The sequence below is a fragment of the Botryobacter ruber genome (assembly GCF_003347595.2).
In the GTDB taxonomy this organism is placed as follows: domain Bacteria; phylum Bacteroidota; class Bacteroidia; order Cytophagales; family Hymenobacteraceae; genus Pontibacter; species Pontibacter ruber_A.
Map to the genome: position 1 here is coordinate 1 of NZ_QCZK02000008.1, position 54269 is coordinate 54269.

The 54269-nt window shown below is 51.8% G+C and carries 36 protein-coding genes and 1 pseudogene; 8 read left to right on the top strand and 29 right to left on the bottom strand.

All coding sequences use genetic code 11. The features are described 5' to 3' along the window. Positions 1-476: 476 nt before the first annotated feature. The 22 genes from DCW36_RS01235 to DCW36_RS01340 form a co-directional block, all read right to left on the bottom strand. Positions 477-782: a helix-turn-helix domain-containing protein gene (locus tag DCW36_RS01235; protein WP_114783479.1), complete on the bottom strand. Its 306-nt coding sequence runs from the start codon at positions 780-782 to the stop codon at positions 477-479. Then, positions 754-1128 carry a type II toxin-antitoxin system RelE/ParE family toxin gene (locus DCW36_RS01240; protein ID WP_114783481.1) on the bottom strand — a complete coding sequence of 125 codons (375 nt, stop codon included), beginning with the start codon at positions 1126-1128 and terminating at the stop codon, positions 754-756. Before DCW36_RS01240 ends, DCW36_RS01235 begins: the two co-directional genes overlap by 29 nt. Positions 1129-1238: 110 nt before the next feature. Next, the gene (locus DCW36_RS01245) at positions 1239-1466 is read right to left on the bottom strand and encodes an AbrB/MazE/SpoVT family DNA-binding domain-containing protein (protein WP_114783483.1); all 228 of its coding nucleotides are present in this window, start codon (positions 1464-1466) and stop codon (positions 1239-1241) included. A 303-nt stretch (positions 1467-1769) separates the two neighbouring features. After that, the gene (locus DCW36_RS01250; protein WP_114783485.1) at positions 1770-2555 is read right to left on the bottom strand and encodes a hypothetical protein; all 786 of its coding nucleotides are present in this window, start codon (positions 2553-2555) and stop codon (positions 1770-1772) included. 157 nt (positions 2556-2712) lie between these two features. After that, positions 2713-3189: a Panacea domain-containing protein gene (locus DCW36_RS01255; RefSeq protein ID WP_205702852.1), complete on the bottom strand. Its 477-nt coding sequence runs from the start codon at positions 3187-3189 to the stop codon at positions 2713-2715. Positions 3190-3197: 8 nt separating this feature from the next. Then, positions 3198-4028 (bottom strand): hypothetical protein, encoded by an 831-nt coding sequence (locus DCW36_RS01260; RefSeq protein WP_125185485.1) that lies wholly within the window; start codon positions 4026-4028, stop codon positions 3198-3200. Positions 4029-4078: 50 nt separating this feature from the next. Beyond that, a complete protein-coding gene (locus DCW36_RS01265; RefSeq protein WP_114783491.1) occupies positions 4079-9061 on the bottom strand; it encodes a DNA repair ATPase in 4983 nt (1660 codons plus the stop codon). An 817-nt stretch (positions 9062-9878) separates the two neighbouring features. Further along, positions 9879-12011 carry a flotillin family protein gene (locus tag DCW36_RS01270; protein WP_114783494.1) on the bottom strand — a complete coding sequence of 711 codons (2133 nt, stop codon included), beginning with the start codon at positions 12009-12011 and terminating at the stop codon, positions 9879-9881. Positions 12012-12013: 2 nt separating this feature from the next. Next, the gene (locus DCW36_RS01275) at positions 12014-12652 is read right to left on the bottom strand and encodes an OB-fold-containig protein (protein WP_114783496.1); all 639 of its coding nucleotides are present in this window, start codon (positions 12650-12652) and stop codon (positions 12014-12016) included. 24 nt (positions 12653-12676) lie between these two features. Next, positions 12677-12919 carry a PLD nuclease N-terminal domain-containing protein gene (locus DCW36_RS01280; protein WP_114783498.1) on the bottom strand — a complete coding sequence of 81 codons (243 nt, stop codon included), beginning with the start codon at positions 12917-12919 and terminating at the stop codon, positions 12677-12679. 523 nt (positions 12920-13442) lie between these two features. After that, positions 13443-14312, bottom strand: a complete 870-nt coding sequence (locus tag DCW36_RS01285) for a sugar phosphate isomerase/epimerase family protein (RefSeq protein WP_114783500.1) — start codon at positions 14310-14312, stop codon at positions 13443-13445. Between the two features lie 332 nt (positions 14313-14644). After that, on the bottom strand, positions 14645-15532 hold the full coding sequence (locus DCW36_RS01290; RefSeq protein ID WP_114783502.1) for a hydroxypyruvate isomerase family protein: 888 nt from the start codon (positions 15530-15532) through the stop codon (positions 14645-14647). A gap of 18 nt (positions 15533-15550) precedes the next feature. After that, entirely contained in the window at positions 15551-16837 is a 1287-nt protein-coding gene (locus DCW36_RS01295; RefSeq protein WP_114783504.1) for a nucleoside permease, read from the bottom strand. A gap of 13 nt (positions 16838-16850) precedes the next feature. After that, positions 16851-17624, bottom strand: coding sequence for a 3-keto-disaccharide hydrolase (locus DCW36_RS01300; RefSeq protein ID WP_114783506.1), 774 nt, complete (start codon positions 17622-17624; stop codon positions 16851-16853). A 5-nt stretch (positions 17625-17629) separates the two neighbouring features. Continuing rightward, the gene (locus DCW36_RS01305) at positions 17630-18064 is read right to left on the bottom strand and encodes a c-type cytochrome (RefSeq protein WP_114783508.1); all 435 of its coding nucleotides are present in this window, start codon (positions 18062-18064) and stop codon (positions 17630-17632) included. Between the two features lie 25 nt (positions 18065-18089). Further along, complete coding sequence (locus DCW36_RS01310; RefSeq protein ID WP_114783510.1) at positions 18090-19145, bottom strand: sugar phosphate isomerase/epimerase family protein; 1056 nt, start codon at positions 19143-19145, stop codon at positions 18090-18092. Positions 19146-19151: 6 nt separating this feature from the next. Then, the gene (locus DCW36_RS01315) at positions 19152-20309 is read right to left on the bottom strand and encodes a Gfo/Idh/MocA family protein (RefSeq protein ID WP_114783512.1); all 1158 of its coding nucleotides are present in this window, start codon (positions 20307-20309) and stop codon (positions 19152-19154) included. A 233-nt stretch (positions 20310-20542) separates the two neighbouring features. Continuing rightward, a complete protein-coding gene (locus DCW36_RS01320; protein WP_114783514.1) occupies positions 20543-21106 on the bottom strand; it encodes a gluconate 2-dehydrogenase subunit 3 family protein in 564 nt (187 codons plus the stop codon). Between the two features lie 62 nt (positions 21107-21168). Beyond that, entirely contained in the window at positions 21169-22638 is a 1470-nt protein-coding gene (locus tag DCW36_RS01325) for a Gfo/Idh/MocA family protein (RefSeq protein ID WP_114783516.1), read from the bottom strand. Between the two features lie 43 nt (positions 22639-22681). After that, positions 22682-24361: a GMC oxidoreductase gene (locus tag DCW36_RS01330; RefSeq protein ID WP_114783518.1), complete on the bottom strand. Its 1680-nt coding sequence runs from the start codon at positions 24359-24361 to the stop codon at positions 22682-22684. Between the two features lie 406 nt (positions 24362-24767). Then, positions 24768-25778 (bottom strand): Kelch repeat-containing protein, encoded by a 1011-nt coding sequence (locus DCW36_RS01335; protein ID WP_114783520.1) that lies wholly within the window; start codon positions 25776-25778, stop codon positions 24768-24770. Between the two features lie 258 nt (positions 25779-26036). Then, on the bottom strand, positions 26037-32384 hold the full coding sequence (locus DCW36_RS01340) for an alpha-2-macroglobulin family protein (RefSeq protein ID WP_164890996.1): 6348 nt from the start codon (positions 32382-32384) through the stop codon (positions 26037-26039). Between the two features lie 423 nt (positions 32385-32807). Between DCW36_RS01340 and DCW36_RS22980 the strand changes: the two genes are divergently transcribed. The 3 genes from DCW36_RS22980 to DCW36_RS01355 are packed head-to-tail and all read left to right on the top strand — an operon-like array spanning position 32808 to position 35025. Further along, positions 32808-33695 carry an SRPBCC family protein gene (locus DCW36_RS22980; protein WP_114783525.1) on the top strand — a complete coding sequence of 296 codons (888 nt, stop codon included), beginning with the start codon at positions 32808-32810 and terminating at the stop codon, positions 33693-33695. 50 nt (positions 33696-33745) lie between these two features. Then, positions 33746-34186, top strand: coding sequence for a VOC family protein (locus tag DCW36_RS01350; protein WP_114783527.1), 441 nt, complete (start codon positions 33746-33748; stop codon positions 34184-34186). Then, positions 34183-35025, top strand: a complete 843-nt coding sequence (locus DCW36_RS01355; RefSeq protein WP_205702853.1) for a VOC family protein — start codon at positions 34183-34185, stop codon at positions 35023-35025. The genes DCW36_RS01350 and DCW36_RS01355 overlap by 4 nt, the downstream gene beginning before the upstream one ends. Before the next feature lie 60 nt (positions 35026-35085). Here DCW36_RS01355 and DCW36_RS01360 read toward each other — a convergent pair whose 3' ends face one another. From DCW36_RS01360 to DCW36_RS01375, 4 genes are all read right to left on the bottom strand, one after another. Further along, positions 35086-37578 (bottom strand): beta-galactosidase, encoded by a 2493-nt coding sequence (locus DCW36_RS01360; protein ID WP_114783529.1) that lies wholly within the window; start codon positions 37576-37578, stop codon positions 35086-35088. 231 nt (positions 37579-37809) lie between these two features. After that, positions 37810-41151, bottom strand: a complete 3342-nt coding sequence (locus DCW36_RS01365) for a DUF5107 domain-containing protein (protein WP_114783531.1) — start codon at positions 41149-41151, stop codon at positions 37810-37812. A 338-nt stretch (positions 41152-41489) separates the two neighbouring features. Further along, positions 41490-42836 carry a sugar porter family MFS transporter gene (locus DCW36_RS01370; protein WP_114783533.1) on the bottom strand — a complete coding sequence of 449 codons (1347 nt, stop codon included), beginning with the start codon at positions 42834-42836 and terminating at the stop codon, positions 41490-41492. Between the two features lie 234 nt (positions 42837-43070). Next, positions 43071-46007: an exo-beta-1,4-galactosidase gene (locus DCW36_RS01375; RefSeq protein WP_205702854.1), complete on the bottom strand. Its 2937-nt coding sequence runs from the start codon at positions 46005-46007 to the stop codon at positions 43071-43073. A 257-nt stretch (positions 46008-46264) separates the two neighbouring features. On the opposite strand from DCW36_RS01375, the gene DCW36_RS01380 reads away from it, so the two are divergent. The 5 genes from DCW36_RS01380 to DCW36_RS01400 all read left to right on the top strand — a co-directional run bounded on the left by DCW36_RS01380 (position 46265) and on the right by DCW36_RS01400 (position 51565). After that, positions 46265-47191 (top strand): AraC family transcriptional regulator, encoded by a 927-nt coding sequence (locus DCW36_RS01380; protein WP_114783535.1) that lies wholly within the window; start codon positions 46265-46267, stop codon positions 47189-47191. 153 nt (positions 47192-47344) lie between these two features. Further along, complete coding sequence (locus DCW36_RS01385) at positions 47345-47863, top strand: hypothetical protein (RefSeq protein ID WP_128396929.1); 519 nt, start codon at positions 47345-47347, stop codon at positions 47861-47863. A 124-nt stretch (positions 47864-47987) separates the two neighbouring features. After that, the gene (locus tag DCW36_RS01390) at positions 47988-48503 is read left to right on the top strand and encodes a hypothetical protein (RefSeq protein WP_114783536.1); all 516 of its coding nucleotides are present in this window, start codon (positions 47988-47990) and stop codon (positions 48501-48503) included. A 208-nt stretch (positions 48504-48711) separates the two neighbouring features. Next, positions 48712-49749 carry a transposase gene (locus DCW36_RS01395; protein WP_164890997.1) on the top strand — a complete coding sequence of 346 codons (1038 nt, stop codon included), beginning with the start codon at positions 48712-48714 and terminating at the stop codon, positions 49747-49749. A 352-nt stretch (positions 49750-50101) separates the two neighbouring features. Beyond that, a complete protein-coding gene (locus DCW36_RS01400) occupies positions 50102-51565 on the top strand; it encodes a potassium/proton antiporter (RefSeq protein WP_114783548.1) in 1464 nt (487 codons plus the stop codon). Positions 51566-52001: 436 nt separating this feature from the next. On the opposite strand, the gene DCW36_RS01405 is transcribed toward DCW36_RS01400, so the two are convergent. From DCW36_RS01405 to DCW36_RS01415, 3 genes and pseudogenes are all read right to left on the bottom strand, one after another. Then, on the bottom strand, positions 52002-52868 hold the full coding sequence (locus DCW36_RS01405; protein WP_114783540.1) for a fumarylacetoacetate hydrolase family protein: 867 nt from the start codon (positions 52866-52868) through the stop codon (positions 52002-52004). A 138-nt stretch (positions 52869-53006) separates the two neighbouring features. Continuing rightward, positions 53007-53771 (bottom strand): SDR family NAD(P)-dependent oxidoreductase, encoded by a 765-nt coding sequence (locus tag DCW36_RS01410; protein ID WP_114783542.1) that lies wholly within the window; start codon positions 53769-53771, stop codon positions 53007-53009. Between the two features lie 195 nt (positions 53772-53966). Further along, positions 53967-54269, bottom strand: a pseudogene (locus DCW36_RS01415) (hypothetical protein); the annotation flags it as partial.

The following is a 54269-nucleotide window of genomic DNA, read 5'->3' on the forward strand; positions in this document are numbered from 1 at the left end:
CTCTATCTCTGCTTTTGAAAAAACACCTCTTAATCAACTACTTAACAACACACAAATACAAATGCCGGAAAATAACATTTGTAACCAATTGAAAACCTTTTAATTATACTTGGACACTAATGAGCGGGGGTAGTAAGTTTGTTGATGTAAACGTTGAAATTGCTGACTTGACGGGTGTATTTTATTTGCTGCACCAGCCTCCATTGCCGCTGCTCTTCGAATGGTGATGGTTTTCGCAAGCTGGTGCGAGCTTGTAGCTCGTACCTCCATTTTTAAGAACCTTTGCTATTTTCTTACTTCTTCAGCAGCTTTACAAATTTCTGCAGTATGTAAGTACGAGCTACAAGCTCGCACCAGCATAGGGCTTCAGGAAATCGCTGAAAGACTTCCTTTCTTCTTCCGTCCATTGTTGATTGATGAAAACCAGGTCTTTTTCGTCTATCTTTTTATTATTTGCCATGGCTGCTTCAATAACGCTATCCAAAAACCAGGCTGACACGTCTGCCCAAGCCATCTTCAAAAATCCGGAAGAGCGTAGAAAGCTGAATATCGCACTTGCCATTTTCTATTCTGGAGATGTAGCTTTTTTTGGTGCCTATTTTCTGCGCCAGCTGTTCCTGCGTTAAATTAGCTTCTTTGCGGGCTTCTTTCAGCATTTCGCTTATTACAAAGTACTGCGCTTTTTCTTCAAAAGCGTCACGTTCTTTTTCTCCTATTTTGCCGTATTTGATGTCCAGAAGTTCATCGAAGGACTTAGCGTTTCTTATTTCTTCCTTTTTCATCTGTATTCTCTTTCTGGTTGAAATATTCTTTCATTAACTTTTGTGCTAAGGCAAGCTCTTGCCTTGGCGTTTTCTGGCTTTTCTTTTGAAAGGCATTGAAAAGTATGATAATGTTTCCTTTATCGAAGCAGCAAAAAATACGGTAAATATTGCTATCCATTTCTATCCTTATCTCAAACAAGCCATCTGTGCCTTCTATATGTTTGAGAAACTTTTTTGGAACCTGCTCGACCGTTCTAAGCAGTTTAAAGACATATTCAATCTTTTCCTGTACCCTTGCCGTCTGTTCCAGATAGAAGTCTGCAAAATACTGCCCGTGAAATAAAATCTTCCTTTCTGTTCTCACGCCACAAAGATAACTTTAAAGTTAACAATTCTAAAACGAGAGGAGGTCGAAAAAGTTTGTTGAGAACTAGAACAGGAGCTAAACAAGTATATTGCGATACTATTAAACCCTCACTCCCGCTTTTGCTCCTCTGGTTGATGCCGCTCTTCCATATAATCGGGCGTAAACTTATCCAGGCTTTCAAAGAGGTTTTGCCAGGGGGTGTGAAATGGGATTAGGTAAAGGGCGTTACCAAGCCTTTTCACATAGACTTTATCAGCCTCTATTTTGTGGCTCTCTGGAATATGAATCGCCTGCCCGCCCGTCTCGTTTTGTATACCAATCGTTTCGAAGTCCATGTTGTTGCATGTAAGGAATGCTTTACAAAATAACGATTCCGTTGCAGCTTTCGTTTAGCTATAAGCTTTGAGATGGCTGCTTCGATGCGTGTGTTTTCTTTGCTGCACCAGCCTCAATTGCCGCTGCTCTTCGAATGGTAATGGTTTTCGCAAGCTGGTGCGAGCTTGTAGCTCGTACCTCCATTTTTAAGAACCTTTGCTATTTTCTTACTTCTACAGCAGCTTTACAAATTTCTGCAGTATGTAAGTACGAGCTACAAGCTCGCACCAGCAAGGGAATGCTTGTGCTGGGCATACCGGATGTTATTGATTATAATGTTCCCAGGCATCTGAGTCTCCCTCAAATGCTTCATAAAATGCCATTTCATCCCAACTCTCATAACCGTACAAACTTGGACCATTATCATATCTATCATCATCTCCATCATAGCCTTGGAACTCAGAAGCCTCAATTTTAGCCTGATTCAACTCCTTTATTTTCTCAGGAAAACTGAAGTACTTTATCTCCATATCAGGACAATATTCATAGATGCCACCGGAGAGAACCATGTTTTTTCTAAATACTCTGATACCTTTGAAAATAGAAATTTCTAGCTTCTCTAATAAGTCTATATTATTAGCAGATAGAAAGAAGTTATCAATGTTCTTAATACACCAAAACAGATAACCAGGGTCAGCACCAACCAAATATCTAGTGTGATAACTTTTACTAAACTCAGCCAGCGAAACAAAACCACCTATCTCATATCCTATTCTACTGTTACAAATGGAAATATATTGCTCTAACGGTGGCTTTATATTATTACCTAATTCGCCAAATTCACCATATGGAACTCCTTCATCATTTGTCCTAGTTTCATAAAAAGTTAAAGCTTGAATTTCGTAATCATTAACTTCAAATTTATCAGCTAGTTGGAAACACTGACTATCAAAATTGTTTTCAAATCTAAATCTTACATCATCAGTATTTAGTAGAAAGTTAAGGTAGTCCCTCAATAGCTGTCGGTCTATATTTAATGTACCTTTATATACATCAATCAGGCTCAAACCTTTGTACTTGCCGAAGGCAAACTTCTCTTCAATTTCCATAAGTTAAACCATTAAATTTTGAGATACCTACCTCAACAGACTTTATATCTACCAAAAGTTAAATAATTCCCAGGACTTTTAAAAGCTACCTATACTGTTGCTTACTGTCTCTTTTAAGCTCTTGTAGAGCCTCCGACAGCAATTCGGAGGCTACATATTATTGGCTTCCTTTTATTGCTTTTAAATTTCTGAATTCTATGGAAAGTTGTTTTAAATCTAGAACAGAATATTTTAGATTTGATTTTACCGGAAAGCTTGAATAAACCACAGAAATAAAATTTGACCAACTTAAATCTGAAGTTTTTTCGATAATAAGGTTAGAAATTTCCTTTAATTCAGTATCAAGATTTACTACTATATTTTGAGGGTCTCGTAACCTAAATTTATCTGTAATACCACCATAAGGATTTTGTTTACTGGTGATGTCAAAAATGGCAGGATTATCTTTCATCAAGTTAATTACATCATCAACATAAGGACCATAGTGATTATATATCCATTTTATGTTTGTTGCTTGTTCTCCATTATCGATAGCATATTTCCAATCTATTAAATATATTAATTTAACAAGCCGTGGCTTTGACAACTCCTCAAGCTTTGGGTATGTAAGTAGAACATACTTTACAAGTTCCATGAGTGTGTTCATAAATCAAGATCTTTGTTTTCTAATGCTTTAACACCATTATTTTTCTCTATAAACATAATTAAAGGTTGTTTCACACCTGCTAAACTTTCTATAATATTCTCTTTAGCAAATGCTTTTTCTTTTTCGCTTTCAAATACTAACACTGCCTTAGGATTGTTATCAAAGCCATTAACTCGATAAACGAAATATGTTCTGGACTTCATATTCAAATTATCAACAACCTCTCTTTCAATAGGACTTATTTCGTTAACTTTTTTAAAATAAGTATCTCCACTCCGATTTAATGGATCTGGTAAGTCATCAACAAAATATTCCCCTTCTGCCCAACCTTTCCCAATAAACCCCTGTTTTAGCGGGTATTTTGGTCGTCCTTTCTCCATCAAATTGGGATTAATTGAAGACCGCCCAATCAAAACAAAACTATTTTGATAAACTTTGTAAACACTAATCCTTTCAGAGTGAGTAAAATCCAAGTTCTTTACTAAGAGTTTGATATATGAATTAAACAGCTCATTTGTTTCTTGGACAATTTCTGATAAAGTTGATTCCAAGTCTCTTATTTTTTCTCCTTTTTCCTTTTTATCATTTTCTAAATCAGAAACGTTCTTGGCATGTGCAACAGAAACTATTCCAAATATGAACGCTATAAGAACTATTAGATAATAGAATAACTTACCAATCTTGAATTGTGAAATGCCGAAGACTGATACTGTCCATTCATTAACATTAGAAATATCTATTACCGATAGCAGCAAAACGGCAATTCCTGAAACGTACAGAGACTTATCAAATAACAAGTCAATAAAAGTATGAAGTGACTTTCGCATTACATTCTACGTGCTATCATTAAATTAATTTGTATTGCACAATAAATAAATTATTTATCAATATTTTTAATTCTTACCCCCTCTTCCTCATTACTTCCCTTTCCAAACCCCCTCAAAACCTCCTGAATCCCCTCAAGCCCTCCAGCAATATTCTCCATCTGCGCCAGCACCTGCCCGGTCTGATTTCCGTCGCCGAAGCTTTTTAGTTTCAGGTTGCGGACGAAGGTAGTTTTGATGTCTTGCCAGCGCTGTTGTTCGGCTTCGGTTTGCAGGCCCAGCAGCTCTTTGAACTTGAGCATGTTGGCTTCGGCACCGGTTGTGAGCGTCTGCGACTCCGACTCGTAGTGCGAGAGGAGGAGCGTTTGCAGCTCCTGGTCGTTCATGATAGGCATTACCTTTTCGGCCAGCTTGTTCATGTTGCGGTACGAGCCCTGCAGCTTGAATGGCGGCTCGGTGCGGTACTCGTCGGCCTGGGCTGCGGAGCGGATGTACTCCAGGTTCACCTTCAGGATGACGTCCTGGATGCGCAGCAGCTTTCGGAGCACCTGCACGTACTCGTTCAGTTCGGCGGCGGAGTGGTTGGCTTCGTAGCTCAGGCCTTCGCTGCTGCCGGTTTGCGCCAGCTGGAGGAGCGTGTACACGTCCTGCTGACTGCGCCCTGCCAGCTTCGCCAGCACGGCGTTGGAGGTGAGGGCGTTTTCGAGGTAGCTGAGCTTAAATACCGCTTCGGTGTCGCCGATGATGTCGCCAAGGTTGTAGATGTCGGCGCGGTTGGCGAGCATGTCCGGGATGCGGAATTTCTCGCCAGTTTCGGTGTAGGGGTTACCCGCCATCACCACGCATACTTTCTTGCCCCGGAAGTCGTAGGTTTTGCTTTTGCCTTTGTACACGCCTTCTATTTTGCGCTGGGCGTCGCAGAGCGAGATAAACTTCTGCAGGAACTCCGGGTTGCAGTGCTGGATGTCGTCGAGGTAAATCATCACGTTGTCGCCCATCTCGAAAGCCAGGTTGAGCTTGTTCAGCTCTTCGCGGGCAGCAGCGTTGGGGGCTTCTGCCGGGTCGATGGCCGTTACCTGGTGCCCGATGGCGGGTCCGTTTATCTTCATGAAGATGATGCCGAGGCGGTTGGCGATGTACTCCATGAGCGTGGTTTTGCCGTAGCCCGGAGGCGAGAGCAGGAGCAGCATGCCCATCAGGTCGGTGCGCTTGGTTTCGCCGGCTGTCCCCATTTGTTTAGCCAGGTTGGCGCCGATGAGCGGGAGGTACACCTGGTCGATGAGCTTGTTGCGCACAAACGACGACAGCACCCGCGGCTTGAACTCCTGCAGGCGCATGGCTTCTTCGTAAGTAGCGGTGAGCTGTTTCTTCAGCTCCGTAAACGCCTGGTATTGCGTGGCCGTGGTAGCGGCATAGGTGCGCAGCTTGCCCAGGAACCGGTGGTACTGCAAGGGGTAGGTCTGCTCCTTTACTACCGGGTGCACGCCGTGCAGCTGCGTGATGGTTTCCTGCATGAGGATGTGCACCACCTGTTCGCTGTTGTAGCCGTTGCGCAGGAGCAGCACCGCCGCCTCCGGCACATAGGCCAGCAGCTCCGGCTGGTTCTCCTGCAGTACATAGGCCTTCAGCCAGTGCTGTACCAGCTCGAACTGCGGCACAGGTTTGCCTGCCAGTGCTTTTACAGAGGCCTCATAGGTAGGCAGCGCCTTCTGCTCCTGCAGGTACTCCCGGAAGTTATCGTACAGCGTGGCGGCCAGCTTGTCTACTACAAAGCTGTCGCCGCGGGTGAGCTCCCGGAACAGGTACTCGCCTGCTTCTTTGGCGCTGGCTGCCAGGAATAGTTTCGTGTTTTGCTGGAAAGCCTGCAGCTCCTGCTGCAGTTCGTGCAGCACGTTGTCGAACTGGTGCGTGTCGGGGAAGACCTCCAGAATGGCGCCAATGCCTTTGAGCTGGTGGTGGAGCGTCTGCTTTTGCTTTTCGGGTGCGAACACGTTCCAGTACAGCTGCGCACCGGCACGCGCTTCGGAAGAGTAGCGCAGCAAATCGGCGGTTTTGGTCAGGCGCACGAGGGCGCCCAGCAGCAGGGCCGCATCGTGGTCGTGCACGCCTTTGGTGTAGCCTTCGTTGAAGCGGGTGGCCATAAAGCGGGCTACGTAGTCCTGCAGCTCCGCCGCCGTGAGCTTGTACAGCTCGTCTACGGTCAGGTAAGTGATGCCTTCGCGGGCGGAACCGGTTAGCGTTTTGTCCTGCGCTGCCTCCAGCACCTGGTAGGCCAGGTACTCAGCCCGGTATACGGCGTTGTTTTCCGATACGAGCGTCTGCTCCCATACCGGTTTGTAGCTGATAAAAGCTTCGTCGGTTATCTTCTCGAAGAAGTCGGTGCCGGTGAGGTGGAAGAACATGGCGCCGTCGCGGTGCACCACGCTCAGCTCGAAAGGCTGGGTATTCACGGTGAAGTGGTGGTTGCCGAACTTCAGCACGTTGGCGCCTGCCACGAACAGCTCCTGCTTGTCCTTGAGCTGCCGGATGGCATCTTCTCGCACCGTTTTTAGGCGGCTCTGGATGGTGTCGGCTTTCACGGTGTCGCCCATCTGCAGGAGTTCCTCCACGGTATTGCGCACCTTCTCCAGCATGAGGTCGGAAGCAAAATAGCCGTTTATTTCGGTTACGCTGCCCAGCTTGCTGATGCGGCTCTGCACGGCTTTCAGGATGCGGTCTGCGGCCTGCTGCAGCGTGTTCGCCCGCTTGTTGCGCGCCTCCTGCAGGGCCACCTTTTTGGTTTCGAAGGCGCTGTAAATTTCCTCGCGCTTTACCGTGAGCTGCTCTACATACTCATCAAAATCGGCAAATTTGCCTTCCAGTTCCTCGAGCTGCACCATCAGCTTGGCCAGGTACTCCTCGCATTTCTGCGGCGTGTCACACACATCCAGGTAACTGATAACACTCTGCCCTATCAGCTTCACCTGCGAGTTGAATTCGGCTTTTCCTTCGCGGCTCAGCAGCTCCCGGCGGCGGCGCTTGAGCGTAGCTTTGGCCTGGTTAAAGGTGCTGTAGATGCCCGAGATGGTGTCGATAATGCTGGTGGTCTGGGTGGCGTCTTCAATCTTGAGGTTGCTCACAATGTCTATCAGCATCTCCAGCTCCGCCGCAATGCCGGCAATTTCCTTATCGACTGCATCCGCCTCCACTACCTTGGCCACTCCTTCGATGGCCGTATTTATTTCCAGCACCCGCTGCTCGTAGGGCTGCAGGGCATCGGGCTTGAGCAGGAAGGTAACGGTGGCGTTGGCCGTGTTCTGGGCAAAGTCCAGCAGCTGCGCCTCGTAGGCCTCTATCTTCATGAGGTCGGCGTACCGCAAATCGCGCAACGACACCACCTCGCCCCGCACCGTGCGCAGCTCCGCCAGGTGCTTCACATAATCGTTGATGTGCCCCGCCTTCTGTAGCTTCAGCTTGCTAATGAGTTCATCGGCATGCCCCAGCACCTTGTCCAGCTGCGCCTGCGTGCTCTTCCGGATGCTGACTACCTTCTCGTACTCGTCCACCGCTGCCGTCGCCGTCTGCCGGATGGCCCCCAGCGGCTCCGCCAGGTTGTAGGTTTCTTCGCGCGTGAGCCAGTGGTAGGAGTCGAGGATGTCGGTGGTGAGCTTTATCAGGTCGAGGTACAGGTTGGCGTAGGTGTCGCCTTTCTGCAGCAGCGTGAGCAGCTCGGTACACTCGGCCATGGCCCGCACGATGTCCTTGTTGCCGATTTTATACAGGTACGAGTCGTGCGTTACCGGAATGCTGAAGTTCGGCCCGATGTAGGGCGTCTGCCAGATTTGAATGGCGTGGTGCCGCTGCGGCTCCTCGTCGGCACGGAAGTAGCTCAGCTCCCCGTTCTCAAACACCGCATAGCCGTGGCAGATTATCGGCGTCTCGATTTTCAGGTTGATGAGGTTGTACGACAGTAGCAGGTAGGTGCCGTGCTCCCGGTTGTAGAACACGTACAGGAAATCCTCACCGTTCGGCGACACGATGCGCTTCTCGAAAAGCATGTCCGTTAGGTTGTTGTCGAACTCCTTGTACTCGCCCGTCTGCAGGTAATAGCCATAAGGGTAAATGATGCCCTGGTTGTCGGGCAGCAGCACACAACTCTGCTCCAGCGCATCGATGCGCCGCGCCTCTTTCAGCTTGTGGTTGAAAACAAAGTAGCGGTACTTGTTCTCGCGGTAAGGCTTTATCTTCAGCAGGATGATATTCCCGATAACCGCGTAGTAAAACTCCGCATCATCAAGGCTCTGGTCCTTGTCCTCCACCTCTTCGGCGTAAATACCATGCCCGGAGTCAGTGTTGTCTTCTACTTTGATGGTGAGGTCGCCGCCCACGGTTTCCACAAACACCTTGTCCTCGATGGAAATGTGCGGGTGCCTGCCCTTGCGCTGCGCATCCCGGACGGTGCGTTTCCAGGTAAAGTCGTGCTGGTTCGGGAACACGTATTCGTGGTCGGAACGGTTGTCGACGTACACCAGCTTATCGCCCTGCACCGCCCACTTAAAGGTCTTGATATCGGAGGCGCTTTTGCCAATCCGGAACAACATGAACAGGTGCGTGCCCAGCAGCGCGAACTTGACAAACTGCGTGTTCTTGTAGTACTTGTAGAGCTTGTGGAAATCGTCTTCGAAGGTCTTGTTGTTAATCAGCTCCAGCGGCTGCTCATGGAAGCTGTGCCCGGCATAAGTATACACGCCAAACACATCCCCCAGCCCCACCTCCGACTTCAGCCCGATGTGCACGTTGTACCCGAACAGCAGGTACGGCCCAACCGCCACCATGTCCCAGGGCACGCAGTTGTTTTCCGTCGTAATCCGCTCCGTTGCCAGCAGCTTCGTCTCGATAGCGCCAAACACTTTCTTCCGCTCCCGGTTCAGCTGGTCGAGCTGCGCGCGCAGTTCCCCACCACTCTTCTGCAGGCGGTTGCGGAGTATTTCGTACGTGCCGCCTTCGAGTTGTACAGTGGCTGTGGTGGCTGGTGCTGTGGTATTGTTATCTTCCATGGGGATGGTTTCAGTTAATTTTGTCTGAATTTGGATTCATCAGATTAGGGGATTAATCAGATTCTTGTCTGAAGCAGGATTTTCAGGATAATAGGATTTTCAGAATTTCCTACACCCATTCTCCAATTCTGTTAATTCTAAAATTTTGTAAATCCTGCTTCAGACAAATTAATCCTGTTAATCAGTTAAATCACTGTAAATCCTGGTTCAGACGGTTTTCATAGCTTAAGTTGTACTAATGGTCGGGGGCAAAAGGCAGCTGCCTCATCCCTTTCTTTGCAAAAAATCCATCCCCCTCTTGTCATTCTGGAAGAATCTTGTGGGCAAACTGCAGAAAGGATGGCTACAATGAAACTACACCTGACTTCTGCCTTCATACTACAGCATGATGTTATTTCTTTTAGCCAGCTTTTGTGGGTCTCGCCCACAAGATTCTTTCAGAATGACAAAAGAGAAAAAGTATTGGCTTTCCCCTTGCTCATCCTCGCTTATTCGGATTTATCGATCCGAATGTTAACTGTAGCGGATTTCTTAATCCGCGTAGCTCAATGGCTGGTTTACACGGGTCTGGAGACCCGCAACAGTTGTACTTCGGATTGGTAAATCCGAAGTAGCTGATGTAGCTTATAGCTTATGCATCTCGACCCGAATCCTGAAAATTCTAAAATTCTGAAAATCCTGATTCAGACAAAATAGCTTCGCCGAAAGACCTCGCAGTGTGCGCAGCTCCTGCGAGTGTCTGGGCCAGCAGCTTTTCTGCCACGAGACGCTCGCAGGTCTTGAAGACGCTGCGAGGTCTTTGGAGCAGGCGGCGTTGCTAATTCAAAGAAATATAAGGCTTATCTGCAATCCCCATGGCCGTCGCAGTAGTCGTCAGCTGCTTCAGCGTGCTCAGCGTGTGCTCATCCGCGTGCTGCATCATCTTCAACAATAGCGCGGATACGCTCAGGTTGCGGACGTCTTCGGTGTCCATGCCGAACTGGTTTACGAAGCGCTGCAGGTTGGCTTTGAAATCTACGTGGCCGTGGCTGTCGGCTTTGAAGAAAGTGTCTTTTACCGACTCCAGCACGTTGCTGTTGCTTACCAATCTGTCTACCTGCTTGCCTTTAGTGATGGAGCCTACAATCTGGTCGAAGAACATGGTTTCGCCACCTACGATGTCAATTTTCGCGGCTTTCAGGGCTTCGGCGATCACCTCGGCCTGCGAGGCGGCGATGTCTTTCTGAATGTTGATTTGGGCCAGTTCGATGGACTTGTCTTTCTCCAGGCGCAGCTTGAATTCTTCGTGCTCTTTGCCCACCCCGTCGAGTTTGCGCATGGCTTCGGCTTTTTCTTCGATGCCTTTGGCGTCTACGGTGAATTTCTCGCCGGCTACGCGTGCTTCGGCCAGACCGCGTTTTTCTTCGGCGGCGGCCAGGTTTTCTACTACGCTCGCATCGGCAATACCTCTTTCTTTCGCTACTTTGGCAGCTACCAGGCCTACTTTTTCGTCGGCTTCGGCCTGCGCTTTGGCTTTTGCAGCTATCACCATAGCCTCTGCTTCGCCTTCCAGCTGACGGGCGTGTGCTTTGGCTTCCATTACCTGTGCTTCAGATAAACCAAGCGCTGCGGCTTGTTTTGCTTCGGCTTCGGCCATGAGTTTGATGGCCTGGGCACGGTTCGTAGCGGAGGCTTGTTCTGCTTCGGCATCGATGAGCAGTTGCTTGGCCCGGAACTCGGCGGCCTGGCGGGCGGCTTCGGCGCTCTTTATCTCTTTCACCAAAGCCTCTTCTGCTTCTTTCTCGGCATTTTTGATGGCAACTGATTTCACACGATCTGCCTCCGCAAAAGCTACGGTATCTTTGATTTTCTCCTGCTCTTCTACCACCGCTTTCTCCACGGTTACACGCTCCCGGATGATGCTCTGGATGTTCTTGCGCTCTTCTTCGATGGCTTTTTCTTTCTCGATCTGCGCCAGCGCCACAATGCGCTCCCGCTCATTTGCCTCCAGCGCACGGGCCTGCTGTACGCGCTCGGTTTCCACGGCATCGGTGCGCTCTTTGCTGCGCTCAGCTACCAGTACCTGGCGGTCGCGGTTCTGCTCGGCTATCTTTACTTCTTCGTCGGTCTGGATGCGGGCTTTTTCGGCTTTCAGGCGCTCTTCCTGGCGCACTTTCTCCATCTCGGCATTTTCGCGGGCTTTGATGTTGGCAATTTCACGACGCTGCTTTTCTTCGTTTTCAGCCAGCTGCTTTTCCAGCTCCAGGATGGTTTCCTGGGCCTCTACGTTCTGCTTTTTGATGGTCTTTTCCTTCTCGCGCTCAATCAGGTTGGCCTGCACTTTTTGCTTGGCCGTCAGGTCGATGATCTTCTTGATACCTTCGGCGTCGAGGATGTTGTTTTCGTTCAGGTTGGTCAGCGGTGTCTGCTCCAGGTAGTCGATGGCGCAGTCGTCGAGGATGTAGCCGTTCAGGTCGGTGCCGATGGTCTGCAGGATCTGGCGCTTAAACTCTTCCCGTGCCTGGTACAGCTCCACGAAATCGAAATGCTTACCCACCGTCTTCAGCGCTTCAGAGAACTTGGCATCGAACAGGCCTTCCAGCGCAGCATGGTCCGATGCGCGTTTACAGCCTATCGACTGCGCTACCTGCACCACGTCTTCCGGCGTTTTGTTTACACGCAGGAAAAAGTTCACCTTGATGTCGGCACGCAGGTTGTCTTTACAGATCAGGCCCTCAGAGCCGGTACGGGCAATCACGATGGTTTTGAGGGTGATGTCCATTACTTCCAGCTTGTGGATAACCGGCACCACGAACATCCCGGAGAACGATACTTTGGTATCGCCCAAACCCGTCCGCACCAGTGCCTCGCCCTGTATGGCTTTCTGGTACATTTTAATTACAAAGGCAATGATGCCAAATACGGCTACTGCTCCTATCAGAACAGTAGCTAAACTAAGCGCTCCTAACATGGTTAAATTGTTTCGTAAGGTTCTATCAGATAAATTTTATTTTCAGCATTATAATCAATAACAAGGGCCGACTGGCCTTTGAGCAGGCTTTGACCGGTCGTGGCCCTGACGTTGAGCAGCAGGGGTGCACCGGCTGTTTTTACGGCCGCCTGCCCCAACTCAGCATCGGAAGCCGGCAGCACCACCGTGCACACCTGCCCGATTATCGTTTCCTTGGACGCATGCTCTTTTTCCAGCGCGGCAAACAGTTTTACAAAGGGAGTAGTGAACACTTTAGAGATAAACAGCGCCGCTACAAAAGCCGGAACAAGCATCGCCCATCCCGCCACCACCGACTCAAGCTGCAGGTAGTGGATGGCCAGCAAGGTAATAATCCAGAAAGGCAGCGCCAGGAAGGTCAGGAACACCATCAGCGGGACTTTGCCCAGGTTAAAGAATCCCAGCGCATTGTTCAGCCAGGCCACAGACGATGCGCCGTCGGCCTCCGTTTCCAGGTTTAGATCGGCTTCTATTTCAATGTCGAGGAAGTCCAGGTCCAGCAATCCGGAGATGACGGCCACCCAGTAGAGCGTCACAAAAAACAGCAGGGCCGTAGGAAGGATGCCTACAGCCGAAAAAGCAGCCTGTATAAGTTCTGTCATAGCAGTAGTTTTTACAAGGTCAGCTTATAACGGATGCCTTACTTTCTGGGAACGCCCAATGAGCAGGTACAGTAAAGGCCCCAGTACAGGCACAAAAATGATGACCACTGCCCAGACCAGTTTTTCGGTGCTGTTTTTGAAAGTGCTCCGCAGCACATCAATCAGCGCCCAGAGTAACAGCAGGAAGGGAACGACCCCGAAAAAGACCAACAGGATCAGTTCCGGTATGCCAAGTCCTCCGACAAAAAGTAAATTGTTTGTTTCCATTGCATTTTAGTTGTTAAGTTCCGGTTGTTGGTATGGTTTAAGTTAAAAAACCAGGTATTCTCCCTATCAGCCTACTGCAAGCCGGCCCGGAAATGCCCTGCAGCAGTTCCGGAACCTACAGCACACGGGTTGCCAGGCAACAGCCGCGACAGATCACTGCTGTTGCTCCTAATTGTAAAATATTCAGAATTAGCTGCGGACACCTTACTTTGTTTGGTGCTATAATAATACTAAAAAAATCAAACACATTCAGCGCAATTGCACTATTTTTTTATTATGCCGTGCTGCACGAAGAACAGCAGCTGCTACCGGGTTCGCAGATCCGGCTCCTTCTGAAGAAGATACCTTGTGTTAACGGTGTAGTAGGGGGGATTTTAAGCAGCAGCGGGAGTGGTGGCTGGTGCTGCAGAACAAATGTAACGTAACCGATACGCCGGAACCCGAAGCTGCTGCAGTGGCTATGGTGACTGCAGCAGCAAACAGTTTTTGAACGACAGAAGCCGGGTTGCTTCTCCCGAAAATACTACAACAGGTTTTTCTTTACATAGGCATAGCTCTGCCCGATGCTCCGGAAAGGGTCGATGGCAAAATTTTCCTGCTCCACTAAAATATGTTTTACACCGGATAATTTAGTGTTTTCGAATATCTTCCGGAAATTGATGGAGCCGCTACCTACTTCGGTGTTCAGTTTCGGATTGGTTTTGTCCATGTCCTTCACGTGCCACAGCTCAAAACGCCCGGGGTTTGCTTTGAACAGCTCCACCGGCTCAAGTCCTGCCCGCACTACCCAATACAGATCCAGCTCAAACTTCACCAGCTCCGGGTCCGTTTCTTTCAGCAGGATATCAAAGCCCGTGGTATTGCCGAACTTGTCGAACTCGAAGGCGTGGTTGTGGTAGGCCAGCTGCAGCCCGGCTTTTTTACAGGCTTCTCCCGCCTTCGATATTTTGTCTGCTACGCGCTTGTAATCGGAAGCACTCCGGCGCAGCGACTCGCCCAGGTGCGGCACTATGATGTAGTGCATACCCACTACGTTTGCTGCTTCGATGTACGATTTCAGGTCGTCTTCTTTACCGGCTGCTATGTACTGGTCAAAGCCAAAGTGGCCGCTGGGGGCGGTAAGTTTATGGCTTTGCAGCAGTTGTTTAAACGCTTTGGGTTCCAAGCCCCAGAACTTGCTTTCGCGGGAATAGCCATAGGTCTCCACTTCGGAGTAACCTGCTTTGGCTACTTTGGCAATTACGCTTTTCACATCTTTGCTTATCTGGTCGCGCAAGGTGTAAAGCTGTATCCCTATTTTCTGGTTCGGTTTAGCCAGCAAGGCCGCTGGAGCAACCAAGGCTCCGGCAGTCAGGAGCCCGGCTTGTTGTAAAAAAGCTCTTCGGGAAGACATGTTAGAAGTTAGAAAGTTTAAAAGTTAGAAAGTTTGGGAGTTAGAGAGTTTAGGAGGTAGAGAGGTAGAAATTTTGGAATTTTTGTAGGGGTTGAAAATCTTCAACCCTGTAACAGACGTGCGTTTAGCTGTAGAGACGTGGTGACCGCGTCTCCTGCACGAGCCACGATCCTGCACGAACCACAAACAAACCCAATCCTGCTATTCCTTAAATCTTCTTAATCTTGTTCAGACAACCCTAATCCTGAAAATCCAAAAATCCCGTAAATCCTGATTCAGACAAAAAGACAAACATAAAATCACAAACACCATTCCATCACTACCATCAACGGTCACACATCGCAAATCTGGACGGCTTTTCGCAGCGAGGCCAGTTTGTCAGGTTGCGCCGGCATAAACTCCTGCGCTACATAACCTGTAAAACCGGTGTCTTTGATGGCACGCATGATGGCTGGGTAGTTCAGTTCCTGGCTATCGTCTATCTCATGGCGGCCCGGTACGCCGGCGGTGTGGTAGTGGCCGATGTAAGCGTGGTTGTCTTTGATGGTCCGGATTACGTCGCCTTCGTCTATCTGCATGTGGTAGATGTCGTAGAGCAGCTTGAAGTTCTCCGACCCCAGCCGTTTGGCCAGTTCCACGCCCCAGGCGGTTTTGTCGCACTGGTAGTCTTTGTGGTCTACTTTGCTGTTGAGCAGCTCCATCACAATCGTCACCTTGTGCTTTTCGGCCAGCGACAGGATCTGCTGCAGCCCTTCGGTGCAGTTTTTCAGGCCGGTTTCATCGTCCATGCCCCTGCGGTTGCCGCTGAAGCAGATCAGGTTTTTGTAACCGGCTTTGGCTACCAGCGGAATCATGTCGGTGTAATTTTTGATGAGCGTGGCGTGGTTTTTTTTGGTGTTCCAGCCATCGACCAGGCTTATTTCGGCACCGTTGCACATCGTGGATTCCAGTCCGTGCTTCTTCAGCACCGGCCATTCTTTTGGCCCCACCAGGTCGATGCCGGTGATGCCCATGCTTTTCGCGGCCACACTTAGTTCATCCAGCGACAAATCTTTAAAGCACCAGCGGCAGACGGAGTGGTTGATGTTTCCTTTGAGCTTATAAATTGCTTCCGGTTCCCTGGCAGCGGCGGCAAATGGCAGCATTCCTGTAGCAGTTAGTGCGGCAGCCCCTGCAAGAATCCCCTTGACAGACTGCCGGCGTTTAGAATTAAATGACATAAATGATAAATAGCTTAATTAAGGTAAACTTGTCAGTTCCTGTCTTTCAGTGTCTGCACTATATGGTTTTTTGGAAGCAGCATCAGCCAGTTCTTTCTCATCACGGAAGAAAATGATGAACAGCAGGGCAACCACAGCCGCAATTCCCGCAGGCACCAACCACACGCTTTGCCAGAAGTTCTCCGTTTCTGCTCCCCTGTAGTACTCACTAATAAAGCCTGCCACCCAGAAACCGATCAGCATACCCACACCATACGTTGCCAAAGTAACAAGCCCCTGTGCCGAGCTTTTGTACTTTTCACCGGCTCTTGCATCGGTATAAATCTGGCCGGACACAAAGAAAAAATCATAACAAATGCCATGCAGCGCTATACCAATGAGCAGCATAAAGGCAAGCTCATCGGCATTGCCATACGCAAAGAGCACGTATCGCAAGGCCCAGGCAGCCATACCTACCAGTATGGTTATCTTAAAGCCAAACCGCGAAAAGAACACAGGCAGCAGCAACAGGAACAATACTTCCGAAATCTGCCCGATCGTCATCTTACCAGTCGGGTTACCCAGGCCGATGCTCGTCAGGAACGGGTTGGCATTCTGGTAGTAGAAAGCCAGCGGAATACAGATAAGGATAGAGGACAGGAAAAAGACCAGGAAGTTCTTATTCTTTAAAAGCTTAATCGCATCCAAGCCTAGAATTTCCGAAATGGAGCTGCTTTTTTCCTGCTGTAAAACAGGAGGTGTTTTCGGGAGCAGGAAACTGAAAATACCCAGGACAAGTGAAGCGACACCCGCCATCATGAACGTATTCCGTAGCAAACCTTCCCCTATGCCTGCAGCAGAATCCCAGTGAAAAATGTAGCTGATCGATAAGCCCGCCGCAATCCAGCCGATGGTGCCCCACACCCGGATCACCGAGAACTCTTTTTCCGGGTTCTTCATTTGCCGGAACGAAACAGAGTTTACCAACGCCAGGGTTGGCATGTAGGCAATCATATAGGCTAACACATACGGATAGAAATCCCCGATAGCAGCAGCGTTGTACATCTGGTACATCAGGATGGCTCCTGCCAGGTGCAACAGGCCCAGTATTCTTTCGGCGTTGAAGTATTTATCTGCAATCAGCCCAATGATAAAGGGCGCAATGATGGCCCCAAACGATTGCGTGGAGAAGACGCTTGCTGTTTCGAGTTCGGTTGCTTTCAGGTTATTGCCCAGGAAAGTACCTAACGTTACAAACCAGGCGCCCCAGATAAAAAACTCCAGGAACATCATGGCCGATAATTTGATGCGGGTTGCAGATGTCATGCTGTGGTTGAGGTTAAGTGCGGGGCTCGTTCAATCTTTTTATCCTGATGTTCCGGTACCAGACATTATCGCCGTGGTCCTGCAACGCGATTTTTCCGGATTTAAAGGTACCCCAGCCAGTCATGCCGGCAAACTTGCTGCCCGCCACCAGTTTTTTCCAGTTATCGTCCCAGAGGGTCGTCGACACTACTTTTTCCCCGTTCTGGTAAAACTCCAGATTGCCGTTGTCGCTGATAATTTCCACCTGGTTCCACTCGCCTGCGGGCTTCACGGTTTCCGGGCTGCTGGCAATCAGGTCGTAGAGGTCGCCGGCGCGGTGCTTTTGAATTTTGGCATCGGGGTGCCCGTTGTTGTCCAGCACCTGCATCTCCAGGCCGGTATTCCAGGTACGTTGATACTTTCCGGGGTCGTCCTGCACATAAAACACAATGCCGCTGTTGCCGTTGCTGGCTATCTTCCACTCCAGTTTCAGGTGAAAATCCTCAAACGTCTGATCGGTCAGGATATCGCCGCCTTCGCTGGTCTGCCAGTCTTTTTTGCTGGAAGCGTCGAGGTGCAGGGTTCCATCCTCTGCTTTCCAGGCTTTTCCGGTTGCTGTTTTGCCGTAGCTGTGCCAGCCGTTGGTGGTTTTGCCATCGAAGAGCGATAGCCACTCCCCTTCCTGCGCCTCTACCGCAGCCGCGGTAGCCTCGCTTCCGGTGGTTCCGGTGTTGGTATTTTCAGACTGTGGTGTTCCGCACTCCACGAGTGCTGCAAGTGCCATTACGGCTATAAAATTCTGCTGCATGGGCGCTACTTCCTGAGAGATAAAATATAACGGGCCATTTCTTTGGCATCTGCTTCTTTTATATCCGGGTGCGGTGACATGGGAACCTGCCCCCAGACGCCGCTGCCACCTTTGATAATTTTTTCGGCCAGGTAGTCCACGTTCTTATCGTTTAAATCATACTTCTGTGCCACATCCACATAAGCCGGCCCAACAACTTTCTGTTTTTCCTGGTGGCAGGCGAGGCAGTCGGAGGACGAGATGAGTTTAATTCCTTTTTCGTAGTTACCGGCAACGGCTTCGCTGGTCGCTGGTTCTGCCTGTGCGGGCGGTGTAGTTGCCGTAGCAGTTTCGGTAGTGTCTTTGTCGCCGCTGTAGTATTTATCGTATTCCGAGCCACCGTTCCCGCCGCAGGCTGCTAACAGGGCAAGGCAGCTTAACAATAATAAATTTTTTTTCATTTTATTTACTTTGATGTCTTTATGATTATGATAATCCCAGTATACGTTTGTTCTTTGCCTCATCCATACCCGCTGAAGCGAAGTCGTCGAAGGCTTTTTCTGTTACCCGGATGATATGGTCTTTAATAAAAGGCGCTCCTTCGGCTGCGCCCTGCTCCGGGTGCTTGAGCGCACACTCCCACTCCAGCACCGCCCAGCCTTTAAAATCGTACTGCGTGAGCTTGCTGAACACGGCTTTAAAGTCCACCTGTCCGTCGCCTAGCGAGCGGAAGCGGCCTGCCCGGTTTACCCAGCTCTGGTAGCCGCCGTACACGCCCTGCTTGCCGGTGGGGTTAAGCTCGGCATCTTTAACATGGAACATGCGGATGCGCTCGTGGTAGTGGTCGATGTAGGCCAGGTAGTCCAGTGCCTGCAGCACGAAATGCGAGGGGTCGTAAAGCAGGCAGGCCCGCGGGTGCTGGTTCACCTGCTCCAGGAACATTTCGTAGCTGATGCCGTCGTGCAAATCCTCGCCCGGGTGTATTTCGTAGCACAGGTCCACACCCCGCTCCTCAAACTCATTTAGGATGGGCAGCCAGCGGTCGGCCAGCTCCTGGAAGCCTGTCTCTACCAGTCCGGCAGGGCGCTGCGGCCAGGGGTACACCATGGGCCAGAGCAGTGCTCCGCTGAAGGTGGCACAGGCATTCAGCCCCAGGTTCTGCGAAGCCTGCGCCGCATACTTCAGCTGCTGCACAGCCCACTCGGTTCTGGCTTTGGGGTTATTCCGGTACTGTTCAGGCGCAAAGCCATCGAACAAGGTATCGTAGGCCGGGTGCACTGCTACCAGCTGCCCCTGCAAATGGGTAGAGAGCTCGGTTATCTGCAGGCCTGCCTCATTTACTATTCCCTTTACCTCGTCGGCGTAGGTTTTACTTTCGGCGGCTTTCTGCAGGTCGATGAAGCGGGGGTCGTTGGTGGGCAGTTGCACGCCTTCATAGCCATGGCCTTTGGCCCAGCGGCAGATGGCTTCCAGGCTATTGAACGGTGCCTGGTCGCCGATGAACTGTGCCAGGAAAATCGCGGGTCCTTGTATTGTTGTCATAGGTTGTTATACTGTAAAGTCAATCCATTTTTGTTCAGATCTGCCAGAGGCAATCACCTGCTCGATAAAAGCCATTCCACGCACGCCTTCTTCTATGCCCGGATAATCCTGCCACTCCGGCTGGGGCTCTTTCCCTTCCAGATCCGCCTTTATACACAACGCGAAATTGCGGTACAGATTAGCAAACGCCTCCAGGTAGCCTTCGGGGTGGCCGGCCGGGGTGCGGGAGTTGTGCTGCGCATAGGAGCTCACGTAGCCGGTGCCGGTACGGTGAATTTCGGCCGGACGATCCAGCCACTTTACCAGCAGTGAATTTGCATCCTGCTGTTGCCATTCCACACCGCCGTGCTCGCCGTAGACTCTTATTTTGATGTTGTTTTCTTCGCCGGCTGCTACCTGGGTAGCCATCAGCACGCCGCTGGCGCCGTTGTTAAATTTAAGCAGCACCGCCCCGTCGTCATCCAGCCGGCGGCCTTCCACCACGATGTTGATGTCGGCACAAAGTTTTGTTACCTGCAGCCCGCTCACGTATTCGGCCAGGTTAAAAGCATGCGTTCCGATGTCGCCCATGGCGCCTGCAATGCCACTCTGGTCCGGATCGGTGCGCCACCCTGCTTGTTTATTGTCGCCGCCCTCTTCGAAGCGGCTCAGCCAGCCCTGCGGGTATTCCACGTACACTTTCCTGATCTTGCCCAGCTTGCCCGAGGCCACCAGCTGGCGGGCTTCTTTCACCATGGGGTAGCCGGTGTAGGTGTGGGTCAGGCAGAAGCGTTTGCCGGAAGCAGCAGCTATTTTGCGCAGTTCCAGCGCCTCCTCCAGCGAAAAGGTCATGGGCTTGTCGAGCACCACATGAAAGCCATTTCGCAGCGCCAGCCGTGCCGGCTCGAAATGCACATGGTTGGGCGTAACGATGCTGATCACCTGTACCCGCTCCTCTTCCGGCAGCAGCTGTTCTTTTCCGAATAATTCCTGGTAGGAGCTGTATACCCGCTCCGGCGAAAGCCCCAGCAGCATGCCGCTTGCTTTCGACTTTTCCGGATTACTGCTGAAGGCGCCGCAAACCAACTCATACGCTCCGTCGAGCTGTGCCGCTATGCGGTGAACAGCGCCAATAAAAGCGCCCTGTCCGCCGCCTATCATACCTAAGCGTAGTTTTTTTGTCATTTGTTTTTGTTGTCGTTTTGTTTCCTCCTGAAACGAATGCTGTAAAAAAGGCACTGTACCACCTACCACAGGTGCAGCACTTCCTAAGTAAGCAAAAGCAGCTGAAAAAAGCTAATCAGAAAAAGCTCACCTGGCGCAGGCTGGTCCGTTTTATACAAGCAAAATGAGTAAAACAGGGCGAGGATTCTCCGGTCCTGTTAAAGCTAATCATCCTTTGAAAACTGAACGCAGGCTTAGGTTGCCCAGGCCCTATCGCCTTTTTGATACGGAATGCAGCCTTCGTACCTGCCCGGCACCGGCACGTAACGCAAAGCCTGCGTGGCGCCCACTTCAGAAGTAAAGAAGCCAAATAAAGTCAGCTCTTTCATCATCCTGAAATAATGGTTCGGGGCATCAGGTGCTTTATCGCGCATGTATGTTTTCTGCTCCTCGTCCAGGGTAGTTAATAAAGCGGTGCGTTGCGGCGCCTCCAGGTCCAGGAACTTCGCACCAAATTTCTTTTTGGCCGCTTCATCCAGCTGGGTAATTCCCTTTTGAAAAATAGCCTGGTTTTCGGGGGTATAGCAGTCCTGCACCATCACAGCCATTAGCTCCCCAACCTTTGCTTCTTTTGCGCCCGGTGTGCTGGTGGCAGGAAGAATGGTTTCGGCTACTTCGTTCAGGAAAGCGACCTGGTCCTGGTCGAACAGCTCGTTTACCTTTGCCGGCTTGGAAGTGCAGGCCACCAATAAGTCCCCCCCGATCATGGCGCCTCCCAGTATCCAGCCAACAGCTGTTAATGCTTCTCTTCTGTTCATATTATTTCTTAACAGGAATAATTATTTATCTCCGGCTTTTCAGCCAAATCTTTAACTCTTTCTTACACGCTCAAAGACCAGCCTTTGCGGTATTCGCGCTTCACAAACTGATTTACCTCATCCACATTGGTAATGCGCATGTTCTCGTTATCCCAGAGCAACTTGATGTTGCGGGCAGGAAAATCAAACCCGTTACCGGAAGCCTTGGGTACCCGCACATCGTAACCACGTATGGCCAGGTTGGCCATAAGCAAAGCCTCCGTGAGCGGACCGGCAATTTCGAAAGGAGAGCTTACTTCTTTATTGCCATGCCCGGCAATACAAGCTTCTACCCACTGGTTGTAGTGCCCGCCCACACTGCCCGGTACGCGTGGCAATTTATATTTGTCTTTTACTTTAAACTCGTTGGTACGGGTAGTAGGAAGCAGCTGCGGGTCGCGGTTATAGGTACCTGCCATCATTTTGCCTTTAGTACCTACAAAGAGTACGCCGTTGCCGCCATCGCCAAACACTTCGTTGGCTCCTAACTCTTCCGGGCGCTCAGGCTGTATACCACCGTCCATCCAATGCAGCTTTACTGCACCTTTGGTTTTATTTGTTTTAGGAAAGGTAAGGGTAACGTGGCTCGAGGGAGGGCAGCTCTCCGGGAAGTAGCCGCGCTTGAATTCATCTATATACACGCTGCCGACACTGGCCTCCACCTCGCTGGCATAACTCAGGTTCAGGATACTGAAAGGTCCATCCATCAGGTGGCACCCCATATCGCCCAGAGCACCGGTACCGTATTCCCACCAGCCGCGCCAGTTAAACGGCACCAGTTTCTCAACATAGTCGGTATCTGGTGCTGTACCCAGCCAAAGGTTCCAGTCCAGCTCTTTGGGAACCGGCGCTGCAGTGGCAGGCCAGGCAATACCCTGTGGCCACACAGGCCTGTTGGTCCAGCAGTAGATGGTGTGCACATGTCCGATAGCACCAGAGTCGTGCCACTCCTGCAACTGACGGACACCGTCGCCTGAAGCCCCCTGGTTGCCCATCTGGGTAACCACTTTGTAGCGTTTGGCAGCGTCGGTCAGTACCCGGGCTTCGTAAATATCGTGTGTGAGCGGCTTCTGCACGTACACGTGCTTGCCCAACTGCATGGCAGCCAGCGTAATGATGGCGTGGTTATGATCCGGCGTGGAAACGGTAACGGCATCAAAGTTTTTAGCTTCCTTGTTGAAAAGCTCCCGCCAGTCTTTGTAGTACTTTGCCTGCGGCAACATTTCCCTGGAGGCAGCCGCTCGTCTGTCGTCTACATCGCAGAGGTAACCGATGGTGGCTTTTTCACTTTTAAAAACGCCTTTCACATCGGCTGCGCCCATCCCTCCTACACCTACACAGGCCACTACCAGTTTATCGCTTGGGGCTGTATACCCTTTGCCCAGCACATGGCGCGGCACAATAAAGAAACCTGCCGCAGCCAGCGCACCTACTTTCAGAAAGTCCCTCCTGGTTTTATTCGGAGTAAGAGGTTGTTTATCCCTTTCAGACATAATTCTTTAAGGCTGAATATATAAATTTGAGAAAAAACGGCTTTTATAAATTGAGTTTCTTCATTTCGCCCACGGCATGGTCTACAGCGCGTGCCGTAAGTGCCATATAGGTAAGCGAAGGATTCTGGCAGGCCGACGAGGTCATGCAGGCGCCATCGGTCACGTACACGTTTTTAGCATCCCACACCTGGTTATACTGGTTAAGCACCGACGTTTTCGGATCGCGGCCCATACGGGCTGTTCCCATTTCGTGTATGCCCATGCCCATGGCGTAGCCGTTGTCGTAGGATTTTACGTCTTTGATGCCGGCCATTTCCAGCATCTCTTTGGCATCTTCCATCATGTCGCGCCGCATCTTCTGCTCGTTTTCTTTTATTTCGCAGTCGATGGCCAGCACAGGCAGCCCCCACTTGTCTTTTTTCTCCTTATCGAGGGTTACTTTGTTTTCGTGGTAGGGGAGCGTTTCGCCGAAACCGAGCAGGCCCATGGTCCAGTCGCCGGGTTCGCAGAGGGCATCTTTAAAGTCGCCGCCGATGCTCAATTCGGCTATGTCGCGGTTCCAGCCCTGCCGGCCGGCGCCACCCTGGTAGCCAAAGCCACGGAGGTAGTCGCGCTTTTCGCCGTGGAGGTTCCGGAAGCGGGGGACGTAGATGCCGGTGGGGCGGCGGCCATAGAAGTATTTATCATCGTACCCTTCCGCTCTGCCCGAAGCACCTGCCCGGAAGTGGTGGTCCATGAGGTTGTGCCCCAGCACGCCGCTGCTGCTCCCCAGCCCGCCTTCCCACACATCGGTGGCCGAATTCAGGAGCACCCAGGTAGAGTTGAGGGCGGAGGCATTAAGAAAGACCACCTGCGCGTAATATTCGTAGGTCTGGTTGGTTTCGGCATCGAGCACCTCTACGCCTTTGGCCCGTTGCGTGTCTTTGTCGTAAAGAATGCGGGTAACGATGGAATAGGGGCGTAGCGTTAACTTTCCTGTAGCCATCGCTGCCGGAAGGGTGGCCGATTGGGTGCTGAAATAGCCGCCAAACGGGCAGCCCAGCCAGCACTTGTTGCGGTACTGGCAGTTGGTGCGGTTGTGGTGTGGCTGCGTAAGGTTAGCGGCACGCCCGATAATCATATGGCGGCTGCCTTTGTAATGCCCTTTGATACGTGCCGCCACATCTTTTTCCACACAGTTCATTTCCATAGCAGGCATAAACTCCCCGTCCGGCAGATGCGCGATACCCTCTTTGGAACCGCTGATGCCGGCAAACTTCTCTACATAACTATACCAGGGAGCAAGGTCTTTATAACGGATAGGCCAGTCTACGGCGATACCCTCCCGGGCATTGGCTTCAAAATCGAGGTCGCTGAGGCGGTAGCTCTGGCGCCCCCAGGTAAGCGAACGCCCCCCCACATGGTAGCCCCGGTACCAGTCGAAGCGTTTTACTTCGGTGTAAGGGCTTTCCTTTTCGTTCACCCAGAAATCCAGGTTGGTTTCGTTGAGGGGGTAGTCGCGCCTGAGCACAGGATAGTCTCCGATCATCTGCTGGGTGCGGCGGCCCCGGTGCTCAAATTCCCAGGGGTGCTTGTTCGCATTTACGTAGTCCTTCACATGCTCGATGTTACGGCCACGTTCCAGCATCAGGGTTTTCAGCCCTTTTTCGGTAAGCTCTTTTGCAGCCCATCCACCAGAGATACCCGAGCCAACAACTATCGCATCGTAAAAATTTTCAGCCATAAGGGTGATTTTGAATTTATTTTTAGCGGTTAATAATAGGCATTTGCAACAGGAAAACAAACAATAGTTAGTATTTTAACAGAAATATACACCTGTGTTACAGGAATTCTATTCCCTGTGCTGTACTTCCTGCCGTTGTTTTAAAGGGAAACCGGTAAAAGCTACCTCACCTGCAACGGCGGCACTGTTCAAAAAAAGCAGGCGCTGCTACTGCGGAGGGTCCAGGAAAGGGATGGCAGGTCCAGGTACTGGCGGAAAGGAGCAGTGGGTGTGGTGGCTGCTGCAGTGCAAGAATTCATGAACTGCAGCAGCCCTTGCGAATAGGGGCATTACATCAAATAGTAAAAAGTACTTTTCTAAAAAATGGCAGCGACTTGCTTCTATAAAAGAACGATCTCTTGCGAGGCTACTTCCTGTCTGTCATTTTTTCAACAGAATCTAATTCCGGTTTTCCACCACGGTTACCACATCCGGCTGCCAGGAAAACGGCGTTCTTATAGTAAATAGCTTGTGTACCATGCCTGCCTGTATTCAGGGGTGGCAGTTTCCGCCAGGTTTTTTCTTTGATATTATAGGCCTCAACCTCGTTGTGTGCTGTAGTTTGGGCGGCACTTTCGCCTCCGATCAGAAGAAGGTCGTTTTTCAGAAAAATGCTGGATGCACCTGCTCGTTGGGTAGGAATGTTGTTTGCAGCAGGCAAGGTCGACCATCGCTTTTTCCTCGTATCATACACATCAACTTCGGGAATGGTCAGGGTAAACGTTTCGCCGGTTTTAGTGGAAGAGTTCCGGCCGCCGGCACAGTAAATAATGCCGTTTTTTATTGCTGCATGGAAATGATCGCGGGGCCTGGGAGCATCGGGCAGTTTGGACCATTCGCCCGTTTTAAAGTCGTAGGAATCCACCCAGGGTACATGCCCTTCCCAGTGCCCGTCTATTATGCCGCTCACCACAATAGCTTTATCACCAGCCACCACCACGCCGGCCGAACCCCTGCGCCGGTCTGCCGGTATGGTTGCCCCCCATTCCCAGGCATCTGCTCCAGGATTGTAAATCAAGATCCGTTCTAACGGTTTTTCACGCGGGTAAGCGCCTGTCATCGCACCGACGATATAAATTTTCCCTGCATAGGCCACCGCCTGAAAATGATGCACCTCTACGGGTGGCTCCTGCCCTTTGCTCCAGGATTTACGTTCCGGGTCAAAAATATCTACCGGTTTTATGCCGCGTCCTCCGAGTAAATATAGCTTACCTCCCACTTCCACGAAACTGTTTTCATGCCTGGCGCTTGGTGCCCCTTCGCAGGTAAGTGTTTCCCAGGTTGATTTGTTTTGCTGCGCCAGACAGGCTGCTGATGCCACAAAAACCAGCAGCAGTGCTAGCAGCTGCAGGAGGATGTTTCTTGATAATTGTATCATGAGAGATTGTTTCAGTTAAAAAATTCAGCAGATTCAGCCTCAAAACAGCTTCAAATTCTTTTCTGCAGCTGCCACCACTGCCTCTGCTACCGGACATTCTGAAAAAAGGATAGTAAAGGTACATTGCCTGAAGCTAAACTACTGACTTTTATTCAAAAAATCCTTTTCCACCTTCAGGTAACAGCCTTCCAATGCCGTCACATGAAGTTTAAAATATGCCCTGACAATCCCTATCCTGCCGATTGAGCTTCCTGCCGCTTACTTCACATACCGCAGCCGCTGCCCCTCTGAGTGGGCGTTAAACTCGGGTGCGTACATGCACTGCACGCTGCTGATGCCCGTGGAGAATTCGCCGGCGTGCGCCACCCGCAACCGGTATTCGAACACAAAATTGCCTTTCGGCAGTCCGCTCAGGAAAAAGTTGGTGGCTACGTCTTTGGTGGTCTGGTAGTAGTAGAGCCCGTCCTGGTACTTGTATTCCGAAAGCACGTCGAGCGGCTCGGTGCCTGCCGGGCGCTTGTCCTTGAGGTGCACGTACTCGAAGTCGCGGTCGGCAGCCAGGTAGACGACCACCTTCAGCACATCACCTACTTTTGGCAAGTGCGTGGCATCAACTTCCGTCAGGATTTTTCCGGCTTCGGTCTGGGTTTCGATGAAGTACTGGCGCTGCAGTTTGATGTTGGTGTCGGAGGAGGTGATGTTGTCGAGCTGCTCCAGGTACTGCCAGTGCAGCGCCCCCCAGCTCACGGTGCTGCTGTTGCTCTTTACTTCCACCTTGCCCATGGCTGGCGCTATTTCGTCTTCTGCCCAGCTGGTTTTGATGTAACCGGTACCTGCCTCTGCTGCCAGTCCCGGTTTCAGGGATGCCAAAGGCTGATTGGCCAGGCGGATGGCAGGAGTGGCTGTGGTGGCAGGTGCTAACCAGTTTTCGCCTTGCAGGAGCAGGGCGTAGCAGGCGGCCACGGTGGCTTTGGTGGTGCGCCAGTTGTTGGTACGCTTGTTTTGCAGCAGCCAGATTTTCATTTCTTCCACTTCCGCCTGTGCTGCTTTGGCTTCTGTAAACAACTCCACCAGGAGCACCTGCGTTTCCACGGGGGCCTGGTACCAGAAGTAGCCGCCTTTGTTCTGATGCCAGTACATGCCCAGTTCGTCGGAACGGGTGGCGGTTTCTAAAAGAGACGCGATGATTTGTCTGGCTACCTGCGCCTGCCCGAAGCGGTGCATGGTGAGCGCTATCATTCCCTGTTCGTGGATGCTGCGGAATTTCCATTCGGTGGCGGCGAGTTCTTGATATTCTTTCCAGAGCGCCTGCATGTGGGCCGACAGCGGTGTGGCGGTGTAGTAGCTGCGGGCATACCAGGCATGCAGCTGCAGGGCGTTCAGGTGGTAGCTTTTGTTTTGCTTTTGCCGCTTTGCCTCTTCCTGCAGTTGGTGCTCCAGGTAGTTCCAGCCTTTCCGGGTAATTTTTTCGAGGACCGGTTCTTTGCCGTCGATAACCTGCAGGTGCAGGAGCTGCCCGATACCGGCCAGGATGTGCTGTGTGATAAAGCGGTCCGGGTAGTTGCCCCGGAACCAGGGGAAGCTGCCGTCCACCAGCTGCATGTCCGCCAGCTTTTGCAGGTTTGCCTGTTCTTCGGCTTTCAGTTTGTGCAGGTCGAAGAGCAGGGCGATGCGCTTTTTCTGCTCCTGCTCGCTCACGGCATCGCGGAGCCAGGGCGTTTCCTCCAGCAGCACGGCCTTCAGCTCCGGGTTCTTCTCCAGGTTCGAAAGGAGCGCCCCGCTCCCCGCCTCCTGCCATTTGGCAAACACCTCCTGAATAACCGGCTGCTTCTGCACAATAGTACCCGCCAGGCGGTTGGCAAAGTAACGGCTGAACACCTGCTCCGAGCATTCGTAGGGGAACTCCATCAGGTACGGCAGCGCCTGCACCGCGTACCAAACCGGGTGGGGCGTGTATTCCAGCGTGAGTGCCTTGTGCCGCAAGGTGGCGCTGCTGCCGGAGCTTAATAATTTATCAAAGGAAAAAACTTTTTGCTGGCCAGGCCGCACCAGCAGTGGCAGCGATTCGGTTACGAGCATGGCGTTAGGCAAAACGGGCAGCGTATTTTCTTCTCCATCGCTGAAGCGGCTTGTTTCGGCGGTGATGCGGTAGGTGATAGCCTCCAGCCCGGCCGGAATGGCGATGGTGAACGCAACAGCTTGGTTTGTTTCCGGGGCTAAGGTAAAGGGTTGCTGCGCCTCCGATGGTACCGTCAGCAGTTGAACAGGCTGCCTGTTCAACGCATTGAACAGCTCCAGCTGCACCTTACCCCGCTGCTCTTTGCCGGTAAGGTTGGCAAGGCGGGCGGTCACGCGAATGGTGTCGCCTTCCCGGAAAAAGCGGGGCATGTGGGCGCTGACCATCAGTTCCTTCTGCGTAACCACTTCCTGCTCCAGGTATCCCAGCTTCAACTGTTGCGTGTGCGCCAGCCCTTTGAATTTCCAGCGGGTTAAGGCATCGGGCACCGTGAACTCCAGCAGGATATCGCCATTTTTGTTTGTGCGGAGGTGCGGGTAGAAAAAGGCTGTCTCCTGGAAATTGCGTCTTACAGGCTGGGCGGCAGGAGCTGCGTTAGCACTTTCCTCCTCGGTATCCATGCCAGCTACGCTACCTAGCATGGCTTCTGCTACTGGAGGGGCCGCGGCTTCCTGTAGCTCGACTCCACCAACGGCTTCCACTGCTCCTGTCTCTGCGTCCCTTTTTTGTACTGCATAACCGACGACCACCACTTCCTCCAGCGCCTTTGTATCACGTGCCAGCTTCACGACCAGGTCGCCTGCTTTCTGTATCTTTACCTCCTTCGGCAGGTAGCCGATAAACTGAAACATCAGCACGCCTCCGGCAGGAACTTTAAAGCGGAACGCACCCCGGGAGTTGCTATGGGTGCTGATGGTGGTGCCTTTGAGCTGGATGGTTACACCCGGCAATGCCTCGCCGTCAGGTCCTACTACACGGCCTTTCACACCGAGGCCTTCTTTTATTTTTTCGGCATTTCGTTGATACTCCTCCTCCAGCCGCTTGTCGTTTTCGGCGCTTCGTTGGCGCGCCTCTACCTGCCGCAGGTACTGCTGGTACAGGTAGTTGTAGCCGCCGTAGTAGTTGTAACCGAAGAGGTTGAGGTGCTCGTAATCGCGACTGGCATGGCCAAAGGAATACTGCCGGTACTGCAGTGCCCGCAACTGGCTGCCCTGTACAAACTGGCCGGTGTTCCAGCTAAAGTATTCCGGAACATAGTGGTACCCGGTGCCAAAGCTTCCGGGCCAGTAGCGGTCGGGCACAAATTTATCGAGCGAGGCATCGTAGAGCGTGGCCACCAGTTCGGCTGCTTCTTTTTTGCCTGCTGCATCCCGGATGCGTATTTTCCATTCTTCCCGCTGGCCCGGCTGCAGCACATCGCGGAAGGTAGTGAACTTCACGTCCAGCTTTTCCTGCTCCTCCTGCACATACACCTGCTGGTAGCTCCGGTAGCTTCTGTTGTCCTGCACCAGCAGAAACTGCACCCGCTGCGCCTTATCGCCTGCACGCAACGGTACTGTTTTCCGCACCTGGTACTCCCCTGTCCGCACCCACGTCGCGCTTACTTTCGTTGCCCCTTCATACACCTCCATCAGCACATGGCCGGGGGTGCCGGTGCCAACCAGGAATACGGCCTCTTCGCCTGCCTTGCCCGTTGTTTTTACCGGCATCACCCATTCCTCCATCCGGACAGGTTTGTTTTGCTGTGGGTTAATGTATGTAAAGAATTGGGTGTGGGAGGTGCTGTCGCCGTGCTCGTTAAAGCCGTACAGCTGCACCAGGTACACGCCCGCCGCCTGGTCGTCGGGCAGCTCCAGCAACAGCTCGGTTGGTTTTTCGGAAGTGGTTTGTACCGTCTGTTCGAGCACTTTTTCCTGCCGGGGCCACTGCTGCCACGCCGCTGCGCCCGGGTAGCCATAGGCCGGGAAGCTGCTGCGATAGGTTTCCTTGCTGAGCAAAGGTTTGTCGGGCGCCTGCCAGAGCCGGTGCTTGTGTACCTGCTCCGGTTGCTGCAGGGCATACACGCCTACCTGTATTTTTCCGGGCTGCAGCTGCCCGTTTAAATTTGACAGGCTGACGGTGCCTTTCAGTTTTTCCTGCGCCAGCAGCTTGTCAGGCAGCCGGGCCATCAGCAGCAGGGGTTTGTTCCCGGCTTTTATCTCCAGCGTATTTTGCTGTGTTTCGCCGCTGGCATCGGTCGCGCTGACCTCCAGTTTATACACGAACACCTGTCCCTCCTGTGGCGCCACATCATCCACGGAAGCTTTAAACTTCACTTCGAACGAGCCATCGGATTTGGTAATCAGGGTGCCGGTCTGAATCATAACAGGTTCCTGCCTTGGAAAGATGCGGTAGTCGTACTGCCAGTACTGCCAGGGCTGGTACGGATGGCGGGTAACGGTGTAGCTTAGCTGCGCCTGCGACAGCCCGTAACCGGCAAATGCCTGCACCTGCCCGTGTACCCGTACCGAATCGTTCAGCTTCGGCTTGTCTTTGTAAGGCGCAAACGTAAGCTCGAAAGTCGGGCGCTTGTATTCCTCCACCCGTACCGCCAGCTGCCCGTCCGGGGTTTCCAGCCGTACCACGCCCGGCAGCACAGACGAAGGCAGCACAAAGGTGCCGCTGAAGGTGCCGAATTCGTTTGTTTTGAGCGCCAGTTCGCCAAGGGTTTCGTCGTTGCCATCGAGCAGCTCGACGTCTACTTCTTGCCCCACCACCAGGCTGCTTTTGTTCTGAAGCGTTTTCAGCTGCATTCCTTTAAAGTAGATGGTCTGGCCCGGGCGGTAAATCTGCCGGTCGGTGAACAGGATGGTTTTTTCCTCCGCTTCGTCCTGCGGCACCCTGTCCAGCGTCGGGCCCCAGAAGTGGTTGTTGTCTTCTGTAAACGTTTCGGTGCCGGAAGTCAGCGTTATCCGCACGTTGTAAATTTGCTTTCTTTTGCTGAAGACGACTTTCCCGTCCCGGTCAGAGGCTGTGGTGGCGAGTGCAGTATAGGTTTGGTCTGCCTTACTGGCTTCGTACCGGGCAATGTAACTGACTTTTACCTGCACCCCTGCCAGCGGCTCCCCCGTATCGCGGTGCAGCACCCGCAGCTCTACCTGCCCATCCGGATTAACCCTGGACACATAGGAAAGCGGCGTTACCCGGAAAGTGCCCAACTGGTAAAGAGCCGTGTCTGTGGTGTTCGGCTCCTGCAGCAGCAGGGCGTAAAAGCCGCTTTGCAGCGGTTCCAGCAGCAGCTCGGTGCGGTGCCGGCGGTAATCTTCGGTACCGGTCAGGTGGTGGCGGTGCTCCTGCACGGGAGGCTGCCGGTTTAGTAGAGCCAATATGTCGCCCGAAGGAGGGCCGGTTCTGCCGGTGCGGGAGTCGGTAAGGCGCTTTTGCAGCAGCTCCTGCAACTGCCCCAGTTGCGCCTCCGTGATTTTAAAAAGTTTTGCGCTTACTTCGGTTACGTTGCGGTACTCCAGTGAAACCAAAACCGCTTTTCCGGGTGCCACCACATCCTCCAGCTCCCCCTCCAGCTGCTGCTGGGTAATTTCCTGGATGGATTTGGCTGCATTTTGCCCGCCCAGGCTATTTGGATGGCGCTCCTGTGCTTCACGGAACCAGCGCATCGCCTGCGCCAGGCTGTCCTGTTGCTGGTAATGCTGCCCCAGGAGCACCAGCGCATCGGCACTGATGGGTTCAGTGGAAAAATCCGCCGCCAGTTGCTGCAGGCTTTGCTCGTAGCGGGCATCTTTGCCAGGAACCACAGCGTGCCGGTGAACTGCCTGCAGCCGTTTGAGGTCCAGGTCGGCGAGTGCGGCCCGGTTCTGCGCCTGCAGGTGAAATTTTGTAGCCTGCTGCAACAGCTTCAGCCCCTGGTACAGCAGGGAAGTGGTGTCGGTTGTGGTGAGGGGCAGGTTGGCAAAGGTGCGGCTGTCGCTGTAGAGGGCGGGGTCGTTTAGGGTGTAGGGCTCCTTAGGCTTGAGCAGCGTAGCTTCACCTGCCAGGAAAAATTCGAGGGCACGGTGCAGCAGGAGGTCGTAGAGCGTGGGCCGCAGGTAACGGTTAGCCACATCGCCGGCTAACACGCCTTCCAGCACCCCTACCTGCGTAATTTGGAGTTGCTTTTCGTGCTGCAGCGCCAGCTGGTGTTGCTGCGCTACCTCCTGCAGCAGCGTGTGGAGGTCCCAGTTGGTGAAGTCGTCATCGGGAGTGGCCAGCCTGCTGCGCTCGTTGAAGCGGTAGCGGTTCTGCCTGTAGTAGTTCCAGTACATATCTGCGAGCAGCGACTGCAGCACCGGCTTCAGGGGAAAGGTGGCAGCGGCCACATCCGTTTTCAGCTGGTGGACAACTTTAACGATGGCGTCTTCTTCGAGGTACGAAATAAAGGTGATACGGTAAATGGTGGCCCTTACCTGCTGCGGCACATTCTTGCGCTGACGGGCCAGCTGGTCCAGCTTCTCTACCTCCGCCAGGGCCGACTTTGGCAAGCCCTGTCCTGCGAGTGAATCTATTTTTGCATGCAGCTGGTCGAACATCTTTTGCTGGGCCTTACCTGTTTGCACAAAAGTTACTAAAAAAAGCAGGAGCAGGAGTTTTATTTTAAGCTGTTGGCGTAGGAGCATCGGGTATAGGTTTGCTTGTAAAGATAAAAGTAAATAATCCGGGCTATTTCTTCTGTTTCATTTTCAATCAGTGGAGCAGGAGTAAGAAGCGCTATCCATATGATGCAGGAAAGCAGCATTTTGCATAAAGTGTGGCTGCAAATTATGAGAATCACGGATTTAAGGGATTAAAGGATGACACTGATTTACTTTTGCTATCAATCCGTGTAATCCCTTAAATCCGTGATTCTGACAAAAGGCCGGTCAGACTCCCTTTTATTTTGTCGCAATTTCCCTTCTTTTTTGGCATCATTTCTCCTCCCTTTCCTTGGATACTCCGGCAAAATTTGTAATATTAAAATTCTATAAACGAAACATTTAACTATGGAAAACACAGCAGAAAAAACAGCCATCACAGTAGAAACCACTGTCCAGGCACCAGTAGAAAAAGTATGGAAATCCTGGACCGAGCCCCAACACATCACGCAGTGGAACAACGCCTCCGACGACTGGCACACCCCACGGGCAGAGAACGATGTACGCGTGGGCGGCAAGTTTACGTCCAGGATGGAAGCCAGAGACGGCAGCATGGGCTTCGATTTTGAAGGCACTTATTCTGCTGTTGAAGAACACCGGCAGCTCGCTTACGCCATGCCGGACGGCCGAAAGGTGCAGATTACTTTTGCGCCCACGGCTGCAGGAACCCATGTAACCGAAACCTTCGATGCCGAGCAGACACATTCGCTGGAGATGCAGCAACAGGGCTGGCAGGCGATACTGGATAACTTCAAAAAGTATGTGGAAAATTCCGGTAAGCTGGAAAGAATGGACTTTGAGATTAGTATTCGGGCCGGCGTTGACAAAGTGTACCGCACCATGCTGGAAAAAGACACCTACACTGCCTGGACGGCCGCCTTTAACCCCGGCTCTTACTACGAAGGTTCCTGGGAGCAGGGGGCAAAAATTGTATTCCTGGGAACAAACGAAGACGGCACCACAGGGGGCATGGTCAGCCGCATAAAGGAGAATATCCCGAACAAGTTTGTCAGCATTGAACACCTGGGACTGGTACAAAACGGCAAAGAAATAACCAGCGGCCCGGAAGTGGAAGGCTGGGCAGGAGCGCTGGAGAATTACACCTTCACCGAATCCGGCGGCGAAACCCTCTTATCGGTGGATTTGGATGTGAACCAGGAGTTTAAAGCCTACTTTACAGAAACCTGGCCCAAAGCATTGCAAAAGCTAAAAGAACTCTGCGAAACAGCAGCCTAAGTTCTTCTAATTATTTCCTTCAAAAACCTTCTAAACAATCAGCTGTAACCATGGCATCCGTAAGCACTTACCTGAACTTTGTTAACCAGACCGAAGCGGCCTTTAATTTCTACAAATCTGTGTTCGGCACTGAATTTATCGGCAACATCGCACGCTTCAGCGACATCCCACCTTCCGACGATATGCCTCCCATACCGGAGGCCGACAAAAACCTGATTATGAATGTGGCACTGCCCATCCTGGGCGGGCACGTGCTCATGGGCACCGATGCGCCCGAATCGATGGGCTTTAAGCTAACGATGGGCAACAACGTGTACATCACCCTGCACCCCGACACCCGCACCGAAACCGACCGCTTGTTCCGGGCGCTTTCAGAAGGAGGCAAAGTGGAACAGGAACTACAGGACATGTTCTGGGGCGACTACTATGGCAGCTGCGAAGATAAATTCGGTGTGCACTGGATGTTTAACTGCGACGAAAAGAAATCATGATAAAACACGCTATTTACCCCTGCCTCTGGTTCGATGGCACGGCCAGAGAAGCGGCAGAGCTTTACCTGTCTGCCTTCCCCAACGGCAAGCTGACAAGCGATACGCCCCTGGTGGTTACGTTTGAGCTGGCTGGGCAGAAATTTATGGGCCTGAACGGCGGCCCCATGTTCACGCCTAATCCTTCCATTTCGTTTAATATACATTTCGAATCTTCAGGCGAACTGGAAAGCGCCTGGGAAAAGCTTTCGGCGGGAGGCCAGGTGCTGATGCCGCTGGATGCCTACCCGTGGAGCAAACAGTACGGCTGGGTGCAGGACAAATTTGGCATTAGCTGGCAACTGTCGCTCGCGAACCCGGAGCAGGATGGTGCGCCGTGCTCTACATCTCTTATGTTCACAGGTGCTCAGGCAGGTAAAGCCGAGGAGGCTATCCGGTTCTACACTGGCCTGTTCGAACCGGCTTACATCGGCGCTATTATGCGGTACGAGGCCGGGGAACCGGACGTGGAAGGCACTGTAAAGTATGCGCAGTTTACGCTGGGGCAGCAGGTATTCACGGCCATGGATAGCTCCTATGCGCATGCGTTTAACTTTAACGAGGGCATTTCGCTTGTCATCTCCTGCGACACGCAGGCAGAAATCGACTACTACTGGAGCAAACTGACCGAAGGCGGCCAGGAGAGTCAATGCGGCTGGCTCAAGGACCGGTATGGCGTATCCTGGCAGGTGGTGCCTGCTGTGTTAGGCCAGCTTATGAGCGACCCGGAAAAAGCTCCCCGCGTGACACAGGCTTTTATGCAGATGACGAAGCTCGATATGCAGCAACTGATCGAGGCATAGTAAAAGGCAGGCATCACCAGAAGCCCGGTGTGTGGAGCGACCAGGTGTTGCCTGCCCAAACTACCTGCGCTGCTTCAGCTCTACCACATACTGCGGCACTACCTGCACCGCTTTCAGTTCGGCTACTGCCCTGCCCTTCAGCGGCTCCCGTATTCCTTCTTCGAAATAAATCTGCCGCTCGTCGGTCAGTGGCACCACCTGCAGCAGGAGCTTATTGCCGGGCAGCAGGTTCCTGAACCGCCTTACGCCGATGGTCATGGGGAGGCCGGAGTAGAAATTGTCGGCTATCAGCTTGCCGTTGGCGTAGGCGGCTCCGGTGTCGCCCAGGTAGTCTACTTTGATGAAGGCGTCGTTCAGGCCTTTGAGGATATTGTTGGGTACCTGCAGTTCGTAATAGCGTGCACCTTCCACGGGCGCCAAATTGGTCTGGTACTGCGGACCGGGACTGGCGGGGGTGTTCACGGTGCTGTTGCGGTCGTCGGGGGGAAGCTGCTGGCCTTTGTTCAGGTACGGTGAGATGTCCTTTACCTCCTTCACCTTTACTTCGGGCTTATGGGCAGGTACTTTTAATTTGTAGGAGGCAAAGATGCCGTCGGTAGTGCTGTGTATTTTACCGCTGCTCGATTCCAGGCTTTTGATAGCCGGATACGCCTTCACCGTGATGTCGGGATTTGCCGTGCTTTGCACCCTGATGCCGTTGTTGCTGAACATTAAATCCTGGTTCGAAATAAAAAGACGTTCGGCGCCAAAAACTTCTGCTTTCCAGGCATCGAGCGCCTGCTGGTGCGTGAGCGTGAGGATGTTTACTTTTTTGCCATCCTTCAGCGTTACCGACACCAGGCAATTTGTACCGGGTTTCTCTGCCGCTACCTGCCAGGCATTTACCTTTTCGCTAACGCTGCCACCTTTTGCTTCGACCGCCCGAATGGCTGTTTTGTCCAGGTTGTAAGTAGCCGCCACGCCTTCAGGCGCAAAAAACACATACAGCGGTTCGGCAGCCGCTATGCGGCACAGGGGCTGCGCAGTGGCATATTGGAGGTTCAGCCCGTCCAGGTCCATGTTGAAGGGCAGCACCATCTGTACGCCGCTCTTCACCGTAATGGGCTGTTCAGGGAAGCGCAGCACACCTTCTTTCAGCTTCAGTTCCAGCTGCACGTTTTGGATGTCCGGCATCGTCAGTTGCCGCTGAAAATTGCTGATGAACACAAAGCCGCTCGTACCGTTGGTCCGCACTGCCATGCGCAGCAGATCGGTATTATTCGGCTTTTCAGGCATGTTATCCGGGAAAGCCGTTCCGTACTGCACCAGCCTGTCACCGAACTCGTTCAGGAAGGTATGGATGACCCTGTAGTCGTGGTAGGAAGGCCGCGTCTGCCCCCACTCCCCCAGCGGCGACAAAAAATCGTAGCTGATGATGGGGTAATCGTTCGGGTACTTGGTGGCTTTCGATTCCTGCAGGGTCGTGTTTTTGCCGATGGGGTTGGAGCCGCCGTGGAACATGTAGTAGCCCATCAGGTTAGCGCCTGAGCCCACTTTTACATAAGTAAGTGCCGTTACATCCGGGGCTTCGATGATGGGGCGGCGATGGTACGTAATCTGGTTCCCGCCTCCCATTTCGGCGGTAGCATAGGGGTAGCGGTAGCCTTTGAAATCGGTTTGCTGCTCGTGGCTGCCCAAAAGATCGCTGCCGATGGCGGGGTCGTTGCGCAGGGAACCAAAGAGGTAGTTCTGCGAGAGCGCCAGTTTGGTGGTTTTCTTATCCCAGGGCGCTTCGGGGTAGGCGCCCCACACCGGTATCAGCTCATCCTGCTTCTGGTTGGAGGCGGGCCAGCCGGTGGCACTGTAAAACGGCACATCGATGCCCGCTTCTACGGCCATTTTCTTCAGCGTAAGCATGTGCTCCAGCCCTGCCTGGCTGTTAAAGCGGAATTCGTTTTCCAGCTGTGCGCCTATCACCGGGCCACCGTCTTTAAAGTACAGGCCACTGAGCTGTCTGCCAATCTCGTTGTAGAACTTCTGCACCGACGCCAGGTAAGCCGGGTCGTTGCGACGGGTGTTGCCGCGCTGCACCACCCAGTCCGGAAAGCCGCCGTTCCGAACTTCGCCATGTGCCCACGGACCTATCCGGCTGAAGAAGAACACATCATGCTTCCGGCACAGCTCCAAGAAAGCTCGCAAATCGTTGTTCCCGCTCCAGTCGAACGTCCCTTCCTCCTCTTCGTGGTAAATCCAGAAAATATAGGAAGCAATAACGTCAATTCCTGCCGCTTTCATTTTCAGAATCGACTCCTCCCACTGCTCCCTAGGAACACGCGAAAAATGAATTTCGCCCATCACCGGGTACCAGGGCTTGCCGTTTTTGGTAAAGTACAGGCTGTTGGCATCCAGTGTTTCCCCTTTCGGATTCCTGTTCGTGCCCAACTTTAAGTGCCCGGAAATAACAGGTACCTCCGTCTGCCTCAGGTCGAAGGTGTAGGTCTGGGTTTGCGCAATTGCCGCCTGCCAGGCGAGGCAGAAGAGCAAAGTGAGCAACGGGTGTTTAAATATGTTCATGAGTGAGAAGAAGGTTAGGCGTTAAAAGATTGTGTAGGGGCAGGTCTTGCACCTGCCCAATCGTTCCCGAATATATTTGAGCACAATCGTTCCCGAATAGATCTGTAAAGGATCGTGTATATCTGTAAACAGTAATGTGCCACTCCTTATGCAGGAAAGTTTGTATGATAGCTGGTGCAGGACTGTGTTCAAATATGTTCGGGAACGATTGGGCAGGTGCAAGACCTGCCCCTACGAAACTGCTGGTACCAGGTATTTTACAAGCCCCAGCGCCGACTTCAGGCCGAAATCAGAGGAGGTATGCTGCAGCGCTTCCTGTAGGTACTGCTCTGCTTCTTTAAACTGCTGCAGCCCCAGGTGGCCTAGCGCCTGCATGTACAGGCAGTTGATGCGGTTGCGCAGGCTCAGGTCGTCGTCGAAGATGAGGAGGTTGGGCAGCGACACGGCAAAGTAGTCCAGCTGGATGCGGTCGTGCAGGTGTTTTTTTCCGTAGCTAATCAGTTTTTCGAAGATAGCTTTTGCCTTTGCTTCTTCGCCCAGTTTCTGCCAGGCCAGACCCTGGTAGAACACCTTGTCGGGCTGCTGGTCGTTGTAGAAGATGGCAATAGCAAGTTCTGCGGAACCGGTAGTAGCTTTCCCGAAAAAGGCTGTGGCTTTTTCGGCATCCCCCAAACCTTCGTAAGCGCAGCCCAGCCAGTAGAAGATGTCGTTTTCCTGGGCGCCGGGCAGTTTGCCTTCGCCCAGGTTGTGCGGGTATACCTGCGCCTGCTCCAGCTGGCGAACGGCTTCTTCATAGCTGCCCTGCTGTATGTTTTGCTTCGCCAGTTCCACCAAACTGAACACGTACTGGCCCGACGCTTTTCCTTCGCCTCCCTCCCAAGGGTGGAACTTGCGGTTCATGATGAGCTGGTAAGCCGTTTCGTAGTGGCCAAGATAGTTGTAGAGGCTGGCGCGCTCCAGGTACAAATCGTCGCGCTGCTCCGTTACGGGCAGGTGCGTTTCCAGGAAGGCCAGCCGCTCCCCGGGTTGGCGGTTGAGGCGCTTATAGAGCTGGTCCAGCTCCATGAGCACGCGGGCATCGGTATTGTCAAGTTGGAAGGCCTTTTCGAAACAGGCAAGCGCTTTGGCGGCATCCTGTTGTTTGTTGAAATAGGCGATACCGAGGTTGCGGAATACGGTCGGAAACGTAGCGTCCCGCTCCGCTGCCAGCTCCCAGGCTGCTATGGCCTCTGCATATTGGCGCTTGTCGTACCAGAGGTTGCCCAGGTAGTAAGGCGCTCTGGCATCGGCAGGATTCAGTTCATCAGTCAGTTGCAGCGCCGCGATATCCTCCAGTTTGTTCGGGAAGCAGTAGGCCGGACTGGCGGCGGCTGCTTTCCGGAAATACTCCTGCGCCTCTTCCTGTTGATGCTGCTTGTGCAGGATATAGCCTGTGTGGTAGTACACCATCGGGTGCGTTTCTTCTTCTTCCTGCGCGTACGCCAGCAACTCCAGTGCTTCATCGTAAAGTCCGGCGGCGGCATAATCGAGTGCGTACTCGATGTAATTATTTGCCGCGCCCCGTGCCACTGCTATTAAGGTGCTTCGGAATTCTGCTGCTCCAGCCACCATTCCCTCTGCAGCTGCCAACAGCGCCAGTTCGTGCAGGGCACCGAGGTTAAACTGGTCGCGCTCCAGCGCCTGCCTGCTTACCTGCTGCGCCTCTTCCGGGCGATGGAGCTTACGCAGGGCTACGGCTTTGAGCACATAGGCTTTGCTGTTGCGGGCGTTGCGGTCCAGGGACCAGTTGATATGCTCCAGCGCTAGCTCGTAATCCTCTCGCAACATGTCGATGCGGGCAAGGGAGAAATAGGCGGCATCCTGCCAAACGGCGGACCAGGTGGCCTTATAGAAGGCATCGTAGGCTTCGGACAGCCGGTCCTGGTACCAGAGACTCAGGCCCAGGTGGTAGTAAGGTTCGCTGTCGTAGGGGTTTGGATTGCGCTGCGTGAGGGTTTCCACAGCCTTGCGGAAGTACGGCTCGCTTTTGGCGAACTGGCCGCGGCGCAGGTACCAGGCGCCCAGGGCATTGTTGCAGCGGACATCTTTCGGGTCGCGGCGCAGCGCCTCTTCGTAGTAGGGCACGGGGCTGTAGGTGGCGTGGCGGTACTGCTCCAAGTGCTGCCCCGTCAGGAAGAGCTGCTCGTTGCTTTCCACTTCTTCGGGTGCCAGGACTGCTTTAGCGGGTTCCGGTATTTCGTTTTTCCGGTTGCTGGCCGGGTCGTATTTCAGCAGCTCCCGCCCCGCTTTGCTCGTGAGTACCAGCAGCAGTTGTTCTTCGGTTAGGCCTTCGCCTACTGCCACCTCCTGCACAAATACCTGCTCCGGCGAGAGGTCGGTTACCGTTTCCAGCACCGGCGCTCCGTTTACGAAAAGTTTCACCGTTACCTGTTGCTGCGCCGAAGTGGCAAATACTTTTATTATTGCCTTCTCCGCCGCCAGCTCCACTCCCAGCATCAAATCTTTAGTCGCGTTTTTTACCAGGCCCAGCTCGCGGTAAGGCATAAAATACTGTGTAAACGACTTTTCCTCGTAGGGCATCAGCCAGCTGAAGTCAGGCTGGTTGTCGGTATAGACGCCGGTCATGAGTTCGATGTAAGGGCCATCTTCGTCGGTGAGGTTGCGGTCCCAGGCCTGCCCGAAGTCGCCGTGGCCCCAGGTCCACTGCTTCTTGCCCGGCGATACATGGTGATTGGCTACGTGCAGCACCCCCGCCTGCGTGTCGTGCTCATAACCGCCCATAAAATCATAATCGGAGTTGATGGCCATGTAAGAGGTAGGCACCGGAATATTTTTGTAGCGGGAGATGTCGGTACCCGGTGAATAGTCTACTTTATAATAGGTGCCGGTGGCGATGGGGAAGGTGGATACATCGCGCTTGCCGTGGTCGAACACCGCGTTCACGTCCGGCGGAAACACGGATTGGTAGTCGTCGTTCACCTTTACGGCGGGGTTGGCCCACCACAGGAAAGTCTGCGGCAATTCGGTACGGTTGTACAGCTGGGCTTTAATTTCGAGGTAGGCTTTGTCGGGATGCAGGGTAAAACCGGCCATGCCTTTGGTGCGGAACATCTTCTCGACTTCGTTTACCCACACCGTTTTGCTGCCGTCGGGGTTTTCCTCCAACTGATAGTCCACGGGTTCGAAGGTGCTGGGGCGGTGGTGCTGCGGCCAGTTAAATTCAATGCCACCCGATATCCACGGACCGGTCAGCCCCACCAGGGCCGGCTTTATCACCTGGTTATAATAAATAAAGTGCCGCTGTTTGATTTTGTCGTAGGCCAGCTGCACCCGTCCGCCCAGTTCCGGCAGCAGCATGATTTTCAGGTACCGGTTCTCCAGGAACAGGCCTGTATATTCCTTGTCTTCCTTCTCATCAAAAATCTTTTCCACCACCGGGTTTGGGTACACCACTCCGCTGCTGCCCTGGTACACCCGCTTCTCAAAAAACATCGGGTTCTTGTCGGGCGCGCCAATGCCGTAAGTCGGAATAATGACTTTCTCTTCCCAAACGTTTACACCTGTTTCTTCCATTGGTTCTGTTGTATTGGTTTGATGATTTGATGATTGTTTACTTCTGTGAGAAAGTATACTTGGAGGCTACTTTTGTAAGGAATAATCTTAAGCGGGTGCGCTAGTGCGAGCTTATAGCTCGTACTTTCATTCTACAAGCTACTGCCTTTCTACCTACATCAGCTTTACGTAGCGAGATGCAATGCTTTATATCGTGGCATGTAAGTACGAGCTACAAGCTCGCACTAGCAAAAATGGCCTTTGCTACAGCACCCTTACTATTCCCCAATTAAGATTAACTTCATGGGGGACTATTTTATCTTACTATCACAAATGCGAACGTTCGCACCTTGACCTACTCAATGCCTCACCAGGTTATGCTCCAGCTCTTCCAGGGTCTGGCCCTTTGTTTCTTTTACTTTGCCTTTCACGAACAAAAAGCCCAGGAAGCAGATGCCGGCGTAGAGGTAGAAGGGGCCGTAGGTGCCGATTTTTTCTGCCAGAATCGGGAAGGTGAAGACCAGCACGAAGTAGGCTGCCCACAGCGACACGATGGCCACCGAAGAGGCCATGCCGCGTATCTTGTTCGGGAAAATTTCGGAAATCAGAACCCAGGTGACAGGTGCCAGCGAGGTGGCATACATGGCAATGGCCAGCAGCACGAACACCGACACCAGCCCGGCCGCTGCCTGGTTCTGGAGCAGGAAGGCCAGCGCGATGTAGACCACCGACAGCCCCAGCGAACCAATGAGCATGAGCGGGCGGCGGCCCAGCTTGTCTACCTGCCACATGGCCACCAGCGTGAATACCAGGTTGACAAAACCAATGGCTACCGTTTCGAAAAGCTGCTGGTTCAGGTCGGCTCCTACCGATTCGAAGATGGTGGAGGTGTAGTTGAATACTACATTAATGCCGCATAGCTGCTGAAACACCGCCAGCGTAATACCCACCAGCACAGCAGGCCGCACAGCTTTCTGGAACACCGCCGCATACGACTGCTGCTGCACGCCCTGCAGGGAGGCTTCGATATCGGACAACGTGTTGTGCACGAAAGGTGCATTTCCGATTTTAGCCAGTACCCCTTCCGCCTGCTGGTGCCGCCCCGCCTTTACCAGCCACCGCGGACTTTCGGGCAGCCACAGCACCCCCAGCAGGAACAAGACCGAGGGCACTGCGCCTAACCCGAACATGAGGCGCCAGACTTCCGGACCACCATCGGCAAGGGTGTAATTCACAAGGTTGGTAACGAGGATACCTAGCACAATCGTCAGCTGGTTGATGGCTACGTTGCGGCCACGTACCGCAGCTGGTGAGATTTCGGCGATGTAGAGCGGGCTCAGGATAGATGCCATGCCCACCCCGATACCTGCCGCAAAGCGCATCAGGATAAAGGTGGTCAGGCTGTAGGAAAAGGCCATGCCTAGTGAGGAAATGGCAAAGATGGCAGCGGCCAGCAGCAGTCCGGGTTTTCGGCCACGGCGGTCGGCGATTCTACCAGCCAGCAGGCAACCCACAATACAACCCAGGGCAAGGGAGCTCGTCAGGAAACCTTCCCACCAGGCATCGAGCTGAAACTCGGCGCGCAGGAAAGGCAGCGCTCCGGCTATCACAGCAAAGTCGAAGCCGAACAGGTAGCCTCCCAGCGCCGAGATAAAGGAAATGCCAACGATGTAGCTGTTGTGATAGGTATAGGTTTGGTTGTTCATTGGCTTACCTTTTAATTTTATCTGTTTCTATGTTTTCTGCGCATCCGGATTTGTTCTGCACCTGCCACCATTGCCACTGCTGCTGGTTTCCGGTATAGTAATTTGGTAGGGACAGGTCGCGACCTGTCCGAGTCTGCGATTAAGCAGAAAAAGTAACTAAGGGTGATAACGTTTGGCATTTTATGTATCCTGCACGATTGCCGGTGCACGATTGGGCAGGGGTAAACCCTGCCCCTACTTTGGTTGCTGCCCCTGGTTTGGTTTCAGCTCGTCGGGGCTGTCTTTGGTGAAGCTGGACCATTGCTCGCGGGATGGCGATTTGAACAGGTCCTGTACCAGGGCCAGCGACACCTCCTGCTGTGGATTGAACTTGTCGGAGTTCATGTACCCCTGCAGGCTGTGGAACAGCTGCCGGGCGGCGGGACGGTCTTTGGCTTCGGGATTCAGGTCGGCACTTGATACGATAAGTTTGCCCTTGCCTACTTTTGCTTCGAAAATAAGGCCCAGCTGGCGGTTCATGAACCAGGTATCGATGGGCTGCACGATAGACCGGAAGCCTTTCGGGAAGTCCTCCAGGTGCATCACCTGCGCCCGGTTCACTACCTCCCACCACTGCAGGTCGGTGAAGTTTTCGGTCGGGAAGCTGGCGAAGGCCGGATGTGCCGCATCGATGTGGCAACCGGTGATGTGCGGCGGGCGCATCTTAAACCAGGAGGTGTTCCAGAAGACGGGGGTGTAGTACATCACAATCTCTTTGCCTTTCACCACCTTGCCTGCAGCATTCAGGAAAACCTTACCACCTTTGCTGAGCACCTCTTCTGCCTTCTTATCCAGCACCGTGGTGTAATATACATCCGTCTTCACGTCAGGCAGGGCAGCAGGATATACCCAGAAATCCCAGTCGTTGGCAAAGGAGGTGTTCTCCAGTTTTACCTCCAGGTTCAGTTTTATAGCCTGCGTTATTTTATTCAGGGGCAGCTCGATGGTGCCGGCTGTGGTGTTGGTGCCTACCGGATAGGTTTTAGCCGGAAAACTGCCGCTGCCTATTACAGTTCCCTTCTCGTCTTTCACCGTCCAGCGGGCTACGGTGTTGGTCAGGTTTGCTGCCCCTGCGTGGTGAATTTCAATTTCTGCCTGAAAGTTCTCGTTGTTCGTGTACACGAATTTGGGAATGCGGCTGAGCGGGACGGTGGTGTTGCAGAAGCGGCTGAATTCTTCTGCCGATATATACCCTTTGCTGTCCCAGAAGGCATCGACTACGCCTACCAGCGCAGTACCCTGACCGGGAAAGTCCTGCAGGCCCAGGAGCTGAAAACCAGCTAGGCCGGGGGTACGGAAGGATTTTTCAATCTCCTGCTTGTAACTCAGCGCCTGCAACTTGCCGGAAGCCATCAGGAAGTCTTCTGCCCTGTCGCCCATGCCGCGGTCCTGCAGGTCTTCGCGGAACAGCTCGAAGTTTTTAGCACGATAGGCGCCCGTGTATTTTTCTATCTCTTTAAAATTCGGGAAGGCCACCCACTGCCCCATCTCGTGCGTCACGTAGGGCACCTTAAAGCCTTCTATTTTCTCGCGATAATCGGAAACAGTTTCGGGACGGGTATTCGTCCAGTTCAGGCCACGCGGACCGGACTTGACCATGTACTCGTTTTCGGGCACCAGCGGCCAGCTCATGGCTACGGATGCTCCGGTGTAGATGCGGCGCGGGTCTTTGGCTTTCCAGTAGGCAATAAATTCTGCCAGGTATTTTGCCTGCCGTCCGCCCCGAGGTTCGTTTCCGGCAGCCAGCATGGTGAAGGAAGCATAGTTGCCGAAGTGTTCCGCTATCCGGTCTGTTTCTTCATAAATAAACTTATCAATAGGTTTGCCGTCGCCGAGGGAGGTGCTGTGGTTGGGCCACGACGGTCCTTCGGGCTGCAGGTAGAATCCGATTTTGTCGGCGGCGATAAAGGCGGCTTCCGGCGGGCTCCAGGAGTGGAAGCGGAAGTGATTGAGGCCGTGTGCTTTGGCAACTGTAAAGATACGCTCCCAGGCAGGTACGTCCGTGGCCGGGTAGCCGGTAAGCGGAAACTCGCTGTTGTTGAGGGTGCCCCGGAGGAAAACCGGTTGGCCATTGACGGTGATGCGGGTGCCATCGGTGCCAATTTCACGCATCCCGAACTGCACCTGCTTTTCTTCTTTCAGTCCGCCCTTGCCTTCAAGCTTTGCCGTGAGCCTGTAAAGCGCTGGGCTGAACTCGTCCCAGGTCAGCAGCTTCTCCCCCATTGGCAGCGTCAGTTCCAGTTCGTTCTGGCCGGGCTGCAGGGTTAGTTTCTGGTCTTTGAGCTTTACCTCGTGCTTTTTATCAGTATTGAAGCTCTTGGCCTCCAGCTGTAGTTTCACCGCCTGCTGTTTGCCGGTGTTGTTCTGGAGCTTCAGCTTTACAAGCGCCGATTTTGTTTTGAGGTTGGGGTAAACCTGGATGTTGTAGACGTAGGTCTGTGCAGTTGCTTTGAGCAACATGTCACCCACTACACCGTTCCAGTTGCCCTGGGTGTGGTCGGAGATGCTGTGGGAGTTGGTGCCTACGTTTACTTCCGGGGTGATGGTGTTGTCGATGCGGAGGGTGATGGTGTGTTTGCCGGGGCTCAGGTAGCCGGTGAGGTCATACTCATGCGGCGCCACCAGCGAGTATTGTTTGCCCTCCACCTTCTTCTCATCTACCCACACCTCCGACTGAATATGCACCCGTTCCAGGTGCAGCACCACGCGTTTGCCTTTCCAGTTGCCGGGCACTGTTACCTCCTTCTGGTACCAGGCGGGGCCTACATAATGCTTTACGGGCGTAAGCCAAAAAGGCACTTTGATGTTGCCCGGTTGCCGGAACTTTGCCATTCGCGGGTTATAAAAAAAGGAACTGTCGTAGATGCTGGCAGTCCATTTTGTAGTAAGCGTGATGTCGTCGCCTTTCAGGTTTTCGGCCATGGAACCGGGCAGTTTCACGGTTTCGGGCAACTGCCGCGCAAACCACTGCTCCTTTACGCCGGTATCGGTCCGGTCGATGGCAAAGCGCCACTCCCCTGCCAGCGACAGTTCCTGGGCAAAGGCAGCAGTTAGCGATAACCAAAAGGTGCAGAGGCAAAGGAGGCTGGTGCTAAGAATATTTTTCATCAGGATGGATAATATTTTGCTCATAAGATAAACGTGCCGGCTAACCGGATTCCCTGTTTCATTGCTGCTTTCAGCCTACGCTACTTCCCGGAGTTACTTCAGTAATTCACAGCTGGTTCGGCAGCTAACCGAGATTCAGAAACGCAGACCAGAACGAGCAGTAGTTAGTAGCTACTACAAATATAGGACAGCCCGGGCTTGTAATAAATAGATAATTTACCGAAATAGCTGGACAATATTCCGGTTCGGTATCAAATACAACCATACAGCAGCAGAAGCCTATGCACAAGCAACAACAGCATGCAACCGTTACAGCGAAACATCAGCCGGAAAGAACAAAGATCCAGGAGGGGTTTGCTGGTCAACGCATGATTGTACTGCCGCCGAATGTGATGCACAATATCACCCAAAACCCCTTGATTCAGCACCTCTACCTGACAGCTATCGGCTATTATCCGCACGCCCTGCACCACGACCGCGAACGGAAAACGGGCAGTCCTGAATACATTCTGCTCTATTGTGTAGAAGGGAGCGGGTTCATCTACCAGGGCAGCAAGTGTTACCAGCTCCTGCCCAATAGCTACATCATCATTCCCCCCAACACCCCACACCACTACTACAGCTCCGAAACAGACCCCTGGAGCATTTACTGGGCACATTTCACCGGCGACCATGCCGGCCTCTATTACAACCGTTACACGGCAGGGCTGCAAGCCGAGGTAAATCCTGTGCCCTACACCGAAAGCAGGATAAGCCTGTTCAACCAGCTCCTGACCACGTTGGAGAGCGGCCTGGGAGAGCGGGAAATAGAAATCTGTAACCTGCAGTTTCTGCACTTCCTCACCACCTTTGTTTATCAGCGCGAGCTTAATCCTTTGGCAGGCAAATCGGACGCCGTGAGCAGGTCGGTTGCTTTTATGAAGGAGCACCTGAACAGCAACTTTACCATCCGGGAGCTGGCATCGCAGCAAAGCCTTTCCGTTTCGCAGTTTTCGGGCTTGTTCCGCAGAAAAACCGGTTTTGCTCCTATGCAGTATTTTAACCAGCTAAAGGTGCAGCAGTCGTGCCAGTACCTGTATTTTACCGACCGGAGCATCAAGGAAATTTGCCTGGAGCTTGGGTTTGAAGATCCGTATTATTTTTCACGGCTGTTTAAAAAACTGATGGGGCTTTCGCCGTCCCAGTACCGTAACATGCACCAGAAATAACAAGACTAGCTTTTACAAAATGGAATAGCAACAAAGAAGCTGGCCGACATATTCTGTCTGCGGACTGCAGACAGTGTGCCCAGTGGCTGTTAGCCCAGAATATAAAATACACCTGAACCATGGGCGTTTCATGCAATTGGAGCTACATGAAATTTGTACTGTTTCCGTGCTCAGAAAGCACCGATATATCATCGGGTAAGCAGCAGAGGCTATGGTGGCAGGTGCAGCAAAATAACAGCACAAAATTATTCCCTTACACATCCATATCAGCTGTTATTCTTGTATATTTGGTATATGGAAAACTGTTTCAAATCAACATTGCTTACGCTTCTGGCCATTTGCCTGGCTTTTTTTGCAGGTGTTGGTTCAGGAAGCCTGCGCAGTGCTGCCTATGCCGAATCAGAAGGCAAACAGTTTCAATCAAACTATTCCCAGGGTGAGCAGCTAAAATTCCAGTTCTTCCAAAAAGGTGATGGTGAGACTGTTGTAAGTACAGTTAATTACCAGCCTGCTCCAAATGTTAAGAATTCACGGCTTGCCTGCTTAAGCATCCTGACTTCCATTGAAAAAGGTATACTAAGCAGCGCCACGCGATACCTGTTCTATGCAAGGACTATCTGCTGTAGCCTGGCAGGCTGTGCCATCATTTTCCCTTTCCATTATTTCTGGTAAATCCGTCTCTTTAGCTCAGGATGTACCCCAGTATACCTGATTTTTTTTCTTGTAGCCATTTTGCGGACGGCACTACCTGCCAGCTGCCAGGGCTACGTGTGTTTATATTTTAACAGAAACAAAGATGGATTTAGAAACAATAATAACAGGGCTCGTTTTCCTGGCACTGTGCATTTTGCCAGTCATTTACGTTCAAAGAAAACAAAAGGCGAAAAAGAAAAAGCTCATAAAAGAGTTTACTTCACTTGCACAGCATCGGCAAATCACCATTTCGCAACACGATTTCTGGCAACCGGATTATGCCATTGGCATTGACACTGTTAACAAGAAACTGCTCTATACACGGAAAAAAGAGGGCAACGAGCAGCTTATCGTTGTTGATTTACAGGATTTAAAGCAGTGCAGGGTGAACAACCTGTACCGGGATGCAAATGGAAGCAGGACAATTGACCTGATCGAACTGTCGCTGGTGTTTGCTAATGCCAAGACTCCGGAGAAAAAATTGGAGTTTTACAACAGAGAAGTAAATCTTAATTTTAATGATGAGCTGCTGCTGGCTCAAACATGGGAAAATATAATAAACTCCAGTTCAGCAGTAACTGCAAAGGCAAAGGATCGCTATGCAGTGAACGGCAGTTGATGCGCGTACGCTGGTGCAACAATCCGTACGGCAGTACGGATTGTTTTTAATGAATTTTTATATACTACGGTACAAAATGAATAAGTGAGGCACAAGAACTTGTTATAGAGTTGAACCAAAATGACAAGTTATGTACGCTCACTTATTGCAAAAATTTAAGGACTTAGTTCCAGGATGGAAGTCCTCTCAAGTAAAGAATACGCTATTGATGGTGGCTCTGTTGCTGGAAGAGAAGACAGTAAGCCTGTGGAAGTTGAAAGGTTCGGTTGGTAAGTTACTGGGTAACACCTCCACCGACCCTCGGTCACACTACCAGCGGCTTAAGCGATGGCTCAAGCTCTCTGACTCTAACAAGCATATCTGGGCAGGCATGCTACAAGCTGCGGCAGGGCTACTGGAGAAAAAGAGTCGCTTTCTCATCCTGGACGGCAGCTCCTGGAAATGGGGCGGCAAGAAACATCACTTTCTCACCTTGAGCGTGCTTTACCAGGGAGTAAGTATTCCGCTCTGGTGGCAGGATTTGAAGAAGCTGGGAATCTCGAGCCAGTGGGAGCGTAAGCTGTTGCTGTGGATGGCCCGGAAAGTGCTCAACTTGAAGGGTAAGGTGCTACTGGCAGACAGGGAGTATGTCGGCACCCAATGGTTTGAAACCCTTCGGCAGGCAGGCATAGAGCTTGTCATCCGCCTGCGAAAAGGCAATTACAAGTACCAACTGGCAGCCAGAGGCAAATCGGTGGGTAAACTGGAGAATAAGGCTAAATCCCAGTTAGAGAAGCTGGTGTGGAAGAAGTTTACACTTGAAGAGCATGACTACTATTACGTGCTAAAGGCTTACAGGGGCAGAGGCGGCAAGATTGAATTCCTACGTCTCATTTCCACTGTAACACCTGCTCTGGCCATGGAAGGCTATGGGTACAGATACAGAATAGAGACTATGTTCAAACACCTGAAAAGCAATGGCTTTCAGGTAGAGAACCTCAATATTAAGACACCCTGCAGGGTAGAGATGATGATGGCCGTTCTGGTGCTAGCGTATACGCTGTCAGTAGTATATGGGCTTAAGAACTACAAGCGACGTATAGGAATCAAAAAGCATGGTTGCCCTGAAATGAGCGTCTTCAGATATGGACTGGACTTGTGGCAGAACCACCTCCAGACTTTTAAACATTTCCTGCAACAGCTCTTCAACTATTGTAAGAACTGGTGCAATCGCCAGAATAACTTAGTATGGGAAAATGTACCGTAGTATAGAATTTTTATTAAAGTTGAGTAAATGGTTTGTGTCAAGGTTCGGGATGTTTCATCCCGAATCTTTTCTTTTGAGCTAACAAAGCCTTGGTTTATATTAACATCCTGGTCTTCCACCTCTTGCCTGTGACAGCTGTTTCTCCGGTAACTGTGGGTTAAGCTTGCTATTTCTTCTTAAAGCCAAAGCTATAATTTAAGAGAAGCAATATTTTTTTGCATCTTAATATCCGGTTTAAGCCAAAGACGGGCTATGTTAAAAAGCAGTATTTTAGTCCGGCTACAGAAAATCGGATGCGGCCTTAGCGCGTTTCAGGTTACTTTTGCGTGGAATTACCAAGAAAACGGAACAAATGAACTTCAGTATTGAAGATATATTACTTGGAGCTTCTATCCTGCTGCTGATTAGCATCCTGATTAGTAAAAGCCTGGGCAGGTTTGGCATACCAGCCCTGGCTCTTTTCCTGGGAGTGGGCATGCTGGCTGGTTCAGAGGGCATAGGAGGAATTTATTTTGATGATCCACTCTCAGCACAGTCACTGGGAACAATAGCGCTGACCCTTATACTCTTCTCTGGCGGCCTGGATACGCGATGGGAAAGCATCAGGCCTATTATCTGGCGCGGAGTATCACTTTCTACGCTGGGTGTTTTTGTCACAGCCATGCTCATTGGCGTGTTTGTTTCACTCATTTCAGATTTTACATTGCTGGAAGGACTGCTCTTAGGTTCTATTGTTTCCTCTACGGATGCGGCAGCTGTATTTTCCATCCTCCGGTCCAGAAGCATAGGCCTGAAAAATAACCTGAGGCCAACGCTGGAGCTGGAGTCTGGCAGTAACGACCCCATGGCCTACTTCCTGACTGTTAGCTTTACCTTTTTACTTACAAACGAGGGTGCCGGCATCTGGAAGCTGGTGCCGATGTTCTTCCTGCAGATGAGCATAGGTGCTGTGATGGGGGTAGTGATGGGCAGAGCAATGCCCTGGGTGATCAATCGAATAAAACTGCAACAGGAAGGGCTTTATCCGGCTCTTTCGTTGGGCATGGTTATTTTTACGTATGCTTTCACCAATCTTATCAGCGGGAATGGCTTTTTAGCTGTGTACATATCCGGCGTTATGCTTGGCAACCGGAATTTCATCCACAAGGGAAGCCTGATCAGGTTCTATGACGGAGTAGCCTGGCTTATGCAGATTTTGATGTTCCTCACGCTGGGCTTGCTGGTGTTTCCGTCGCATATAGTGCCCGTAATCGGTACAGGAATACTGGTATCCCTATTTCTCATTTTCGTGGCCCGCCCGATCAGCGTTTTTATTGGTTTGACTTTCTTTAAAGCCTCCCTGAAAGATAAACTGTACGTGTCCTGGGTGGGACTTAGAGGAGCTGTTCCGATTGTTTTTGCCACTTATCCTTTGCTGGCCGGAGTCGGAAAATCAGATATGATCTTCAATATTGTCTTCTTTGTTGTACTAACTTCTGTTATGCTCCAGGGCACAACACTAACGGTAGTGGCGCAATGGCTAAACCTGAGTGAGCAGGACAATAAACCAAAAAGAATAAGCTTAGGGGAAGATATGGGCTATGACGCCAGAAACACGCTTGTAGAACTGTATTTACTGGACAGTAGTACAGCAGTTGGCAAATCTATTGTTGAGCTTCAATTTCCCAAAACAGCTTTAATTGTACTAATAGACCGGGGCGGAAAGTTTGTGACTCCTAACGGCGCTACTGTGCTGGAGAAAGGAGACAAGCTGTTTGTAATGGTTGATAATGATGAAGAATTGGTAAAGGTGAATCTGGCGTTAGGGCTGGAATAAGTAAACATAACCAAATTTCTGCCGCAGCAACCGCATGCCCTCGCTTACCTTCTCATCCGGTGATCTTTATTAAAGTTAAACAAAAAAGCCCGAAATCTTACGATTTACAGGCTTTTTGCTTCTTTTGGTATGGCTACCAGTGGAGTACCAGTGGAGTACCAGTGGAGATGCAGGGATTTGTAATGCTCTACTTTGGCATTGATAATCAAAACCTTATAATTACTAAAATTATCCACTCACCGAATTACTCACCAGTGTTTAACTACAGATAAACTGCAAAGTTATCAATTCAATTTACGAAATAATTTAATAATAGGCAAACAGATCCTTCCCATCTGGATAAATTCACCAAACCACTTAAAAACTTTCAACAGAAATTATTCTTTAATTTATTTCGATGCTGTCCTCTACACCTGTGCAGAAAACTGAAAGAATATCAGCTCAGTCGATCTTTTACATATGCCTTCACTTTTTGTCTCGACATGCCCAGGCTTTCAATACCCAGTTCCACCACATCGTCCGGCTTGAGGTATACCGGCGGGTCAAAACCAAGGCCTACACCGGCAGGTGTTCCGGTTGAAATCACATCGCCAGGAAGCAGGGTCATAAAGCGGCTCACGTAAGATACCAGGTGCGGAATGCGGAAGATGAAGTTGGAGGTATTGCCGTCCTGCATTATCAGGTCGTTTACTTTCAGCCACAGGCGCAGGTTATTTACATCAGCTATCTCGTCTTTGGTAGCCAGGAAAGGCCCCATCGGTGCAAAGGTATCGCAGCCTTTGCCTTTGTCCCAGGTGCCGTTGCGCTCGAGCTGGAACTCCCGCTCCGACACGTCGTTGTGCAGGCAGTAACCTGCTACATAATCCATGGCTTCGGCCTCTTCCACGTAGCTTGCTTTTTTGCCTATTACAAAGGCCAGCTCCACTTCCCAGTCTGTCTTCACCGAATCGCGTGGTACCATAATATCATCAAAAGGACCAACCAAAGCAGTCGTCGACTTCATGAAGATAACCGGTTCAGAAGGAATCTGAGCGTTGGTTTCTTTGGCGTGGTCGGCGTAGTTCAGACCAATGCACACAATCTTGGACGGACGCGCAATCGGGCTGCCAAGGCGGCTGCTTTCAGGAATACGCTCCAGTCTGCCTTCGTTTTCGTTCAGGAAAGCCTGCAGACGGGCAAGGCCATCTGTCTCAAAGAAGCGTTCGTTGTAGTCTTCGCCAAAGGCAGATGTGTCGTAGGCTACATCATCCAGCATAACACCGGTTTTCTCCCGGTTTAGTTCTCCGTATCGTATTAGTTTCATAGGAATGCATATACCTCAAGAGAGGCTGTATTAAAATGTGTTGTTTGTTTATTTTTAGAGCAGGTAAGCCCGCAACTGTAGCACTGCTGTTTCTGTAAAGTTTTCAGCACCTGCCACCAAACCTTCAGCTCATGTACTTTAGTTATTGAGCTTGATAAAGCCGCCATCAATCGGGTAATCGTTACCCGTAATAAAGGCAGCTTCGTCGGAGCAAAGGTACAGGATCAGCTTAGCTATTTCGTCAGGCGTACCCATCCTGCCAATGGGCTGCGTCTTCGAGAGCTTCTGGAACATCTCCTGCTCCTGCCCCGGATAGTTCTTGGCCAGGAAACCATCTACAAAAGGCGTGTGCACGCGGGCCGGCGAAATGCTGTTGCAGCGGATATTATCCTGCAGGTAATCCTTGGCTACCGACAAGGTCATGGCATACACGGCTCCCTTGCTCATGGAGTAGGCAAAGCGGTCGGGCAAGCCTACCACCGCGGCAATAGAACCCATGTTCAAAATAGCGCCACCACCATTCTGCTTCATTACCGGAATGGCTGCATACAGGCAGTTGTACACCCCCTTCACGTTTACCTGGTACACCCGCTCAAAATCTGCTTCGGAAGTCGTATCGGCTTTGCCGATGTGGGAGATGCCGGCACTGTTTACCAATATATTAACAGTACCTATTTGCTGAAACAGCTCCACTACCTCCTGCTGTTTGGTCACGTCGCAGAGCTGCACATGGGCTTCACCTCCGGCTTCCCGTATCTCGTTTACCGTCTGCTCGGCCTGCTGCGGATTCACATCCAGCACATGCACCACAGCTCCCTGCCGGGCAAAAGTTAAGGCAACAGCTTTGCCGATGCCGCTTCCAGCTCCGGTTATTACTGCTGTTTTGTTATTGAGTTCAAACATGTTGTTTGGTATGATTTGGGTTTGGTTGATCTATTTGTTTGTCTGAATTTGGATTCGTGGGATTAAGGGATTCATCAGATTTGATTTGTGCCTGTATTTACAACTTCCTCTAACCTGCATTTCCATTAATTTTTTCCCGGGACTGCGAAAATCCTGGCAATCCTCTAATCCCACGAATCCAAATTCAGACAATTATTACTGCACCGCTTTACGGCGCATCCCCTCTTCCTTTGGGTGATAATCCTCCACTGCTGCCTCTTCGTGCTTACCGGCTATCAGCGCATACACCACAATTACCAGGAAGCACAGCAGCGGCACGTAAAAGGAAAGGCCAATGCTGCCGGTCAGGTCCGACACCTGTCCCTGCACTGCCGGCAGGATTGCACCACCCAGGATAGCCATAATCAGGCCGGAGCCGCCAATCTTGGTATCGTTGCCCAGCCCCGTGATACCCAGCCCGTAGATGGTCGGGAACATGAGCGACATACAGCCGGAAAT

Bases quoted from the DNA above. Each gene is read 5' to 3' on its own strand.
- DCW36_RS01295 (WP_114783504.1), bottom strand. From the start codon at position 16,837: ATGACATCTGCAACCCGCATCAAATTATCGGCCATGATGTTCCTGGAG.
- DCW36_RS01360 (WP_114783529.1), bottom strand. From the start codon at position 37,578: ATGAACATATTTAAACACCCGTTGCTCACTTTGCTCTTCTGCCTCGCC.
- DCW36_RS01395 (WP_164890997.1), top strand. From the start codon at position 48,712: ATGGTGGCTCTGTTGCTGGAAGAGAAGACAGTAAGCCTGTGGAAGTTG.
- DCW36_RS01390 (WP_114783536.1), top strand. From the start codon at position 47,988: ATGGATTTAGAAACAATAATAACAGGGCTCGTTTTCCTGGCACTGTGC.
- DCW36_RS01380 (WP_114783535.1), top strand. From the start codon at position 46,265: ATGCACAAGCAACAACAGCATGCAACCGTTACAGCGAAACATCAGCCG.
- DCW36_RS01270 (WP_114783494.1), bottom strand. From the start codon at position 12,011: ATGTTAGGAGCGCTTAGTTTAGCTACTGTTCTGATAGGAGCAGTAGCC.
- DCW36_RS01260 (WP_125185485.1), bottom strand. From the start codon at position 4,028: ATGCGAAAGTCACTTCATACTTTTATTGACTTGTTATTTGATAAGTCT.
- DCW36_RS01290 (WP_114783502.1), bottom strand. From the start codon at position 15,532: ATGTCATTTAATTCTAAACGCCGGCAGTCTGTCAAGGGGATTCTTGCA.
- DCW36_RS01315 (WP_114783512.1), bottom strand. From the start codon at position 20,309: ATGACAAAAAAACTACGCTTAGGTATGATAGGCGGCGGACAGGGCGCT.
- DCW36_RS01265 (WP_114783491.1), bottom strand. From the start codon at position 9,061: ATGGAAGATAACAATACCACAGCACCAGCCACCACAGCCACTGTACAA.
- DCW36_RS01255 (WP_205702852.1), bottom strand. From the start codon at position 3,189: ATGGAACTTGTAAAGTATGTTCTACTTACATACCCAAAGCTTGAGGAG.
- DCW36_RS01310 (WP_114783510.1), bottom strand. From the start codon at position 19,145: ATGACAACAATACAAGGACCCGCGATTTTCCTGGCACAGTTCATCGGC.
- DCW36_RS01370 (WP_114783533.1), bottom strand. From the start codon at position 42,836: ATGAACAACCAAACCTATACCTATCACAACAGCTACATCGTTGGCATT.
- DCW36_RS01320 (WP_114783514.1), bottom strand. From the start codon at position 21,106: ATGAACAGAAGAGAAGCATTAACAGCTGTTGGCTGGATACTGGGAGGC.
- DCW36_RS01235 (WP_114783479.1), bottom strand. From the start codon at position 782: ATGAAAAAGGAAGAAATAAGAAACGCTAAGTCCTTCGATGAACTTCTG.
- DCW36_RS01400 (WP_114783548.1), top strand. From the start codon at position 50,102: ATGAACTTCAGTATTGAAGATATATTACTTGGAGCTTCTATCCTGCTG.
- DCW36_RS01285 (WP_114783500.1), bottom strand. From the start codon at position 14,312: ATGTCTTCCCGAAGAGCTTTTTTACAACAAGCCGGGCTCCTGACTGCC.
- DCW36_RS01245 (WP_114783483.1), bottom strand. From the start codon at position 1,466: ATGGACTTCGAAACGATTGGTATACAAAACGAGACGGGCGGGCAGGCG.
- DCW36_RS22980 (WP_114783525.1), top strand. From the start codon at position 32,808: ATGGAAAACACAGCAGAAAAAACAGCCATCACAGTAGAAACCACTGTC.
- DCW36_RS01335 (WP_114783520.1), bottom strand. From the start codon at position 25,778: ATGATACAATTATCAAGAAACATCCTCCTGCAGCTGCTAGCACTGCTG.
- DCW36_RS01405 (WP_114783540.1), bottom strand. From the start codon at position 52,868: ATGAAACTAATACGATACGGAGAACTAAACCGGGAGAAAACCGGTGTT.
- DCW36_RS01275 (WP_114783496.1), bottom strand. From the start codon at position 12,652: ATGACAGAACTTATACAGGCTGCTTTTTCGGCTGTAGGCATCCTTCCT.
- DCW36_RS01350 (WP_114783527.1), top strand. From the start codon at position 33,746: ATGGCATCCGTAAGCACTTACCTGAACTTTGTTAACCAGACCGAAGCG.
- DCW36_RS01330 (WP_114783518.1), bottom strand. From the start codon at position 24,361: ATGGCTGAAAATTTTTACGATGCGATAGTTGTTGGCTCGGGTATCTCT.
- DCW36_RS01365 (WP_114783531.1), bottom strand. From the start codon at position 41,151: ATGGAAGAAACAGGTGTAAACGTTTGGGAAGAGAAAGTCATTATTCCG.
- DCW36_RS01410 (WP_114783542.1), bottom strand. From the start codon at position 53,771: ATGTTTGAACTCAATAACAAAACAGCAGTAATAACCGGAGCTGGAAGC.
- DCW36_RS01325 (WP_114783516.1), bottom strand. From the start codon at position 22,638: ATGTCTGAAAGGGATAAACAACCTCTTACTCCGAATAAAACCAGGAGG.
- DCW36_RS01250 (WP_114783485.1), bottom strand. From the start codon at position 2,555: ATGGAAATTGAAGAGAAGTTTGCCTTCGGCAAGTACAAAGGTTTGAGC.
- DCW36_RS01305 (WP_114783508.1), bottom strand. From the start codon at position 18,064: ATGAAAAAAAATTTATTATTGTTAAGCTGCCTTGCCCTGTTAGCAGCC.
- DCW36_RS01375 (WP_205702854.1), bottom strand. From the start codon at position 46,007: ATGAGCAAAATATTATCCATCCTGATGAAAAATATTCTTAGCACCAGC.
- DCW36_RS01280 (WP_114783498.1), bottom strand. From the start codon at position 12,919: ATGGAAACAAACAATTTACTTTTTGTCGGAGGACTTGGCATACCGGAA.
- DCW36_RS01300 (WP_114783506.1), bottom strand. From the start codon at position 17,624: ATGCAGCAGAATTTTATAGCCGTAATGGCACTTGCAGCACTCGTGGAG.
- DCW36_RS01355 (WP_205702853.1), top strand. From the start codon at position 34,183: ATGATAAAACACGCTATTTACCCCTGCCTCTGGTTCGATGGCACGGCC.